Here is a 57,671-nt window from a genome sequence, read left to right as displayed (position 1 = left end):
CAGAGGTGAAGGACGAATATGAGTAAAAAATTACATCCTCTTGCCGTTCTTGTTCAAGCTGCAAAGTACATAAAAGACAATATTTTACCATTTGCATTTTTAATTATTCTTCAGCGAGATAAGATTTTGACATACTGGTGGATAGGTTTAATCATTGTAGGCATCAGCTTGTTTTTTGCATTTATTAAATGGAAAACATTTCGTTATGAAGTTACGGAAAAAGAAATACGAATCAAAAAAGGCGTCTTTAAAAAAGAAAATAGTTTTATTCAACTAACGCGTATTCAATCAATTCAAATTGATCAGCCTTTCCTCTTTCGACTAGTTAGACTTGCACGACTTCGTATCGAAACAGCAGGTGGAACAGGAATGGGGGCAGAAGTGGATTTGCCGGGCATCTTGATGAAAGATGCTCACGAGTTAAAAACAATGCTTCAAGCAGGGGAATCTCTTTCAGTGGAAGAGATTCCTGAAAGGGAAAATATCATTAAAACATTAAAGGTTCCTACCAGTCGCTTAGTAATTGCTGCTGCATTATCGGCAAACTTCGGCTATATTTTTGCCGGACTAGGTGTGCTGTACGAATACGTGGATGACTTAATCAACCCATGGATTCAAAATGCTTATGAACAAATTATTACCCAGTCAATTGTAGCTATTATCATATTAGTATTTTTTATTTTATGCATAGCGTATATACTTTCTATTATTTTGTACGTAATTCGCTTTGGTAATTTTGTGGTGGAGCGTTATGAAAAGCATCTTCAAGTTCAGTACGGGTTATTAAACAAGCGCTCGCTCACGGTTCCTTTTGAAAAGATTAAGGCAATTACAGTTGAAGAAGGACTTCTTCAACGTTTATTTGGCTGGGGAGCTATTTCGTTAAAAGTCGTAACTTCTGATTTAGAACAAAAAGTATATTTACACCCATTTCTAAAGAAAAAAGAAATGGTGGATGTTTTTTCAGATTATCTTCCTACTTATCATTATCTTGAGTATAAGCCAAACGTAGTGAGAAACTATGTTTGGTATAAGCTGTTGTATGTCTTCATCCCAGCTTGTATTGCAGTGATAGCAATTAGCTTTTGGAAAGTTCAGCTTGTGTGGGGAGTAGTTATCCTCTTTCTAGCAGCTTGGCTATTAACATGGTTTGGATATCGCCAAGGAGGCGTAATGATGACACGTGAATTTTTAAGTGTTCGATCCCAGTTTATCACTCGGAAAACAACGATTATGCAGCGTAGAAAGATTCAGGATGTCAAAGTGAAAGCAAGCAGCAGGTTTTGGAAAAAAGGGTGGCGTTATCTTAGTGTATCAACGATGGGGCTTGGTTCTTCCTATGGAGTGGGCTACTTGCCAGAGCGCATATGGAAACCAATCTTTGATGAAGTTACACGTTGGGATGTTAAGAAAGATAAAGTATGATGAGCAGAATGTGTCCACTGTGTGGAAAACAGAACGGCTGTCAGTATGTTTTAAAAGAAGAAGAATTTACTTGTTGGTGCACAGAAGAAGAGTTTCCTACTGCGTTGACAGCAAGTTCTAGTCATTCTTGCATTTGCAAATCCTGCTTGCAAGTCTATAAAGAGAGTCAGCGTGAAGAGTAGTACTTCCGCTGACTCTCTTTACTTAATTAATCAATGCTTGTAAGGGAGCAGGAATTCGTCCACCGCGATTTACCAATCGTTCAGAGCTGTAAGGATTAACACCCATAACTGGCGCTCGGCCTAGAAGGCCACCGAACTCGACCATTTCACCTTCATTTTTACCGGGTACAGGAATAACACGTACAGCCGTTGTTTTTTTGTTAATCATTCCAATTGCCGCTTCATCAGCAATTATTCCGGAAAGCGTAGCAGGACTAACATCCCCTGTTAAGGCGATCATATCTAAACCAACGGAACATACGCAAGTCATCGCTTCAAGTTTTGACAGATTTAGAGAACCATCAGTAATTCCTTTAATCATCCCATTATCTTCACTTACGGGAATAAAAGCCCCGCTTAGCCCACCGACGTAAGAGCTAGCCATTGCACCACCTTTTTTTACAGCATCGTTCATAAGTGCTAAAGCAGCAATTGTACCGTGAGTGCCCACACGTTCTAAACCAATTTCTTCTAAGATTTCAGCAACGCTGTCGTTAATAGCATTAGTAGGCGCTAGCGATAAGTCCATGATACCGAAGGGGACGTTTAGTCGCTCAGCTACGACGCGTCCAATTAACTCACCAGCGCGCGTAATTTTGAATACCGTTTTTTTAATTACTTCAGATACTTCACCTAAATCAGCGTTAGGATGACGTTTTAATGCATTTAAAACAACACCAGGACCACTAACACCTACATTTAAGACCACTTCACCTTCACCGGATCCGTGAAAAGCTCCGGCCATAAATGGATTGTCTTCAACAGGATTACAAAAAACCACAAGTTTTGCACAAGCAATGCCGTCACGATCTTTTGTACGTTCCGCAGCTTCTTTAATAATAATACCGAGCTGTTTCACAGCATCCATATTAATACCCGTACGAGTGGTAGCTACTGAGATGGAAGAACAAACGCGTTCTGTTACGCTAAGAGCTTCAGGCAGCGCGTCCAGTAGCGTTTGATCACTTTTTGAAATTCCTTTATGAATAAGAGCTGAGAAGCCACCGATAAAATCAACACCAACCTGCTGTGCAGCGCGGTCTAGTGTTTTAGCAAGGGTAATTGTTTCTTCAACCGTTGCATGGCCTAAAATCTCTGCGATAGGAGTAATTGATATGCGCTTATTGACAATTGGAATTCCATATTCTTTTTCAACCTGTTCCGCTGTTTCTTTTAATTCGCCTGCATATGAAACAATTTTATTGTAAACATTTTGATTCATTGTTTCAAAGTTAGAATCTGCACAGTCTCTTAAACTAATACCCATTGTTACTGTACGGATATCAAGGTTTTCCATTTGGACCATGCGGATGGTTTCCATCATTTCTGTTAAGGCAATGCTCATATTAATTTCTCCTTTATACGCGGTGCATAGCTTGGAACGTTTCTTCAAGCTGCACGTGAATTTTTAAACCAAGCTCTTCGCTAATGTTATTTAAAGAATGTTGTAGCGAGTTTAGTTCAGTAGTTGATACATCGACAATCATCATCATTGTAAAAAAATCTTGTAATATTGTCTGACTAATATCGAGAATATTAACACCTTGATTTGATAAGATAGTTGTGACGCTCGAAATGATACCTACTTGATCTTGTCCAATTACGCTAACCACAGCGCGCTTTTGTTGCATAATAATCACCTCAAAAATAATATAGAAAATAAAAAAAGAGATTGGAAGAATCCAATCTCGAATAGGTCATCGAATAACATACGTATGTATCGTTACTCTTCTGTCCTTTTGCCTGAGATTGTGAATCCTTCGGCGCCGCCTGTGCGGTCTCTCCAGAAGCTGCTCCTGTTGTAGTGTTATCCACAACAATCATTGCTTGGGGAATATTCAACTTAGTATTGGCTCAAAAACCAATAGAGAAATCATATCAACAAAGGAAAGGATAGTCAACTTTTTTGAACATTTGTATTATTTTATCACGTGTACGTAGGGAGGCTGGGGGTGCTTTGAAGTCCTTTTGCTTAAGGTGGTATGTCACAGTTAAAAGTAGAATAAGCGAAGGGGAAAAGGTACGATTTTTATAAAAATAAAAAAGGAAAGCGTATAGAAGTCGCTTTCCTTTAATAATTGTTGGCTTACTCGTCTTCTCCAGAAGGACGAGTTGTTTGAGTAGCAAGCGTGTCCCAAAAGCTTGTATCTGCTTTTTCTATTGAGCCATCCGCAATAGCTCGTACAGTTGAGTCTAAAGTAGTGATTGTTTGTTTAATTAAATAGCCGTTGCTTTTTTGACCAAGTACATATGATTCGTTGTTGTGATCGGACATTCCGCGCATTTCAAAGAGAAGGGTTGCAATACCATACTCAGTCGCAGCGCCGTTACGGCCAATCGCGTTATCAGAACCGCCAGCATATTTACCAAGGTGTCCCCAACCTTTTGAGTCAACGGAATGAAAGACAACAGACCCTAGCTTTTTCGATTTCTCAACCACTTCAGGCTTTACCTGGGGATTTGTTGGATAAAGAATAGAACCGGACACAAGTTTTCCGTCACGTTCACTTTGTGTACCTTGATGATGCAAATCAATCATATAGTCAATCTTATATTTACTTAATACGTTATTATGAAGAGCCTTTGTTTCAGGTTGCTCTTTTTTTACATGGTCACGGTTTAAGTCTACTTCCATGGCATTATAACGAGTTAAGTGACGATCTCCGCTTGCTCTATAGTCATCCAATGAGAAGTTTACGTCGCCCATCGCTCCGTCAGCGTTCAACATTGGTACAATTAAAATATTTACATTGTCAAGAATTCCTTTTGTTTTATTAGTCCCTAGGTGTTTAATAAACTCTAGAGTTCCTTCAGTCGTTAGTTGTTCATTTCCATGCTGCTGTGTTAAAAACAAAATGGTTGGGTTGTCTGGATTTGATATGTACTTGACTAAATGAATGTCGCGACCTTTTACAGTTTGTCCAATGACTTCAAGGTTCATTGCGCTTTGTTTTGCTTCTTGCGTTTTTAAGAAGTTTACCATTTCTTCATATGTATGGAGAATTGACGTGTTGATCGTTTCATTTTGACCAACGTTTGGACCGTTTCCAACAGCTTGAGCAGGTAGTGTAGTTGATGTAAATACCCCTAATGTCATAATACTAGATAATGATAATACCGTGATTTTCTTTTTCAATGTCATCCTAATTCCCCCAAGATATCAGATTATACGCTATGCCTGTACACACAGCGCTACTCTTTTATAATAGAATAAGTAGTTAAAAAAGGCATGAGCTTAAAATACTGTATTTTGAGAATATTTTAATGAGAAGATTAATAACCTATTGCAATCATACAAGCAAGTGGAAGGTAAGCTAGGAGAGAAGGGGGGAGTAATGGTAGTGCTGAGTGAGCTAAACTATTGATTATCATCATAGGTAGAATAAAAAGTTAGGTATTATAGGAATACTATGCTATACTAAGTTTACCATTTTCTTTACCAGTTACTATCTGTGTTTTGATTTTCCCTATTCATTCGTGAGTAGGGTTTTTATTATGTCCAAATTTTGTTGCAAATTAAAAACAGACTCTACAAGTAGAGTCTGTTCATAGGTGTCTGTATTAATTATGCTTTTTGAACGTTAGTAGCTTGAGGTCCACGTTGACCTTGCTCAACTTCAAAAGTTACAGCTTGACCTTCATCTAAAGATTTGAAACCTTCGCTTTGGATTGCTGAGAAATGTACGAATACATCGTCTCCGTTTTCGCGCTCGATGAATCCAAAACCTTTTTCTGCGTTAAACCATTTTACTTTACCTTGTTCCATAGTTGTTGCCTCCTCGTGTGCTTTGCACACATTGTGTTACTATTCTTGCTCAAATCTTCAGACGAAAGTTGTTAACTTGTCAATCCTTACCGAACAAAAATAATTCTTCCTAAGCATAACAGAAACAAATCAGTATTGCAAGTAAAGGGAGAAATAACTACGTACTTTTATCAATTTCACTCATTCATCCCAGTTCTTACTGCTGATTTTCTCAATAATCCCGTGCAAATCCCCAGGCTTATGAAACTCAATCGGAGACGCACCTTTTTCAAACAGAATCGATTCCGCTTCAATTAACGCCACATAGCGTCCGTTTACTTTCGCTAAGTGAATATTTTCCCCGAAATCCGCTAACAGTCCTTTAATCTCCGTTTCGCCAAGCTTCATTTTAAGCTCGGCATCAGGCGTATGTTCGACGATATGAGCAGCAGCTTCCATAACTTGATGGGTATCCAAACGTTCTTGAAGCTCACGCTTTTCACTTGTTGCCCACAGTTCCATGTCCGACTCAAACTGTTCAAGTTCTACGCTTTCTGCTTCAAACGTTTCGCTGACGTGTTCACGCACCATATCCATCACTTGTGTTTTCATAATCTCAGGCATCGGCTCGTTGTAGTCAATGAACTTTAAGAAGTCTTCAAAGTAACGGGCGTGAGACGCTTGGTGAATGACGAGTTCGCTTTCTTCCACCATGCCTTCTTCAGGCATGTAGGGGTATTGAATAGACTTCATGTTCTTGGTTGTAATGGCCATTTCTACATGGCGAATGAGTGTTGACTCATCGGTAATTGAAGCTACTTTTGGTTCGAAATCACATTTTAAAATAAATACAAACGCATGATCGAAATATTTGCGTGGTACAGCGGATATAACTAAAAAAGCACCGCCTCGCACGGCTGCGGTATCTAAATATGCGTGAATAAACTGTTCGCTATTTTCCTCAAACTCTTCTTTTGTCGTTGCGAAGCGCGTGCGATGAAATAAGTTAAAGTTAGGGTTAGAATCCAAAGCGTGTCCAGGTTCTGTGACAAAGTACCCGAGTTTTGTGGGAACTTGTTCAGCCTTTGGGTGACGTTCAACCTTCCGTTTAACAATCTTTTTAAACTCACCGTCTAAAAAGTCTTTAATTGAGCTCTCTTCATACTCTTCTGTATCTAGCGTCTGAAAATGCTTGTAGCGTTTGTCTGCTTGTTCGTCTTTACCGTCTACTTGAATGACGTAAAATGATAAGAAATTAATTTTAAAATCCATAGCTTCACCTTGTTTCATTAAGAGTTCATCATTTCAGTATAGTGGAAAAGAGAAAAAAGCGTCAATGATAAATAAAGCATAGTTAAACTTGAAAAAACGAAACTTTCTAAAATTTACAAAAAATAGTATAATAGGTAACGAGAGTCTAGTAAAAAAGGGAGGGAATTGTATGACTGTAGAATTACATACGAATGAAGCGCCTACTCGTCTGAGGAGTAGACTTTCAAAAGTTGGACCTGGATTAATCACGGCTGCAACGGGTGTTGGAGCTGGGGATTTAGTTGCTGCATTAGTAGCAGGGGCGACGCTTGGCATGACGTTCGCATGGGCTATTGTCGTAGGAGCCATTTTAAAGTATTACTTAAATGAAGGTGTAGGAAGATGGCAACTGTCAACTGGACAAACTATTTTAGAAGGCTGGAATTCAATGGGGAAATGGGCTACCAGCTATTTCGGAGTATATTCAGTTCTTTGGGGATTTGTATTTGGAGCCGCTGTTTCATCGTCGTGTGCTTTAGCCATGCATGCTTTATTTCCTCAGCTCCCGCTTTGGGCATGGGCGATTATTCATGCACTTATTGGTTTTATACTAGTTTGGAACGGGAGATATGCATTAGTTGAAAAGCTGATGACTATTTTTGTTGGCATCATGTTTGTTACGGTTGTAGGAACTGCCATATTGCTTTCTCCAAATCTAACAGCACTTGCTTTAGGCATGGTGCCAAAAGTACCTGAAGGCTCTTTGATGAACGCTTTGGCTTTAATTGGAGGAGTAGGTGGCTCTATTACAATGGCTTCGTATGGGTATTGGATTCGTGAGAAAGGTTGGAACCATCGTTCTTGGATTTCAATTATGCGTCTTGATTCAGCAGTTGCATATATTGTAACCGCTATCTTTACGCTATCTCTTCTTGTCGTAGGAGCGGAGTTTTTATTTGGGACAGGCATAACATTAAGTGGTGAGCAAGGTCTTGTCCAGTTATCGAGCATGCTAGGTGAGCGTTTTAATGAACCAATGCGCTGGTTATTTTTAATCGGTTTTTGGGCAGCGTCCTTTACGTCATTGTTAGGCGTATGGAACGGTGTGCCATACCTATTTGCTGACTTTGTTCGTATTATGAAAAAAGAGCCAAAAAATCCAGGGGTGGTCGTGGAGAAAACAAAACCATATCGTGCGTATTTAATCTGGTTAACATTCCCTTCCATGCTTTTATTGTTTATTGGAAAGCCTGTTGGCCTTATTATGGCTTACGGTGCGTTAGGGGCATTATTTATGCCGTTTCTAGCTTTATCATTACTTTGGCTTTTAAATTCAAACCGAGTAGAAAAACAATATCGTAATCCATTATGGAATAACGTTATGCTGGCTGTTTGTATTTTATTATTTATTGTACTAATGATAAACGAACTGCGTAATATATTTTAATTATATATAGAAGAGAACAGTATAAATGAAGAAACTCTTCATTTATACTGTTCTAACATAGCAAAAAAGGATTTAACAAACTCATAAAAGATTTGATCAGAGGGTGCTAAATTTCGGTTTCTTGGGATAATCATTCCAACTGTTCGTTTCACTTCAGGAGTATGGATAGGAATCTTTGTTGTGAATCTTGGCGTTGTTTCAGAGACCGTACTTTCAGGTAAAAGTGTAATTCCCATACCTGCTGAGACTAGACCTTTAATTGCATCTAAATCTTCACCTTCAGATGAGATATTCGGCATAAATCCAGCTTGCTTACAAGCATCCACGGCAATCTTACGAAGCACAAATCCATTTGGGAATAAAACGAAATCTTCGTTACGTAGATCACGAAGGCGTAAATTTTCCTGTGTTGCTAAGGGATGACTTGAAGGAACAAGTGCCAGTATCTTTTCCGTAAATAAAATATGCCCTTCAATATCTTCATCGTCTACAGGTACAGGGCCTAAAAAAGCAATATTAATATCTCGCTTCTTAACGGATTCAATAAGAAACTTATAAGAACCTTGTCTTAAGTGAAAAGCAACGTTTGGATGACTCTCTTTAAACGCAGATATAATCGTAGGTAAAAGATGACTTGATAAACTGGTAGGGAATCCGATTTTAATCGTTCCTCGCTCAGGATCTAAATATTCATCCACTTGCTCTTTTGCATAATCAATTGCTTTCATAGCCGTTTCCGTATGTTCTAGAAATAATTTTCCAATCGACGTTAACTTTACATTTCTTCCTTCTCTTTGAAATAACTCCACGCCCAGTTCATCTTCTAAATTGGCAATTTGTCGGCTGATAGCAGACTGTGCAACGTGCAAATGTTCAGCCGCTTCAGATACGTGCTCACGTCTGGCAACTTCCATAAAATAGCGTAATTGTCTAAGTTCCATTGGCTTACTCCTTCTCTATATCTCGAAATGAGATTGGTTTCATCTAAATTATATATTGTTTATATTAATTTGAAAACTTAAAATATAACCAAGTGGTCTTAATAAATAGATAAAGAAAACGAACGGGGGAGAAAAAAATGACATACAATCAAATGCCGAAAGCTCAAGGTCTCTACCGTCCTGAGTTTGAGCACGATGCATGCGGAATCGGATTATATGCTCACTTAAAAGGAGTGGCATCGCACGACATCGTAAAAAAAGGACTAAATATGCTTTGTCAACTAGATCATCGTGGTGGTCAAGGAAGTGATCCGCTAACGGGTGATGGAGCGGGATTAATGGTTCAAATTCCACATGACTTTTTTACAAAAGCATGTACTGATTTTTCATTACCTCAAAAAGGTCGCTACGGTGTAGGCATGATCTTTTTCTCAAATAATGAGCAAGAACAACAAGAAATCGAAGCGTATATCAATGCTTTAATTGAACAAGAAGGGCAAGCGCTGATTGGTTGGAGAACTGTACCAACAAATGTCGGAAAAATCGGAAAAGTCGCGAAAGAAAGCTGTCCGCACGTGCGCCAAGTATTTATTGGTGCAGATGAAAGCATTACAGATGATTTGGCGTTCGAACGCAAATTATATATTATTCGTAAACAAGCTGAGTATTGGGCAGCAGAGCGTAAAAACCGCGTTTACTTTTCAAGTTTATCTAGCAGAACGATTGTTTATAAGGGTTTATTAACACCAGAGCAAGTAGATGCGTTTTACCTTGACCTACAAGATGAAAGCTTTACATCTCCGTTTGCTTTAGTGCATTCACGCTTTAGCACAAATACGTTTCCGAGCTGGGAGCGCGCGCATCCAAATCGTTATTTAATTCACAACGGCGAAATTAATACGCTTCGTGGAAATCAAAATTGGATGAAAGCACGTGAGCAGCAGTTCGTTTCAGAAGCTTTTGGTTCAGATCTTCATAAAGTACTGCCAATTTTAGATAGCGAAGGCAGCGACTCGTCCATTCTTGATAATGCACTTGAGTTTTTCGTGTTAGCAGGCAGAAAGCCAGCGCATGCTGCAATGATGATGATTCCAGAACCTTGGACTGAGAATCCTCATATGTCTGATGAGAAGCGTGCATTTTATGAGTACCATAGCGCTCTTATGGAGCCATGGGATGGACCGACTGCTATTTCATTTACTGATGGAAAACAGATTGGTGCAATCTTAGATAGAAATGGATTGCGTCCAGCGCGTTATTACGTGACAAAAGATGATTATATTATTCTTTCTTCTGAAGTAGGAGTTATTCCAGTAGAAGAGGACAATGTTCTTTATAAAGAGCGTTTAAGCCCAGGAAAAATGTTGCTAATTGATTTAGAAGAAGGGCGCATTATTTCAGACGAAGAAATTAAAGCTGAAATGGCGCAAGCAGCACCGTATCAGCAGTGGTTAGATGAGCAGATGGTAAAGTTAGCTCACTCAGCTGATGAAAAGCCGGAATCTTTTGACGATTTAGTTGTGCGTCAAAAAGCATTTGGCTATACGTATGAAGACATTCATAAATATTTACTACCGGTCGTGAATGAAGGTAAAGATCCGTTAGGTTCAATGGGAAATGATACGCCACTTGCGGTTCTTTCAGATCGACCTCAATCGCTATTTAATTATTTTAAACAGTTGTTTGCGCAAGTAACGAACCCTCCAATCGATGCAATTCGTGAGCAGCTTGTTACTTCAACAATGACGCTGTTAGGTGCAGAAGGTAATTTATTGCATCCAACAGAAGAAAATAGTCGCCGCATCCAGCTAGAAACGCCAGTGTTAACGAATGGACAGCTTCAAACGTTAAAAGAAGATAGTATTAAAGGTTTCAAGAGTGCTGTTCTTTCAACAGTATTTAAAGATGACTTGAAAACATCTTTAGAAGGCTTATTTAATAATGCAGAAAAAGCAATTGTAGAGGGTGCTAGTATCTTAATCCTAAGTGATCGAGATATTAATGCCAACAGTGCTGCGATGCCAATTTTATTAGTTGCAAGTGCTCTTCACCAGCATTTAATTCGTCGCGGAAGTCGTACAAAGGTCAGCTTAGTTATTGAATCTGGAGAAGTTCGTGAAGTACATCATTTTGCAGCTTTAATTGGTTATGGAGCAGACGCAATCAACCCTTATTTAGCATTTGCAACGTATGATTATGAAATTGCAGCTGGTAATTTAAAAACGTCTTATCAAGTAGCGGTAACAAAGTATGTAAAAGCAGTTACTGAAGGCGTTGTAAAAGTAATGTCTAAAATGGGAATTTCTACTGTGCAAAGTTACCGAGGAGCTCAAATCTTTGAAGCAGTTGGAATCGGTGAAGAAGTTATTGCAGCTTACTTTACAGGTACAGCATCTCAATTAGGAGGAATTGGTCTAGACGTTATTGGAAGAGAAGCGCGTACACGTCACCAATTAGCTTATGCTGAAGCATACGAGCAGACTTTAGAGTCGGGAAGTGACTTCCAATGGCGAAAAACGGGTGAGCATCATGCGTTTAACCCGAAAACGATTCATACCTTACAATGGGCTTGTCGAAAAGGTGATTACGATTTATTTAAGCAGTTTTCCGAGGCTGCAAACGAAGAGCGTATTGGGTTCTTACGTAACCTGTTTGCCTTTAAACAAGAACGTCCAGCTCTTTCAATCGATGAAGTAGAATCTGTGGATTCTATTGTTAAACGCTTTAAATCAGGCGCTATGTCGTTTGGTTCTTTGAGTGAGGAAGCACACGAAGCATTAGCCATTGCAATGAATAAATTAGGTGCTAGAAGCAATAGTGGTGAAGGTGGAGAAAATCCAAGACGCTATGAGCTTGATGAAAACGGTGATAACCGTCGAAGTGCCATTAAACAAATTGCATCAGGACGATTTGGTGTGAAAAGTCACTATTTAGTAAATGCTGATGAGTTGCAAATTAAAATGGCTCAAGGAGCTAAACCAGGAGAAGGCGGACAGCTGCCAGGAAACAAAGTATATCCATGGGTTGCAGATGTTCGTGGATCTACTCCGGGAGTGGGATTAATCTCTCCTCCACCACATCATGATATTTATTCAATTGAAGACTTGGCTCAGCTTATTCATGACTTGAAAAATGCCAACCGTAATGCTCGTATTAGCGTTAAGCTTGTATCAAAAGCAGGTGTTGGAACGATTGCTGCTGGTGTTGCAAAAGGTGTAGCAGATGTAATTGTTATTAGTGGATACGACGGTGGAACAGGTGCGTCACCAAAAACGAGTATTAAACATACGGGCCTACCTTGGGAGTTAGGTTTAGCGGAAGCTCACCAAACTCTAATGTTAAACGGCCTTCGCGAGAAGGTAGTGCTAGAAACAGACGGAAAGCTAATGACAGGAAAAGACGTTGTTATGGCAGCACTTTTAGGTGCAGAAGAGTATGGGTTTGCTACGGCTCCACTAATTGTATTAGGCTGCATCATGATGCGTGCTTGCCATTTAGATACATGTCCTGTTGGTGTAGCAACACAAAATCCAGAGCTTCGTAAAAAGTTCTTGGGTGAGCCAGATCATATCGTAAACTATATGCGTTTTGTTGCACAAGAAGTTCGTGAAATTATGGCGGAGCTAGGGTTCAAAACAATGGAAGAGATGGTTGGACGCACAGATGTGCTGCATGTTAGTGAGCGTGCACAGTCACATTGGAAAGCGCAGTACTTAAATTTGACAACACTTTTACATCAAGTAGATGGTGTGCGTACGTTTAAGACGCCTCAAAATCATAAAATTGATCAGTCTCTAGATGTGCAAAAAATCTTACCTGCTGTACAGCAAGCGATTGAAGAGCAATATCAAGTGGACCTTTCATTAGATATTCATAATACGAATCGAGTGGTAGGTACGGTTGTTGGTAGTGAAATTACCAAACGTTACGGTGAGCAAGGATTGGCTGAGGATACGATTACGCTTCGCTTCTCAGGTTCAGCTGGCCAAAGTTTCGGAGCATTTATTCCAACTGGTATGACGCTCCATTTAACAGGTGATGCCAATGACTATATTGGTAAAGGTTTGTCAGGTGGAAAAATCACGGTATCTGCACCAAAGCAATCTACTATCGTTTCAGGTGACAATGTTATTGTTGGAAACGTTGCTTTTATCGGTGCAACAAGTGGAGAAGCATACGTAAGTGGTAGAGCAGGTGAGCGATTTGCAGTTCGTAACAGCGGTGCGCATGTTGTGGTGGAAGGTATCGGGGATCACGGCTGTGAATATATGACAGGTGGTCGAGTTGTTGTTCTGGGAACTGTTGGTAAAAACTTCGGAGCAGGTATGTCAGGTGGTATTGCATACGTACTGGCAGATGATAAAGACGAATTTAAGAAGCTTTGTAATCAAGAAATGATTGGTTTTGAAGGTTTAGAAGCTCATGAGGCAGGCGAAGTAAAAGCGATGATTGAGCGTCACCTTGAATATACAAATAGCCAAAAAGCAGCGTTTGTTTTAGAGAACTGGTCACAAATGATTAGTAAGTTCGTAAAAGTTATTCCAAATGATTACAAGCGTATGATTACTCGTATTGAAGAACAAAAAGAAGCAGGGCTTTCTGAAGAGGAAGCAATTATGAGCGCATTTGAAGAAAATGCACAGCAAGAAAAGAAGTCAATTTCAAAACAACAAGAAGCGGTAGCTCAGTAAGAAAGGGGAGAGTAAAATGGGAAAACCAACAGGATTTATGGAAATTAAACGTGAAAAAGGCAAAGAAAGAGATCCTTTAAAACGTTTAAGTGACTGGAACGAATATGCTGCTCCTTTATCTGATGAGGCACTGAGTCGACAAGGAGCACGATGTATGGATTGTGCAACTCCATTTTGTCATATGGGGATGGATATTAATGCTTTTACATCGGGCTGTCCAATTTATAATTTGATTCCAGAATGGAACGATTTAGTATATAGAGGTCAGTGGAAAGAAGCACTTGATCGTTTAGTAAAAACAAATAACTTCCCTGAATTCACAGGGCGCGTCTGTCCAGCGCCTTGTGAGGGATCCTGTACATTAGCTATTTCAGACCCTGCAGTTTCAATCAAAAATATTGAACGAGCAATTATTGATAAAGGGTTTGAAAACGGTTGGATTACACCGCGTATTCCAGAGAAGCGTACGGGGAAAAAGGTAGCCATTATCGGTTCAGGGCCAGCTGGTTTAGCAAGTGCAGATCAGCTGAACCAAGCAGGACACTCTGTAACTGTATATGAGCGTGCAGATCGTCCTGGTGGCTTGCTAACATACGGCATTCCTAATATGAAGCTTGATAAAGAGGTAGTGGCAAGAAGAATTCGCTTATTAACGCAAGAAGGTATTGATTTTGTTACAAATACAGAAGTGGGCAAAGACGTAACGCGCGAAGAACTTCAAGAGCAGTACGATGCGGTTATCCTTTGTACGGGTGCTCAAAAGCAGCGTAATTTAGTCATTGAGGGTAGAGAAGCAAAAGGTATTCATTTTGCAATGGACTATTTGACAACGACAACAAAAAGTATGCTAGATTCTAATTTTAAAGACGGTCAGTATATCGATGCTAAAGGCAAAGATGTAATTGTCATTGGGGGAGGGGACACAGGAGCAGACTGCGTAGCAACAGCACTACGTCAAGAATGTCGTAGCGTCGTTCAATTTGGTAAACACCCTCAGCTTCCAACAGAACGTACATCTGATAACATGTGGCCAGAGTACCCTCAAGTGTTTAATCTTGAATATGCATATGAAGAGGCTCAGGCAAAGTTCGGAGATGATCCGAGAGAGTATTCAATTCAAACAAAAAAAATTGTCGCTGATGAAAATGGTCATTTAAAAGAGCTTCATACAATTCAGATGGAGAAGCTTGTTGATGAAAGCGGTCGTTATACATTTAATGAAATTCCAGGAACAGAAAAAGTTTGGCCAGCTCAACTGGTCTTTATCGCAATCGGTTTTGAAGGGCCTGAACAACCTGTTCTTGAGCAGTTGGGTGTTGAAACGAAAAACAACAAAGTGGCTGCAGCGTACGGAAAATATACAACAAATGTTGAAGGTGTATTTGCTGCCGGAGACGCACGTCGTGGTCAGAGCCTTATTGTATGGGCTATTCATGAAGGTCGCGAAGTAGCAAAACAAGTAGATCACTACTTAATGGGAGCTACTGTACTGCCATAACATTCAAAAAGAGGACTACACTGTAGTCCTCTTTTTTTAGCGTGGGTTAGGCCCACCAGGCCCAGGATTCTTGCGGAGATGCTCAAAGGCAACGGTTAAAACGGTTGTGGTAATACGAGCTTGTGAAGCAGGGGACACGCTATATAACGCCATGAGCTCAAAAATCCACGGTTCTCTTCGCTGAAGCTGTCGGTATGCTTTCTCAACTTTTTGGTTAATGGTTCCTGTAAAGCTATTATAGTTATCATCTACAAACCTTACAATTGAACGAAACAAGTATTCGGTTAGTTTATCGTCCATGCCTCCGCGTTGTGCTTCACGATAAATGCTTCGATATTGCCTTTTTAAAATTTTCATCACGCGGTCGACGTCTTTAGTAGCGCGCATAAACTCAACTTGGTGAGTTAAGTATGCATACTGATTCTCATCATATCGGTATGGTTCCTCGTAAGACGTATTAATTGTTGGTACAGCATAGGTGTATTGAGGCATTGTGTGATAGTTTGGAGTATAGTCTGGGTAGCTCCAGTGATAATAATACATTCATTTCACTCGCTTTCAATTAGTGTAAAGTAAATAATCGTTTATCAATTAGTAAACGGGATGGTTTGTGTACTGGTGAAGTTTTTCTAAGTAATATCGAGGTGTTTTAAAGTATTCCCAGGTACTGTAAGCTGAATTTTTTGTGAAAACGTTAATATAAATAGGTGTATCAAGAAAAGTTTCTTTGGCAGGTAAGCTACTATAATAGCAATCAAAAGCTTTTAACAAGTCAACTTCAATTGATGCTTGTAGCGGCTTGATCCCACTGGAAGGAACAGTGAATGACCCAAGTATAGAAGTACATTGATTTTTGTAGGATATACTGTTTTGTTCCTTAATAAGGTCGAAATCAGTTACTATCCATGTCTCATACGACGCAACAGCAGGACTTATAAAGGTAAGTCTTAACTCCCAAGCGTTTATCATCTTTATCCCACCCTATAATCTTTACCTATACTTTTTATATGGAAAGAGGTAAAATTTAACTATAGTGTTTTCACCTAGATAATCATCCATAACATATAAATATGACGGGAGATTGATAGTGTGAATGTCCAAATATTTGATGGTAAAAATGAAAACTGGTTGACAACGAAAAATCCAGCTCAGCTTGCTGCAGCTATGGTTGATGGCAACATCGGCTTAGCACCGGTTTCCTGGGGGAATGAACAAGAAAAAACAGGATGGTATCATATGTATCAGCCTCAAGAGATTACGGGAATTCAAATTAGAGATAGAGTAGAAGATGGAAATATCGTTCTTCGAATTCCTGATAATTGGAATGGAAAGCTAGTTGCTGCCGGTATTCCAGCTACGCGGGGTGAGACGTCAACCGACTTATTGTTTAGTGACTATGTGCTAGCTAAAGGGTATGCATTTGTAGCTTCTGATAAAGGAACACCGGGAAAGGATAAAGAAGGTGATCCATTCGCGAAAGCCAAAAATGCTTTATCAATAGAAGGGGCTTCACTTGCTAAATGGAATAGGCAATTTCGTGCAACGGTATGCTACGCTCAAGAATACTTGCTTACGCACTATAAGACAGTTCAAGTAGCATCTGAGATTCCTACATATGGTATGGGCATTTCAAATGGTGGCTACGTTATTCGATATGCGATAGAAAATGACGGGAAAAACGGTGAGCCAAGGCTCTTTAACGGAGCTGTAGAGTGGGAAGGTGTACTTTGGAGAGCAGAAGACCCTAATTTAATTACATCTCTTACAAAGGTTATTCAGTCTGCAAAGGCTGCTTTATATGATGGGAACTCTGAAGCAGTCCATTCTTTATACGAAGCGGGATTACCTAAAGGAACAGAATTTTTATGGCCTTATCACGATCAATATTATTGGTTTTTAACACTTAATATTTATCGAGATCATTTTGATTTTCAAGCCCCTAAAAGACTACAGTGGCCTGAATACTTAGCTTTAAATGAGCAAGGTATTCGTGACCGGTCCCATGATTATATCTTTGAAAAGTATAGTTACGCAAAGCGTCCACAGAAAGTTAAAGACAAAGTGAAGGAAATTGAAAACACAGGAGAACTTACAGCGCCTTTAATTAGCGTAACGGCAGCATATGATGCCCTTATTTTCCCTAGTGTACATGCGTATCCTTATGAACAGCTAGTAAAAAAAGCAGGTAAAGCTAAATTGCATCGCCATTACGTGATTGAAAATGGAAATCATATTGATGGACTTGTATGGAATGAGAATGTAGACCCTAACCGCAAGCTTCAGCCTATGCTTCCATACGTATATCAAGCATTTGAGCTGCTTATTAAATGGGTAGAAGATACGGTAAACCCACCTGAAAGTCATTTTGTTCATGCGCCTACTGAGCCTTATAAAATAACGAACTTAAAAACAAAGCAACATATGAATCCATTAACAACGCAGGGATAGGCTTAATGCCTTCCCTGTTTTTTAATGTTTAAAATTCAGAGAGAGTGGAAGATACAGAATAAGAGCATATTAACTATTTAATAGATAACGAGGAGTGGACCTGAAATGATGACGCATAAAATGTATATTAACGGACAGTATACGGACTCAACATCGAGAGAATTAATTGAAGTGGTAAATCCTTCAACGGAAGAAGTTATTTCAAAAATTTATAAAGGTACAGAAGAAGATGCAAATAAGGCAATCGATGCAGCATACGAAGCGCAAAAGAAATGGGAAAAAGTCCCTTCGGTGGAGAGAGGGAAAGTGGTTCGGAAGCTTGGGAATCAAATAAAAGAAAAGCGTGAACGTTTCGTACAACTACTTATGGAAGAGCAGGGAAAAAGCAAAGATCAAGCTGAAGGAGAAATTGACACTGCCATTGAATATTTTTATTACATGTCAGAATGGGCTCGGCGTATTGAAGGAGAAATTATTCCAAGTGATCAACCAAATGAAAACATCTTTTTGTACAAACGTCCAATTGGCGTTGTGGCAGGAATAATACCTTGGAATTTTCCGATGTTTATTCTAGCGCGAAAAGTAGCAACAGCTCTGATTACCGGATGTAGCATTGTTTTAAAACCAAGTCAACAAACACCAAACACAGCTGCTGAATTTACAAAGATTATTGCAGACATGAAAGAACTTCCCGCCGGAGTATATAATTTTATTACAGGAACAGGGTCTACAATTGGGACAGCGATGGCAAGCAATCCGAAAGTAGGGATTGTTACAATGACGGGCAGCGTTCCAGCGGGTACAAAAGTGATGGAAGCAGCAGCGAAAAACATTACCAAAGTTAACTTAGAGCTCGGCGGCAAAGCACCAGCCATCGTAACAAAGAATGCAAATCTAGACGTTGCGGTTAAAAGTATTAAAACATCTCGTCTTACGAACGCAGGCCAAGCTTGTACAAATGCTGAGCGCGTATATGTTCATGAAGACGTTGCTGAAGAATTTATTAAAAAGATAACGCAGGAAATGTCCAATGTGAAAATTGGAAACCCTTTAACAGATGAAGACGTGGAAATGGGACCGCTTGTAAGTAAAGAGCGCCTTGAAACAGTAGAAAAGATGGTAGAAAATGCAGTAAAGCAAGGTGCCGAAATTCAAACAGGTGGCAAACGTTTAGAAAAAGAAAAAGGTTATTTCTATGAACCTACCGTTTTACTCAACGTGACGCAGGACATGGAAATCATGCAGGAAGAAGTCTTTGGCCCAGTTTTGCCAATTATGACTTATAAAGATCTAGATAAAGCCATAGAGCTAGGGAATGATTCAAAGTATGGTCTTTCCTCATCAATTTACACGGATAATATTCATGAGGCAATGAAAGCAGCAAACGAGTTGAAATTCGGTGAGACATTTGTAAACAGAGAAAACTTTGAAGCCATGCAAGGGTATCATGCTGGTATGAGACAATCAGGATTAGGGGGAGCTGATGGTAAGCACGGTGTAGAAGATTTTCTTGTTACGCAAGTCGTTTATATGGAATATAATAAAGATTTTTCATAACCTCTATCCAAGTTTGTGGCTGGGGCGTAAGTATTTTAGCTAACGAGATATCCGAACTATTAGAAGTTAACCACTTTTGATAGCTCGGATATCTTTTTTTATTTCAAAAACAAGTTAAAAGGACCATTTCGTTATGCCTTAGCTCTTTTTTGTATACGATGAGACCGAATTTCTTGAATTTTCCTGTTAATTTGGTATGATAAAATACAATGTGAAACATTTTAAAAAATATGAAACTACATGAAATATAGTTCGTATTTACATATATACGAAATACATATATTTATACACCCTTAAGGAGGAGTGAGATTTTAAGCTTTTAAAGCTAACAAATAAATCAAGATAAATTAGGGAGTAGATCGTGTGAAAATGCCGCGTTTCTTTAAAAGTGGATTAGGAATTTTATTGTTATTATTAATTTTATTTATGCTGTCAAAAGTACAGTATATCTTACAGCCAATTGGGGTTATGATTACAACTATCTTAGCTCCAATTTTAATTGCAGGGGTTTTATATTACTTACTAAGCCCTATAGTTCGGTTAATTATGAGAGCAAAAATCCCAAAAACATTAGCTATTCTATTTGTTTTTCTTTCATTCATTGGTCTTTTAACCGGTGGAATTGTGTTTTTATATCCTATTATTCAGGAACAGCTGTTGTCCTTAGCAAATTACCTTCCAACGCTTGCGAAAGACGTAATGAATTTAATTAAAGATCTTCAACATTCACCGTTTACCGCTCGCTTTGCGGAAGAAGCAACAAAGTTTGATTTAGAGCAACGTTTAACCGATATACTTGGTAACGTGGGAGATATGGCAACAACAATTGGTACAAGTACGTTAAAAATCTTTGACTTTTTAACTAGTACAATTATTGTTATTATTACCGTTCCATTTGTATTATTTTATATGTTAAAAGACGGAGAAAACTTACCTAAGCGAATTGTTCATTTAACACCAAAGCGCTACCGTCATGATATTGACGAAATTTTAAGTAAGATAAACACAGGACTAAGTGCATTTATCCAAGGGCAAATTATTGTCAGTATGTTCGTTGGAGTTTGCGTTTATATTTGGTATTTATTAATTGGGTTAGATAATGCACTTGTGTTAGCCCTAATTGCATTATTTACGAACCTTATCCCGTTTATTGGCCCGTTCATTGGGACTCTCCCTGGTGTTATTATGGGCTTAATTCAAGATCCGTATATGGCGCTTTACGTTATTTTAGGTGTGTTAATTATTCAACAAATTGAAAGTAACTTAATTTCTCCTCAAGTAATGGGAAGAAAGCTTGACGTCCACCCTGTAACCGTAATTTTACTGTTATTAATAGCGGGTAGCGTAGTAGGGTTCTTAGGGTTGTTATTGGCACTTCCGACGTATACAGTTCTAAAAGTAGTTGTTAGCCACATTTATGGTAGACTAATGGAAAATGACGAGTAGAATAAGCGACGTGTGTGATGTATATCATACACGTTTTTTTGTAGATATTATCCGTTTATTTTTGAATTATAGATAAAAAGATAATAGTTTTTTATAAAAATGTTGAAAAAATACGAACTTTTGTGTTAGATTATTTAATATAATTCGTAGATAAAGATTTGGAAGGAGCCGTTTTACATGACAGCAACGATTATTAAAGGTAAGGAAGTAGCAGCAGAATTACGTGCCGCTTTAAAAGAAGAAGTCGCACAGTTAAAAGAGCAAGGTGTTGTACCAGGACTTACAGTTATTCTAGTAGGTGATAATCCAGCTTCACACTCTTATGTAAAAGCTAAAGCAAAAGCATGTGAAGAAATTGGTGTGGCATCAGAAGTAATTAAACGTGATGTTAACATTACAGAAGAAGATCTATTACAAGAAATTCAACAGCTTAATGAAAGTGAAGCTGTACATGGGATTTTAGTACAGCTGCCATTACCAAATCATATTGATGAAAAAGCTGTGTTAAACGCGATTTCTCCTAAAAAAGACGTAGATGGTTTCCACCCCGTAAGCGTTGGAAATATGGTGATTGGAGACGAGTGCTACCTTCCATGTACACCACACGGCATCATTGAGTTAATCAAGCGTTCAGGTGAAGAAATTTCAGGTAAACATGCAGTTGTAATTGGTCGCAGCAACATTGTTGGAAAGCCAGTTGCTATGCTGCTTCTTCAAGAGAATGCAACGGTAACGATTGCTCATTCACGCACAAAAGATTTATCAGCAATGATTAAACAAGCTGATATTTTAGTCTCTGCCGTTGGGCGACCACGCTTAGTAAAAGCAGAAGACCTAAAGCCAGGTGCTATCGTTATTGATGTTGGAAACACGATGGAAAATGGAAAGCTTGTTGGTGATATTGATTATGAACCAGCAAAAGAAGTAGCAGGATATATTACTCCAGTACCTGGTGGTGTTGGTCCAATGACAATTACGATGCTATTAAAAAATACAGTTGATGCTGCAAAAACAATTAACGGTTTAGTGTGAAAATAAAGGTTTCAGCCATTTGGGTTGGAACCTTTTTTTATTTATTTTTAAAAAGTATATTGACTTGATAATGATTATCATTAATAATTAACGTGTAGTCATTAGAATATACATAGAGGAGAAAATGGGGCATGAACAAAAAACTTACACAACTTTTTAGTTTGCTAATGGTTTTAACGCTTGTGTTTTTAGCAGGCTGCGGAGCATCAGAAAACAATCAATCATCAAGTGAGAAAAAGAGTAATAAAAAGGAAGGTCCAGGGGTTGTAAACTTATATACTAGCCGTCACTATGAAACAGACGATGCATTATACAAAGCGTTCACGGAAGAAACGGGTATTAAAGTAAACGTTGTCAAAGGAGAGGAAAACGAACTGATTGAACGTCTTTCTCGAGAGGGACAAGCAACAAAAGGTGATTTATTCTTAACGTCTGATGCCGGTCGATTACACTGGGCAAAAGAAAAAGAATTGCTTCAAAATGTAGAAAGCGAAACATTAAATAACAATATTCCTGCAAACCTTCGTGATAAAGACAGCGAATGGTTTGGTTTAACAAAGCGCGCACGTGTAATTGTTTATGCAAAAGATCGTGTGAAGCCAGAAGATTTATCAACATATGAAGCATTAACAGAGCCAAAGTGGAAAGGTAAAGTACTTGTAAGGCCTTCTGAAAACGTTTATAACCAGTCGCTTCTTGCTTCGTTTATTTCACTAAACGGTGAAGACAAAGCAAAAGAGTGGGCGAAGGGAATTGTGAAAAATATGGCGCGTGATCCCCAAGGAAATGATCGTGACCAAGCAAAAGCGGTTGTTGCTGGTGAAGGTGACGTTGCTATTATGAATACGTATTACATCGGTGTAATGAAAAACTCTACAGATCCAGAAGAAGTAAAGGTAGCAGATCAAGTAGGCGTGTTTTTCCCGAACCAAGAGACAGATGGTACACACATTAACGTCAGCGGTATTGGTTTAACAAAGCATGCTAAAAATAAAGAAAATGCGATTAAGTTAATGGAATTCTTGTCTAGCGAAGAAGCGCAAGGGAAATTTGCTGAAGCAAACTATGAGTACCCAGTTAACCCGAACGTAGAGCCATCTGAGCTTTTAAAGTCATGGGGAGAGTTTAAAGAGCAAGACCTAAACTTATCTGAGCTTGGTGAAAAGAATGCTGAAGCTGTTAAGCTATTTAATGAAGTAAGCTGGAAATAAAAAATAGATACTCTTTATGCCGTATTTCCGTTTGGAGGTACGGCACTATCTATTTATAGTAAAGGTGGGGAGAAGTAATTGAACTTAATCAGGCAGGTAAAGATTCAGTTTAATACGTGGTCATTTTTTAGCTTTTTGTTTATTACTGTTGTATTGTTACCGATTTTCATTATGAGCGTTCAATTTTTCTCAGAACCTAGCGAAAATTGGACTCATATTAAAGAATTTTTACTAGCAAATTACTTAATAACAACCGTTACACTTGTCAGTGCGACGGCTATATTTACAGCATTTATTGGAGTAAGTACAGCGTGGCTTTTGTCAGCATATGACTTTCCAATGCGTTCATTTTTTAAATGGGGCCTTATCTTACCCTTAGCCATCCCTCCTTACATTGGTGCGTACACGTATCATGGGATTTTAAATTATACGGGTGTGATACAAGCAACACTGCGTAATTCATTTGATATCACCGTTAATCAAAAATACTTTACTATCATGAACGTACCAGGAGCCATCTTTATTTTCACTATTTTTTTATATCCTTATGTTTATATTATTACGAAGAGTTTTCTCGAAAAGCAGTCCGCATCTTTAATTGAAAATGCTAGACTTTTAGGAAGTAGTCCGCTTCGCTTGTTCTTTCGCGTCGTGTTGCCTATATCACGTGCCGCCGTTATTGGTGGCGTCAGCTTAGTAAGTTTAGAAGTGCTAAACGACTTTGGTGTAGTGAAGTACTTTGGTGTTCAAACGTTTAGTACCGCTATTTTTCAAGCGTGGTTTGGCATGAGTGACTTAGGTTCAGCCATCAAGCTTTCCGGGATGCTTATGCTCATCGTAGTTGGTTTACTTACAATTGAAAAGGTCCTTCGAGGACGCAAGCGGTTTGGGTATTCAACGACAAAAGTGAGACCTTTAACACCCGTTCGGTTAAAAGGTGTCAAGGCTTGGGGAGTTTTTTTATATTTTCTACTTATTTTTATGGTTTCTTTTCTCATTCCGTTTGCACAATTAACTCAATGGGCGCTTATGACGTATGAACAAATTTTAAATCAAGAATTTCTGCAGTTAATTTGGAATTCAACATCAGTAGCTTTTATTTCAGCAAGCATTATTATTGTTATTGCCTTAGTGGTTGGAAACTTCACAAGACTTTTTCAAGGTGTGCTTTCAGCAGTCTTTTCAAAGGTAATTATCCTTGGATATTCTGTACCAGGAGCCGTTATTTCAATTGGTGTATTAGCACTGTTTTTGATTCTTGACCAACAGCTTTTCACTCTGTACGAACAAATGGGTAAAGAACCCACTTTAGTACTAAGCGTCAGTGTAGCCATGCTCATCTTTGCTTATGTTATTCGCTTTTTATCCATTGGATACAACTCAGTCGAAGCTGGCTTTTCAAAAGTGGGCGTAACGTTTACAGAAGCATCTAGAACATTAGGAATGAGCATGACAAAAACATTTTTTAAAGTCGATATGAAGCTTATCAAAGGAGCCATTTTTGGCGGATTTATTCTCGTCTTTATCGATATTTTAAAAGAGTTAACTCTAACTTTAATTTTACAGCCTTTTAATTTTAGTACGCTAGCGACGAAAGCATTTGAGTATGCAGGAAATGAAATGATTCATGAAGCAGCAGTATCATCAATGCTTATTATTTTAATTAGCGGGGTATCTATTTTCTTTTTTCATAAAGTACTAGAAAAGGAGTAAAGCTTATGTATGTACAGGTCAATAATTTATCTTTTCAATATCGGAACGCTTCAAAAGAGACAATAGAAAATTTTAACCTCGAGATCATGAAGGGAGAGGTTGTGTCAATACTCGGACAAAGTGGTAGTGGAAAAAGTACCGTTCTTCGCCTACTGGCTGGACTGGAAGTTCCAAAGACAGGTCAGATTATCATTAATAGTCAAACGATGTGTGATTCACGTGTGTTTATGCAACCTGAAAAAAGAGGAGTGGGTCTTGTCTTTCAAGACTACGCGTTATTTCCCCATATGAATGTGGAAGAGAACGTCAAGTTTGGATTAAAGAAAATGACGAGGAAGCAAAAGTATGCAAGAATTGATGAAGTCTTGGAACTTGTTGGATTAACAGAGTATGGAAAGCGTTACCCGTATGAACTAAGCGGTGGACAGCAGCAGCGCGTAGCATTAGCTCGGGCGCTAGCACCATCGCCGTCTTTACTGATGTTTGATGAACCTTTTAGTAACTTAGATACGGACTTACAGCACCGTATACGAGATGAGCTTAGAGTAATATTAAAGACAACAGGCATAACATCAATTTTTGTGACTCATGATCAAACGGATGCTAAGAAATTAGCAGATCGGGTTATTGTAATGGAAAAAGGTAAAATTATTAGAGTTGGAAAGCCAGAAGAGCTCTTAACGAGAGCCGTATCTTTGGGATAAAAAACAGCCACTTGTTGTAAGGTGGCTGTTTTCTTATTGTCGTATAATGCAGATGAAGAGAATACATTAAGTTGAAACCAAGTGTAAAGGGAGATGGGAAAATTGATTACGCTGCCGCTTCTTGTATACTCTCAACGCATCGTGAAACCGAAATTAGACGTTGTTTACCCAGTTATTCATGGAATGGCTAATCAAGCAGTTCAGTATAAAATGAACGCTAAGCTATTAAAACGAACAAACGAATTAATTGTTCAACAAGGATACGGAGAAAATCCTGATACGACCGAAACGGGATACTATGAATTGAAAAACAATCAGCGTGATGTGCTGAGCTTAATGCTCATAAACTATGCTTTTTCAGGTGGCGCTCATGGGTTAACCGTTGTCGTACCTATGACCTTTAACACCAAAAATGGAAAGGTCTATAAATTAAAGGATTTATTCAAGCCTAATAGCAATTATGTTCAGCGCTTATCTAAGCTCGTGGAGGTACAGATTAAAGAGCGCGATATTATGGTTCTCGGAGAATATACGGGAATTAAGCCAGATCAAGACTTTTATATCGCGGATAAATCGCTTGTATTATTTTATCAGCTCTATGATTTAGCACCCTATGCATATGGGATTCCTTACTTTCCCATTTCTATTTATGATATTCAAGATATAATCGCAGACGAAGGACCTCTTGGTCAAATGTTTGGATAAGGTTACAAAAAATTTCGGTGAGGACGAACGTAGCGCTTTACTTCTGCAGCTAACTGCTGACGAAGGGATTTATTTGATACCGCATTTGCAATATCTTTTGGTACAGGAAATATTCCAATGGAAGTAACGTGCACGCGTACGTCCCCTTCAAAAAGAGTGTCCCCTGCTTTTGTTTTAATCTTTGTGAAAACAAGGGCTTCTTTTGTCGCAGGTTTGTCTATTGAATAAGAGTCTTTAATATGAAATCGAAATGCATAATCTTCGCTCATAAATAGCCTTCCTTTTTTCATTTTTGTTTTATTATATTCACTAGATTCAAGCTATGTAAAGGATAAGTGTGTACGTTAATAACTGTTCATGTTTAAAAAAATGATGCATACATTAAAACGATAATAGAAAAAAGGAGACGATAAACGGATGGCTCATGAACAAGACGAACGTAATTATGAAGCGCCTTATATGGTAACCCAAGTCGATCCTTATGTATTTGCGACTCTTGAATCAGTTAAAGGTAAAGAAGTAGTTATTGAAACCGTACGTGGAAATTTACGTGGAAAAGTTAAGGATGTTAAAATTGATCACGTTGTCATTCAATCAAAAGATTCTAGCTTTTTTGTACGTATTCAACAAATTGTTTGGATTATGCCTGAATAATAAGTAGGGAAAAAGTGCACCTCAATTGTTAGATGGTTTAACGGTTGAGGTGCACTTTTTTTGTATAAAAGTTCATTTGGCGAATGAGACAACCTTATGACTTCATACATCTTAATGGATGGAATTTTTTAGAGACAGAGTGGAGGAATGCGCTATGTTTAAGCGGATTGATAAATTATTAATTGATTTACCAGAGCCGAAAAATCCAGATCCCAACGCTGCTGCCGCTGTACAAGAGCTATTAGGTGGGAAGTTTGGAGAAATGTCTACGCTAAATAACTATATGTATCAGTCGTTTAATTTTCGTACAAAGAAAAAGCTGCGTCCATTTTATGATTTAGTCGCGAGCATTACAGCAGAAGAATTTGGGCATGTAGAACTCGTCTCTAATACAATTAATCTTATGTTAGAAGGATCTACGTTTCCTGGTGACCCAGACATTACGCCAATGCAGAATGCAAAGGATGTACGTAATACCCAGCATTTTATTGCCACTGCGCAAACAGCTTATCCGTTTGATTCTATGGGAAAGGCTTGGACAGGAGAAAATGTCTTTAATAGTGGAAATTTAATTCTGGACTTATTGCACAATTTCTTTTTAGAGTGCGGGGCAAGAACCCATAAAATGAGAGTATATCAAATGACGGATAACCCTGTTGCCCGTGAAATGATTGGATATTTATTAGTTCGTGGTGGCGTTCACGTTGTGGCATACGCCAAAGCGTTAGAGATTGCAACCGGAGTGGATGTTACAAAACTAGTGCCAATTCCAAATTTAAGCAATAAATCGTTCGATGCTGCTAGAAAATATGAAGACCAAGGTGTTCATCGCCGTCTCTATACATTCAGTGATGCTGATTATATGGGAATTGCGAAGATTTGGAAAGGTACGCACCCAGAAGACGGTGGGAAGCTAGAAGTCATTGAAGGAACGCCTAAAGGAGGGAAAATTCCAGACTTAGAAGAAGTAACTGAAGAATTTGCTCCGGGAATAGGTCCAGATGAGTTCGCAGAGATTGCAAAGCGATTACAGCGTAACGCAGGACTATAGTGATAAGCAGGTGTAGATTACACCTGCTTTTTTTTGTAGATAAATAGTTAACCTAAGAAGATTGTTCATAATCAGTTCATATTCGTCTATTACACTAACTCTACAATCAATAAAGGAGTGAAAGAATGAATAGAAAACAGAAAAGAATTGATAAATGGTTAGTGGGCATTTTAACACTGGCTGTAGCCTTAAACTTTATGAATATATGGGAAGATGAATATGTCAATCCATATTACACCTCAGCTGTCAAAAGTATGATGCAAAATTTACATAACTTCTTTTTTGCATCGTTTGATCCAGCTGGGTTCGTAACGGTGGATAAGCCGCCCGTTGCGTTTTGGATTCAAACGATTAGTGCTAAGATTTTTGGCTTTCACGGTTGGAGTGTGATTTTGCCTCAGGCTTTAGCAGGAGTAGGATCAGTTATCTTGCTATACGTCATGATAAAAAAAATATTTGGTGTAGCTGCGGGGCGAATAGCTGCCCTAACCATGGCTATAACGCCAATTGTTCCAGCCGTTAGTCGAACCAATAATATCGATAGTTTACTCGTTTTTACCCTATTAGTAGCAACGTGGATGCTATTTAAAGCAGTAGCCATGAAGAAACACCGCTGGCTGTTTCTAGCGTTTGTGCTCATCGGTGTTGGATTTAATATGAAAATGATGCAGGCTTATATGGTTTTACCAGCATTTTATTTATTTTACTGGCTAGCAGCAAAGATTGACTGGAAGAAGAAAATAGGCTTATTATCTGGAGCAACAGTACTACTAATTGTTGTATCGCTTTCATGGGCAACAATTGTGGACTTAATTCCAGAAGATAAAAGACCTTATATTGGAAGTAGTGAAACAAACTCAGTATTAGAGTTAGCGCTGGGTTACAACGGTATTTCGCGTTTGACAGGAGAAATGTCTAGTGGGGGTAGCAATGGACAAAATGAACAGCCGATACCTCCAAGCGGTAATATGCAAGATGAACCACCATTAGCAAACGAAGAGTTGCAAACTGGAGAAAATACAGCTGATTCAAGTGACAATGAAAATCAGCAAAACTCAAACTTAGATAGTGGACAAGACTTGAATTTTAAAAATGCACCAGGTGGCCAGTTCCCTCCACAAATGGACGGAGATAACAATGGTCCTGGTGGTGGAAACACTGGAAGATTTAATACAGGAACGCCTGGCGTGTTTCGCTTAATTCAAGACGGGCTGGCAGACCAGATTAGCTGGTTTTTACCACTAGCGATTGTAAGCATTATCGGTTTATTGAGTGGCGTAAGGCTAAAAGAAACCCTGAGCACGAAAGTTCTTCATACTATATTTTGGTTAGCGTGGTTAGTACCAGTAGCTTTGTTCTTTAGCATTGCAGGATTTTTCCATCAGTATTACCTTATCATGCTAGCACCGCCAATAGCAGCAGTAATAGGAGCAGGACTCCCAGTATTATGGAAGGCGTATCGTAAAAACGAGGGTTGGAAGTCGTGGCTGTTGCCGATAGGTATTGCATTAACAGCTGGGTTGCAGGTTAGCATTATGCTACCTGACAAGGAAACAATTGGTCTTACATTTATCTTGGTTGTAGGGATTATCGGTATTATATTGGCTTTAGCACTTGCGGTCATAAAGCAGCGCTCAGCAATCAATACGTATATGATGACAGCAGCACTTATTGTGCTTGTGATTGGTCCGCTTTACTGGGCAATGACACCAATTTTGTACGGTGGAAACAGCATGCTTCCAGAAGCAGGTCCAACGTCTTCCAAAGATGGCCAGCTGCCTCAAATAGATGATATGGCATTTCCAGGTGATGAACAAGATGTCTCAATGAACAATGACAATCAAGTAGGTACGAATGAAGCACCTAATGATGAAAAGAGTCCTACCAATAGAGAGAAAAGGAATGATGGTCCTGGAATGAACGGACAGGTTAATCAGTCTCTTCTTACGTTCCTTGAAAAAAATCGCAATGGAACAAAGTATCTATTTGCTACCCTTGATTCAACAACGGCAGCACCATATATCATTGAAACGGGCGAAGCCGTAATGACGATGGGAGGCTTTTCAGGAGCTGATTCCATTCTAACAGTGACAAAACTTGAAGAGCTTGTTGAAAGCGGAGATGTTCATTATTTCTTAATAGGAAATCGAGGAATGGGAGGAAACGCTGAGATTATTAGCTGGATTCAGGAAAACGGTACAGAGGTTTCTGCTGAAGAATGGCGAGAAAATGAGGATAATCAGCAAGTTGGTCCCGGTGGAGGGGCTTCCAAGCTTTATTATGTTGATATGGAAGGAGAAGAGTAAATGAGTGCAATTAAATATTCCATTGTCATTCCCGTTTATAACGAAGAAGAAGTTATTCATACAACCTACCATCGTTTAACAGAAGTGATGAAGTCCACGGGAGAAGCGTATGAGCTTCTCTTCGTGAACGACGGTAGCCGCGATAAAACAGCTGATATTTTAATTCAATATAGTCAACAAGACTCGTCAGTTATGCTGTTAGATTTTGCACGTAACTTTGGTCATCAAATTGCAATTACTGCCGGCATGGATTATGCCAAAGGAGATGCGGTTGTGGTGATTGATGCAGATTTACAAGATCCACCTGAATTGATTCTCCAAATGATTGATAAATGGAAGCAAGGTTACGACGTAGTCTATGCGAAGCGTACAAAGAGAAAAGGAGAATCGTACTTTAAAAAACATACCGCCGCCATGTTTTATCGATTACTGCGATCGATGACTGATATTGACATTCCTTTAGACACGGGAGATTTTCGCTTGTTAGATCGTAAAGTATGCGATCAAATGAAGCTATTACAAGAAAAGAATCGATTTGTGAGAGGTCTTGTGAGTTGGGTTGGTTTTAAGCAAATTGCCTTGGAGTATGAACGAGATAAACGAGCAGCAGGGGAATCAAAATATCCGTTGAAAAAGATGCTGAAATTATCGCTTGATGGTCTTACTTCCTTTTCATACAAGCCTTTAAAGCTAGCAACCTATACTGGCATAGCCTTATCTTTTATCGGCTTTGTCTATCTTATTATCGTTTTATATTTAAAGCTGTTTACGGACAACACAATTGCAGGGTGGTCATCTCTTATTGTTATTCAACTGTTATTTAGTGGCTTTATCTTAATGATTTTAGGAATGATTGGTGAATATATTGGGCGGATTTATGACGAAGCCAAAAATCGTCCGCTTTATATTGTGCGAAAAACATACAAGCAACAGCCGGTAAGAAAGTTTGCTCATCGTGAATAAAAAAGGTTTACTTGCATTTTCAAAATTTTCATCAGTTGGTGTCTTAAACACGATAATGGATTTAGGTGTCTACATGGTGCTCACGTCATTTGGCATGTACTATTTAATTGCTCAGTGTCTATCTTATGGAACTGGAGTTGCAAATAGCTATATGCTAAACAGAAAATGGACCTTTCAACGAAAAGAACCCTCAACGGCTAAGGAAGTGACTAAATTTTTAGCGGTCAATTTGGTTACATTCATTTGTAGTTCACTGATTTTATGGCTATGTCATGAATATGCCTCTTTTAATCTTTTTGTAAGTAAAGGGGCTGCAAGTATAGGTAGTTTAGGAATTAATTTCTTGTTAACAAATCGCTATGTGTTTACAAAAACAATGGAAGGAAGGGAACAATATGAACGTTAGAAAAGCTGTCATTCCGGTTGGAGGGTTAGGTACTAGGTTTCTACCAGCCACAAAAGCTATTCCAAAAGAAATGCTCCCAATCGTTGATAAGCCTGCCGTGCAGTATATTGTGGAGGAAGCAGTAGAAGCGGGCATTGAAAGCATTATTTTTATTACAGGTAAGCATAAAAAAGCAATTGAAGATCATTTTGATAAGTCAGTTCAATTAGAGCATCTGCTAGCGGAAAAAGGAAAGTATGAACTATTGGAAAATGTACAGCGTATTTCGAAAATGGCAAGCGTACATTATATCAGGCAGCAGGAGCCTCAAGGGCTTGGGCATGCCATTTTGTGTGCGGAGAAGTTTATTGGAGATGAACCTTTTGCAGTCTTGCTTGGTGACGATGTAATGGTAGGTGAAACGCCAGCTTTGAAGCAGCTTATAAAGACGTATGAAGAAGTAAATCAATCGGTGATTGGTGTTAAAGAAGTAAAGAAAGAAGATGTATCAAAGTATGGAATTATTAAAGCAAGCTCTGCGGTAGGGGATGTATATTCAGTCGAAGGTGTGGTAGAAAAGCCAAAGCTTGAGCAAGCACCTTCCAATGTAGCCATTATGGGAAGATATATCTTAACGCCTTCTATTTTTCAGTCACTAAAAAAAATTGAAAAAGGAGTAGGAAATGAATTACAATTGACAGATGCAATAAATGATTTATCTCAGTATGAACAGGTTTTTAGTGTGCGACTAAAAGGAAGTCGCTTTGACATTGGTGGTAAGTTTGGTTATTTACAGGCAATGATTGAAATGGCTTTAAAAAGAGAAGATTTACGGAATGTATTTTTACCTTACTTGCAGCAAATTGTTCAACAGGAGCAATGGAAAACAAGGTAAGAGCATTGTTCATATTCAATTCATATTTAATTTATATAATAAAGTCACATGATAAAGGATGATAATGGACGGGGGAAATAAAACGTGATTCAAATTTTAGTAGCAGATGATGATCAACATATTCGAGAATTGATGTTAGTTTATTTAGAAATACAAGGGTTTAAAGTGATTGAGGCCGGTGATGGAGAAGAAGCGTGGAAAAAGTTGGAGGAATTTAGAGTAGACTTGGCCGTGGTAGATATTATGATGCCTTATAAAGATGGCTGGGAATTAACAAGAGAGATTAAAGAATATTTTGATATACCTGTACTCATGGTAACGGCTAGAGGGGAAGCTCACGATAAGCTAAAAGGCTTTGACATTGGAACAGATGACTATGTTGTCAAGCCATTTAACCCTGAAGAATTAGTTGCTAGAGTAAAGGCACTTTTGAGAAGGTACCGAATTGAAGCAAGCAACATTATTCATATTGAAAATATACGATTGGATCGTAACAAGCTGGAAGTACATGTAGGTGAGTATGTCGAAAGCCTTCCTCTAAAAGAATTTGAACTCTTGTTTAAATTAGCCAGTTCACCTGGGAAAATCTTCACAAGAGATCAGCTTATCCAAAGTATTTGGGGCTATGATTACGAAGGGGATGAGCGAACTATTGATGTCCACATCAAAAGGGTGCGCGAGCGCTTAAATCAAAGTAGTCGTAAGGTGAACATTGAAATTAAAACTGTTCGAGGGCTAGGTTATAAACTAGAAGGGTGTTAATGTGAAGTCAATTTATTTGAAACTGGTGCTTTCCTTTATTATAACGATTGTACTAAGCGTTGTTATTACAATTACCATTACAACACTTTTAAGTAAAGACAGACTAGGTGATAAGTTAGAGCCAGATATGTTTCGGATGGGTGAGGAGTTCATTCAGCTATATGGCGCCAATGGTTCAGATGAAGCCGCTCGATTTTTATCCAATGCATCATTTATTCACTTTTCATTTATCATTGTTGATTCTGAATATAATAGAAGAGTATTAGGTGATCGAGGACCAACATTGCCCATTGACAAAAGTGTTGTAGACAATGTTTTGCAGGGAAATCGGTTCTCGACGGTTGAGAGTGAGCCCTCTAATAAACCAAAACCAAATATTGTGGGAATACCTTTTATTGAAAACGATCAGAGATATGCGTTATTTGTTCAGTCGCATCCTCAAAGGCAAATTTCCGTTATTCAAGACGTGCAGCTTATTCAGCTCATAAGCGTACTGTTTATCGGGATTATTTTATTTGCGTATGTTTCTACAATTCTTATCAAACCAATTCAACGGCTAAGTGGAGCGATGAAAAAAGTAGGGAAAGGAGATTATTCGGTTCAAGTTGAGCATGTATCTAGCGATGAAATTGGTTTGCTAACTCAAAATTTCAATCAAATGGCAAAAGAACTCAACAAAATTGAAACGATGAGACAAGAATTTATTGCGAGCGTCTCCCATGAAATTCAATCACCCTTAACTTCTATTAAAGGCTTTTCAAAAGCTTTAAAAGATAATATTGTGAGTGAAGATAAAAAGCAGCAATACTTAACCATTATTGAAAAAGAAAGTACAAGGCTTTCACAATTAAGCTCGAATCTTTTAAAACTAGCGTCATTAGATGCTGAGCATCATCCATTTCATCAAAAAACGTACGATTTGGATGAACAAATTCGTCATGTTATTTTGGCATTAGAGCCACAGTGGATAGGGAAGGGACTTGAAATTGAGCTCGATTTAGAAAAGGTTAAGATTGAAGGAGATGAAGAGCTGCTGGAACAGGTATGGCTTAACCTGCTTTCAAACAGTATTAAATATACTCATCAAAATGGAACGATTGCAGTTTCGATGTCTTCTGTGAACGAAGGGGTGACGGTTTCAGTAAAGGATACGGGTATTGGTATACATGAAGAAGATCAAACTTATATTTTCGAAAGCTTTTATACAGTAGATAAATCAAGGTCACTAAAAAGCAATGGATTAGGTCTTGCGATTTCTAAAAAAATTATTAACTTACATGAGGGATCAATTTCTGTTGAAAGTCGTATAAATAAAGGAAGTACGTTCACCGTATTTCTTCCCAATAAAAAGTCTCAAAGCACCTGAGTTTATACAAATGCTTTGAGGCTCTTTTAATTGGAGCGAGGAATACGAAAAGCAACGTCCACATGTTCAAAACCAATGCGAGGATAGTATTCAACCGCGTTTGGCGCAGATAACAAAATGATAGCAGCTTGGTTAGTTGCTGCTTTTTTCACTTGCGCAAGGAGGGCCTTCCCAATTCCTTTTTGTTGATATTCTTTACATACGGCAAGGTCCGATACATAGCAGCAATAGCTAAAATCAGTTAGACAGCGAGCGACTCCAATTAGCTTTTCATCATCCCAAGCTGTAACTAGTAAGTTCCCATGATTAAGCATTTTCTGAATTCGAGTCAAGTCTTGAACAGGGCGATTGATACCAGAAGACGCAAAGACGTTAGTTAGTTGTTGGGCATTAATTGGCTGATTTACTTTATATGTGATGGTAGTTGACACATTTAAACCTCCTTTTAGTTACAATAGATAATACCATATTTTAACTAAAAGGAATATTCGAATTTTTAATTCCTACTTGACATATAGGTAAAGTATAAATAATATAATAACTATAGATTATTTGGAAAAATGAGATAGTTAATTTGCTGATCGGTCAACCGAAGGCTCATACTTTGTCAAAGTATGAGTTTTTTTTTATCTCAACTCCAAATCGAGATGGTTAGGTGAGGAGGCATATGATGAGACTATCTTCTGCTCATATTACAAGTACTTATAGGTGTTGTTTTTTGCTGACAGTGTAAATAAATAAAAAGATAAAACCAAAGGAGAAGGATAAAATGGCAGCTATTACACAAGAAAAAATTGATTATATTGTGAAGTTATTAAGTGATATTAACTATGGTTCTGTACTAATTACATTGCATGACGGTCAAATTACGCAAGTAGACCATACGGAAAAGAATCGTTTTATAAAAGCAAAAGCATCTGCTTCTAAGTAAATAGTGAAACAGTAGAAAGGAGATGAACATGGAAAACTTATTGCGAAGTGCTGTAACTAAGCGAAAGAATGAGTTGATTCACCGCCTAATTAAAAGTGGGGTTTATAAAAAAGGAGACCAGCATTTATTTGAGCTAACATTGACAGAATTAGAGCACGTGTATCGAAGTTATTACCGAAATGAATAAAAAGTGAAAAAATCCGCTTTCTCTTGATGAAAGCGGATTTTTCTTATGTTATTAAAAGATATTTCAATTGTTCTACAAATAGTCATAAAATTAGTACCAGCTTATAATAACTCATGTTATAATGACGTATAAAACCATTTATTGAGGTGAATCAATGAAAAAATCAGCAGTGAAAATTACGGGCATTGGTACGTATGTACCTGAGAACCGATTGACTAACGAAGATTTGGAAGCATTAGTGGAAACAGATCATGAGTGGATTATTCAGCGAACTGGTATGAAAGAGCGTCGAATTGCAAGAAGCGATGAATATACATCCACATTAGCGATAAAAGCAATTGAAAATTTATTAGATAGATATGATGTAAACATTGAAGATGTAGATTGCATCATCGTAGCGACTACAACACCTGATTATTCCTTACCAAGCGTCGCAAGTCAAATTCAAGCACATTTTCAAATCAGCGAAACAGCGTCCTTTGATTTAAGTGCTGCGTGTGCTGGATTTACGTACGGACTTCATGTTGCAAATGGATTAATTACATCTGGAATACATAAAAAAGTAATCGTAGTGGGTTCCGAAGTAATGTCAAAGATTACGGACTATACAGATCGAACGACATGCGTTCTTTTTGGAGATGGAGCCGGTGCGATGATGCTTGAATATAATGAGCAAGACGCACACTTATTAGCCACGCACTATGGTACGGATGGAACGGGTGGGCAGCACTTATATCGTTCGAATTTATCTACGCATATTGGAGAAAAAGAGATTAATAGGTCAGGTTATCTTGTACAAAATGGCCGTGAAGTATATAAATTTGCAGCTCGTACCGTACCAAAAGGGGTGAAGAAACTGCTTGAAAAAGCAGGCTATCAACCAGGAGATGTTAATTGGTTTGTACCTCACAGCGCGAACTTACGCATGATTGAAACGATTAGTGCCAAACTGGGATTTTCAATGGACCAAACGTTAACTAGCGTACAGTATTGCGGAAACACATCATCGGCATCCATTCCTCTTGCTTTTGATTTAGGCATACAGGAAAAGAAGGTGAAGCAGGGAGATGTTGTTGCACTGTATGGCTTTGGTGGTGGCCTTACGCACTGCGGTGTATTGCTTACTTGGAATTGTATTGAAAAAAACTAGAGGTGAAAATCCTCTAGTTTTTTTATTGCCATTTTTCTTCTATAATCAAAATTATGGTAAAATATTCTTGGTGTTTTTTCTATAAAAGGTTTATCAAACCAAGCGGAATAAGGGGATGTTAATGAATCAACTTTTGTATATTGAAGATAATAAAGAAATTGCGCTACCAATTAAAACCATGTTAGAAAAACTAGGCTATCACATCATTTGGAAAGAAGACGGTGAGAGCGCGCTGTTGCATATTGAAGAAGTAGATTTGGTTATTTTAGATATTATGCTTCCAGGTTTAGACGGATTTTCAATTGGCAAGCGCTTGAAAAAACTAGCTTCAGATATTCCAATATTCATAGTATCAGCTCGAACGTCTTTAGAGGATAAAATTGAAGGTTTGGGCTTTGCTGATGATTATATTACCAAGCCATTTCATCCAGAAGAACTAGCCGCTCGGATTGAAGTATTATTACGACGATTTCAGCGACATAATCGAAATTTGTTAACAATCCATCATTTAAAGGTAAATCTTGATACGCAACAAATTGTAAATCAAGAAACAGCCCAAGAAATTTTATTAACAGGAAAACAATTTCAAATCTTTTATTACTTCTTACAACATTTAAATCAAATTTTAACCAAGGAACAAATTTATGAAGCGATTTGGAAAGAAGCGTATATAGAAGGTGATAAAACATTAATGGTTCACATTCGTTACCTTCGTGAAAAAATTGAAATCAATCCAGCTAAACCTCTTATTATTGAAACAATTAGAGGAATAGGCTATCGAGTGAAAGAGGCATGAAAAGTTATTCGTTATTGACCAAGTACGCCGTTATTATTATTCTCTCGTTAATTGTGGTGCCTGGAACATACTTTATCTTGAATTTTGTTTATCTCTTTCCTGTAGCCTTGTCAGAAGGGCTGTTAGATGAACCTTATAAAGGAAAGAGCTTTTACGAAGAAGCCGTTCATAAAGAGGCGCGTCAATTAGGTAACCAACCTGATAAGGTTATTCATGAACGTTTAAGTGTTTTCCATAAACAGTATCCAGAAGCACGTATCTTTTGGGTAGATGAGAATGGGGAGACACAGAATTCTATCCCAAAAGATATGGATATACCTAAAGCCTGGACGCCTGCCTACACGGTGGAATTTATGAAAGAAAGCTACGATTCAGACCCTTTTACCGTAGTTGCTTTTATTGGTACAGAGCAAAAAGAAGGCTTTTTAGTATTTCAAATAAATCAAGAGCTTTTAGAGTATCCGATGTTCCAGATAGATGATAAATATCGCAATCTTTATGAAGTACTTGTGCTAGCGATCATTGGCGTATTCTTTCTTCTCTCGTTATGGTTTTTCTTAAAAATCCGAAAGCGCTTAACAGCACTATCAAAGGTTATGCAAATTAAAGAGGGGAAAATCCCTAATTATGTTGATTCACCGGCTAATGATGAAATTGGAGAGCTTGAAAAAGCCTTTAATGAAATGGTAAACGAATTAGAAAAAGCTCAAGAGAGAGAAGCAGAAGAAGAACGTATTCGACGTGAACTTATGACGAATTTATCACATGATATCCGAACGCCTTTAACAACCATTCGTGCACATGGATATAATTTAAAAGATGAAAACTTAACAAAAGATGGACAACAATCACTCAACATAATGAACGATAAGATCTCTTTTGTCAGTAGTTTAATTGAAAACTTGTTTTCTTATAATTTACTACAAAGTGGGAAGTACAGGTATCAACCAAAGGATGTTGATATTATAAAATTGCTTCGTACAGTCATTATTCAATGGTACCCTGTATTTGAAAACGAAGGGTTTGACATCCGCGTTCACTTTCCTGAACAGTCCGTTATTTGGTATATCGATTCTAATTGGCTCGAACGTATTATGGATAATTTATTTCAAAATGTAAAAAGGCACGCTCATAGCGGAAAGTTCTTTAGTATTAGTGTTGAAAGTACACAGGCAGAATCAATGATTATCATCTCCGATAAAGGTCCGGGCTTTAGAGAAAATTGTATGACCACGGAGTATGGAATTGGTCTAGGGGTTGTAGATGCAATGGTAAAAGAAATGGAGCTTGCATGGGAAATTGATACTTCTGATCAAGGTACAACTATAAAGATTATCCAAAGTAGTCATTAAAAAACAAGGCTTTGGCATAAGTAATTCAGCCCCTACTATACCTGAATAATTAAGAGTTCATAACTTTTAATTGTTCAGGCTTTTTGTTGTTGAGGAAAAAACAATTTGGAATAGGGTGGAATGGAACGAACTTGTTCAGTTAACAGAGATAGGATCAACTATTGTTCAACTTTTAGAAGCAATGATTTTGCTATATGCCAAACTCTTTTTATTGATTTACAAATCCATTGAAAAAAGTAGTGAAAAGAAGTGGAGTGTCTCGAACCCATGAAACGGTCCATTTTACACCTCACCTTCGTTTTTTAAACGAAATTTAAACAAAACAAACCGTTTGTTTAAGGTTGGCTTTCTATAATAAAAAGAGAGGTGAAGATATGAATATTATAAAAACGAGTCAGCTAGTGAAAGAGTTTAAAGGAAAAGCAGTTGTAAACAAGATTGATTTGACCGTTAGTGAAGGCGAAATTTATGGATTTTTAGGACCCAATGGTGCCGGCAAAACCACAACGATTCGAATGTTATTAGGATTAATGAAACCTACTTCAGGAAGTATTGAGCTGTTTGGGCGCAATATAAATGGCAATCACTTACACAGCTTGCGTCAAATTGGATCACTTGTCGAAAGCCCATCGTACTATGCGCACTTAACGGCTAGAGAAAATTTAGAAGTGCTTCGCATGGTTTTACAAGTCCCTAAGGCGAGAATTAATGAAGTGCTTTCAATCGTAAATTTATCAAAATACGCGGATCAACGAGTAAGTGGCTTCTCTCTGGGTATGAAGCAGCGATTAGGCATCGCGGCTTCCCTTTTAGGAAATCCCAAGCTGCTTATTTTAGATGAGCCAACAAATGGCTTAGATCCAGCAGGAATCCATGAAATTAGAGATTTAATTAAGCACCTTCCAAAAGAACACGGCGTAACGGTGTTAATTTCAAGCCATCTTTTGTATGAAATTGATCAAATAGCAACTCAGGTAGGCATTATTACGCATGGACAGATGATTTATAGCGGCAGTATTGAATCGCTACGTCAAAAAGCTAAGAAAAGGATTTGGCTCAATACAAGTGATGAAAATAAAACTAAAAGCTTGCTGTTAGCAAGTGGTTGTGTACCTACTTATGAAAATAATCGAATTTTTATCCCCTATATGGAAAATGAAAAAGTAGCTTCAGCGATAAGAAATCTTGTTCAAAACGGTATATCCATTTATCGAGTTGGTGAGCAAGAGCACTCCTTAGAGGATATTTTCTTACAGCTAACGACTGGAGGGATTCAGCATGCTACGAATATTACTGCAGGCTGAGCTGTTAAAGATAAAGAGAAAAGTACTATGGTTACTCGTTTTCTTAGGTCCGTTTGGGGTCGTGAGCCTGCAAGTAGTGAACTATGGTGTCCGAAAAGATTATTTGCTTTCACAAGAACCGGATGCTTGGAAAGGATTAATGCATGAGGTTAATATCTTTATACCAACCGTTGTTATTTTAGGCGCAACAATTTTGACAACGCAACTAGCAGCAGTCGAGTATGACAAAAGTTCGTGGAAACAACTTCTTAGTCTTCCTATAAAAAGAAATATGCTGTATGTAGCAAAGTTTTTAATTGTTTTATGTATGCTATTTATATCTTCTTGTTTATTATTCGTAGGAACCTATCTAGTTGGTTTAGGATTTGGATTTGGTCAACCTAATTCTATAAGCAAATTGATTTTAAACAGTTTTTATCCTTTTTTTGCTGTAATACCTGTAGTAGCAACTCAGCTTTGGATTGCAATTTTGTACCAAAACCAAAGCAAGGCATTATCTTTAGGAATTATGATGGGCGTATTTATCTTGTATGCTGGCGACATGCCGTTTTGGTTTATTTGGCAGTGGCCAAGCTTAATTTTTACTGACTTTCCTCAATTGTATATGGTAATGGGAGTTATAGTAGGAACACTATTTTGCTTTTTAGGAGCTCTACATTTTCAAAGAAAGGATGTGAAGTAAATGGCGATATGGGATTTAGTAAGAGTAGAAGTTTATAAAATGTATAAATCAAAGATGACAATTCAGCTTATTATTGTAAGTCCCCTTATAGCTGCAATGATTGCGTTTCAAGGTAGTGATAAGGAATTTGTACCCAATCATCAATGGTTAACACCGCTCGTTTTAATGTGCTTTATGCATAGCTTATTTTTACTTCCGTTATTCACAGGTGTGCTAGCATCCCTAAGCTGCAAACATGAACATGATAATGGGGGATGGCGCAGATTTTTAACACTTCCAGTTAAGAGAAGTCAAGTATACTTAAGTAAATTTATTACTATTATTCTATGTACGGCATGTATTCAGCTCCTCTTTTTTATTAGTTGGATTCTAGTAGGTAAAGTTACTGGCTATACGGATCCAATGCCTCTTTTTAAAATGACGGGAATTGTTGTGAGCGGTTGGATAGCTACGTGGCCTATAGCTGCCTTTATGCTTTTTATGGCAACAAAATTTACAAGTTTTGGAGCAGTGCTAGTAATTAATGTGATTTGTACACTTCCTAATTTGATGGTTGTAAACTCACAGAGGTTTAATCCATGGTATCCATGGGTACAGCCTTTTCTCGGTATGATGCCCCAAGATGATGGTATTTTTCAATTTTTATTCTTTACGCCAACAACATTACTCATTACTGTTTTAGGAAGCTTTATTTTCTTTTTCCTCAGTGGATTAACCTATTTTAAACATAAAGCTATCTAAATGGTGAAAAAACCCTTCTATTATATATAGAAGGGTTAGCCTGCTTTGGGTAAAGTAAAGCCGAGACCAAATACATCCCGTACATCATGCACGACAACAAATGCTTGGTCGTCCACTTTATGAATAATTCGTTTTAGCTCTAAAAGCTCTTGTTTGTTAATCACAATATAGAGTACTTGTTTGGCTTCTTTTGTATAGCTGCCGTGAGCTGTGAAAACAGTAACGCCACGCTCCATTTTGCTATTAACTTGTTCAGCAACTTCGTTTGAACGAGTTGAAATTATCGTTACCGCTTTGCGAGGATTCAATCCTTCAATAATATAGTCAAGCACCTTCGTACCAATGTAGAGGGCGATAACGGTATACATCGTTTTCTCTCCTCCAATTACAAAGTAGGCACTTCCTACAACGGCTAAATCAATTGCAAGCATAGTTCTACTAATATTCCAATCGAAGTATTGGTTAGCCATTCGAGCAATAACCGCAGATCCACCTGAGGTCCCCCCACCTCTAAACACGAGGCCAAGACCAATTCCAACAAATAAACCAGCAAAGATGGCACCTAAAAGCGTATCGTCCAGCGGTGTTCCTGCTTCTTCAGTTAGATGTAAAAAAACTGAAGTAGCGACAATAGAAAGTACCGTATAGACAATGACGCGCTTATGTAAAAGTTTATATCCAACCAAAACAAGCAGTCCATTGATAATAAAGTTTGTTATACTTGGAGACCACTGGAACAAGTAGTAGGTAATCATAGTAATCCCAGTTACGCCGCCTTCTGCAAGTTCATTTGGAATGGCGAAATAGTTGATACCAAGAGCAAAAATTAAGCTGCCAAGTAAAATTAATATAATTTCTTTTATTCGTTTTACCATCATATACATCTTCTTTCTATTGTATTAATTTCATTCTGACGAAACTATCTCCATGACAATGTATTATATCAAGGAGACTACTGGAATGAAAGACTAGTTTTTTAAAAACGAAAGGTAAATCTTTTGACACGCTGAACTTCATATGGAAGAATGAAAAAGTTATAAAATAAATGAAGTATCCTAGGATAAATAAACATAATTTCTTCTTTACAAAAAGAACGTATGTTCGTTAATATGGATAATGAAAGGGGAGAGGAAATTGTATCAAGAAGAGCTAAAAGAATATGCAAAGCTTTTGATGCCGGAGCATGTAGAACAGATGAAAGAAATTTATCGTTCTCACTTAAAATTAGAGGCGCCACCAGTACGAACAAAAGGTAGAGAAGTTATTAGTCAAATCCTTCATACAGCGTGCGAACAACATCAGCTAGTTAATCTACACGTTTATGAAGGAAGCAGCATTCGAAAGTACAATCGCGTGACGATTGATTGTATTGATCAGCAATCAAACCGCCTGTTAGCAACGGGTCCTTATTATACATATTCTATTCGGGAAAGCTTTGTGGTTAACGCAATGCTTTGCATAGATTGAGCTACTTCAACTTTGAAGTAGCTTTTATTATATTCAGTGGCTTTGTATCTTTTTTAGAGGCTCTGCATATACTGATAAAAAAGCTTACGGCAGCACGAGAGAGTAATGAGTGTAGAAGTGTTCCGTAGCCATGTCAAGAAGAAGGGGAAAGCTATGCAAAATGAAAAAAGTCAAGTGAGAGAAATTGAGTTAACGCAGTTTATTAAAAGAAGGCTCGTTCGCTTTGCATCTAGTTTAGCTATTTCGTCAGCGCTAGCATCCATTTTATATATGTTGCTGTTTTTATTTAAATAACGAACTTCCCAATGGTTGTCCAAAAAAATGGACAACTTTTTGGTGTGGACAAATTTAAGTGGACAAACTCTATTTATCATAAAACAGTCATAAACGTTCAAAATTGACAGGTTTAGTAATTGATATGACCGTTTTATAACGTTTGGTTATAATAATCCACTTCATTATAAGTATACTGGAGTCTACATATTGAAGCACTTCCGTTAATTGTAAGTTTTAATTAAAAAACTTAAAAAAGTGAATGAATCTGATTTTTTATGATTGATTTTGATTGATTTGCATGTTAAAGTAAAACCATGAAAGATAAATGAAAACGCTTTTTTGGAAAAGGAGTCACGTTATGCTAACACCTGAAAGGCATCAGCTAATGTTAAAGCTTTTAAAAGAAAAAGAGCTTGTTAAAGTGCAGGAATTTATTGAAGTGACCGGTGCCTCTGAGTCCACAATACGTCGAGACTTAAGTCAATTAGAAGAGGAGCAGCTGCTTAAACGTGTTCATGGTGGTGCTTCATTAATTCAGAAAAAGCGAATTGAACTAAGCGTCATAGAAAAAGCTGATAAAAATGTAGAAGACAAACAAAGAATTGCTGAATACGCATCTTCACTTATCCATGAAGGCGATTGCATCTTTTTAGATGCCGGAACGACAACATATGAAATGATTCCATTTTTAAAGCAAAAAGATGTAGTTGTTGTAACAAATGGACTTATGCATTTAAATTTAATGCTTGAAGAAGGTATTAATCTTTATCTAACAGGTGGTGCTGTCAAACATAAGACTGGAGCTTTAATTGGAAACGGTGCGCTTTTAAGTTTAGAGCAGTATCGCTTTGATAAATGCTTTATGGGAGCAAACGGAATTCATCATCAATATGGATACACAACACCGGATCCTGAGGAAGCGCTCATTAAACAAACAGCGATGAAGTTATCTCAAGAGTCCTATATTCTAGCAGACTCAACAAAGTTTTTTGAAACCAGCTTTGCTAAAATAGCAGACCTACATGCAGCAACTGTTATTACAAATGAGCTACCGCAAGAGGTGCTTGTACAATATGCAAACAAAACAGACATAAAGGTTGTGAAATTATGATCTATACATGTACGTTAAACCCTTCAGTTGATTACATTGTACATGTAACAGACTTTCAAGAAGGCGAATTAAACAGAACAACAAGCGAAGTAAAGTTTCCCGGTGGAAAAGGGATTAATGTGTCTCGCGTGTTGAAACGATTAGGCGTTGAAAACAAAGCGCTTGGCTTTATCGGTGGGTTTACTGGAACTTATATCGAAGATTATTTAAAAGAGGAAGAAATTAAAACAGCTTTTACAAAGGTCAATGAAGATACTCGCATTAATGTAAAACTAAAAACAAAAGCTGAAACAGAAGTAAATGGACAAGGTCCTACGATTTCGGAAGCAGCTCTTCAGGAGCTTTTACAGCAAATCGCTCAGATGAAAGAGCAGGATATGCTCGTGTTGGCAGGGAGTATTCCGAAAACGCTTCCAAAAAATATTTATGAAACGATTGCACAACAAGCGACTGCTAAAGGTGTAAAAGTTGTGGTGGATGCAAGTGGGAAAACGCTTCTAGATGTAGTAAAGCATAACCCATTTTTCATTAAGCCAAATCACCACGAGCTTGGCGAATTATTCAACGTTGAGGTAAGCGGAGTGGAAGATGCAATTCAATACGGTCAAAAGCTAGTGGAAATGGGAGCAGAAAACGTAGGAGTTTCCATGGCTGGGGATGGAGCACTGCTGATTACAAAAGATGCGGTGTACCGAGCAACTGCACCAAAAGGAAATGTTAAGAATTCAGTTGGAGCAGGTGACTCACTCGTAGCGGGCTTTTTAGCAGCTTACACAAAAGAAAATGACTTACTTGAGGCATTCCGTACAGGTGTGGCATCAGGTAGTGCTACAGCTTTTTCACTTGAACTATGTGAAAAAAGCTATGTAGAAGAATTATTAGAACAAGTTTCAATTACAAAGATAAAGTAGGGGGAAACGAGAATGAGAATTACAGAGCTATTAAAAAAAGACACAATCATTCTTGATCTACAAAGCTCATCCAAAGCAGATGTTATTGATGAGCTAGTTGGCAAACTGGATGAAGCAGGTCGTTTAAACGATCGTGAAGGATATAAACAAGCAATTTTAAACCGTGAATCCCAAAGTACAACAGGAATTGGTGAAGGAATTGCGATTCCACACGCAAAAACAAGTTCGGTAAAGACGCCAGCGATTGCGTTTGGACGCTCAAAAGAAGGGCTTGATTACGAATCACTTGATGGTCAGCCGGCACACTTATTCTTCATGATTGCAGCGAGTGAAGGAGCAAATAATGCACACTTAGAAACGTTATCGCGCTTATCGACGTTACTAATGGATACAGATTTCCGTCAGTCATTATTAAGTGCTGCGTCGATTGATGAAGTTATCCAGTTAATTGATGATAAAGAAACTGAGAATGAACAGCCAGAAGAAGAAGTGGATACAAAGTCAGATGATGAGCTAGTTTTAGCAGTTACGGCTTGTCCAACGGGTATCGCCCACACTTATATGGCAGCAGATAGTTTAAAAGCAAAAGCAAAAGAAATGAACGTTACGATTAAAGTTGAGACAAATGGTTCCAGTGGAATTAAGAACGCGTTAACAGCTGAAGAAATCGAAAAAGCAACAGCGATTATCGTAGCAGCTGACAAACAGGTTGAAATGGCTCGTTTCGCCGGCAAAAAGGTTATTCAAGTGCCAGTAGCACAAGGGATTCGTAAACCAGAAGAGTTAATTAATCGAGCGCTTAAAGGAGATGCACCTGTTTATAGCGGTGACGGTGGTAAATCTGAGAATGATTCTTCTGGAAGCTCGGAGCGTAAAGGGTTTTATAAACACTTAATGAGCGGTGTATCTGCAATGCTTCCATTCGTAGTAGGAGGCGGGATTTTAATTGCCATCTCGTTCATGTTTGGAATTGATGCAGTTAAACCCGATGATCCAACCTATAATGCATTTGCAGCAGCATTAAATACAATTGGTGGCGGTAACGCATTTGGCTTAATGATTCCAGTCTTAGCTGGTTTCATCGCGATGAGTATTGCTGATCGTCCAGGTTTAGCACCAGGTATGGTCGGTGGTTTAATGGCCTCTACTGGTCAAGCAGGTTTTTTAGGTGGATTAATCGCAGGTTTCTTAGCGGGTTATATCGTACTTGGGCTGAAAAAGTTATTCAGTCGTTTACCACAGGCTTTAGATGGCATTAAGCCAGTTCTTTTATATCCATTATTTGGTATATTCGTTACTGGAATGATCATGCTTTACGTCATTATTGATCCGGTTAAAGCAATCAATGATGGATTAACACAGTGGTTGAGTGGGTTTGAAACGGGTAACTTAGTACTATTAGGAATTATCTTAGCTGGTATGATGGCCATTGACATGGGTGGTCCAATCAACAAAGCGGCATTTACGTTTGGTATTGCGATGATTGATGCAGGAAACTTTGGCCCTCATGCTGCAATTATGGCTGGTGGTATGGTTCCTCCATTAGGCTTAGCGTTAGCAACGACAATCTTCAAAAATAAATTTACGCAACAAGAACGTGAAGCAGGAAAAACATGTTACGCGCTGGGAGCTTCATTTATTACAGAAGGAGCTATTCCATTCGCAGCAGCAGATCCAGGTCGCGTAATTCCAGCAGCGGTTATTGGTGCAGCAGTAGCGGGTGCATTAACAATGGTATTCGGCATTGGTTTACCAGCTCCTCACGGTGGCATTTTCGTAATTGGTGTAGTAGAAGGTAACCCATTCTTATACGCACTAGCTATTATTATCGGTGCAGTTGTAACGGCTCTACTTGTTGGAGTATTGAAAAAGAAAAAAACAGTTTAAAAGCTGAAACCTCCTGCAAAAAGCAGGAGGTTTTGTTTTTCTCTTGTAGACATTTGTTCTTTTTGAGAGTACAATAGGTTTATTATCTGAAGAATTATTAGAAAAATTAGACAGAAGGCTTTTTTGTCAGACAAATTATGTTACAATAGTTGAATATTAAAAACAGGTAAGGAAGTGTCTCAAAGATGAAGGTTTCGAAATTTGGTGGGAGTTCAGTTGCAAGCGCAGAGAAATTTAAACAAGTTGCACAAATCATTCAAGCAGACAAAGAGAGAAAAATGATTGTTGTATCTGCACCAGGTAAGCGATATGCTGATGACACAAAAATGACAGATTTATTAATTGCACTCGCTGGGCAGATTCAGCTAGGTGAAGATTATGTAGAAGAGTTTGGCAAAGTCATTGATCGTTATCGAGAAATTGTGACTGAGTTAGAAATGTCTGAAGGGATTATTACAGAAATCATTGAAAACATTGACTCCCTAATTTCTTTACATAAAGATGACCCATTCCGCTTATTAGACTGTTTGAAAGCAAGCGGTGAAGATAATAATGCAAGGTTAATGGCTGCATATCTACAGCATTTAGGAGAAGAAGCTTCATATGTGAACCCTAAAGAAGCTGGTATTTTTGTATCAGATGAACCAGGTAGAGCAAGAATTTTGCAGCTTTCGTATGAAGAGTTACCGAAGTTAAAAGAGCGGGAAGGTATTTTAGTTATCCCAGGCTTCTTTGGTTATTCTGAACAAGGCAACATTGTGACATTTTCAAGAGGTGGTTCTGATATTACAGGTTCTATTGTTGCAGCGGGTGTTAAAGCAGACTTATATGAGAACTTTACAGATGTAGATGCAATTTATAGCGTAGATCCAAGGCTTGTTGAAAAACCGAGTGAAATGAAAGAAGTGACCTACCGAGAAATGCGTGAATTATCTTATGCAGGTTTTTCTGTATTTCATGACGAAGCGCTTGAACCGGTCTTTAAATCTGGAATTCCAGTATGTGTTAAGAACACAAATAATCCGAAGGCAAAAGGAACATTCATTGTTTCTAAGCGAAAAGTTGGTGACCAACCTGTCGTAGGCATTGCAGGTGATAAAGGCTTCTGCAACATTCATGTTGATAAATACTTGTTAAATCGTGAAATCGGATTTGGCAGACGCCTTTTGCAAATTTTAGAAGACGAAGGGATTTCATATGAGCATACGCCATCTGGAATCGATAACATTTCAGTCGTTATGCGTGAACATCAGCTAACGCCGGAAGTAGAAGAGCGTGTACTTGACCGCATTCAAACAGAACTAGAAGTAGATAACATTTCAATTGAAAGAAACTTGGCGCTAGTAATGGTAGTAGGAGAAGGAATGAACAGCTCTGTTGGAATTGCGGCTAAAGCTACAGAAGCATTTGCCAAAGCAGGCGTGAATTTAGAAATGATTAACCAAGGTTCTTCAGAAGTAAGCATGATGTTTGGCGTAAAGGCTGATGCACTTGAAAAAGCTGTTCAGGCATTGTACAATACTTATTTTAATAAAATGTACAGTATTTCATATTCAAGCGTAAAGTAATGTACTAATATGTGTATAATAAACGCCTCGTTGGGTATACGAAGAGTAGTCGTATATTTAAGGAGGCGTTTTTATGTTGAAAAAAGTATCTGTTCTTTCTGTATCGTTCGCTGCTTTATTAGGTTTAGCTGCATGTAACAATGATGAGGTGGAATCTCCGCCGCCAGAAGCTCCAGTTGAGGATAACGTAGATCAGCAGTCAACAAACAACGAAAATGATCAGAATATGGCGTTTAATTTCTCAAAGTTTGATTTAGATGTAGAATATAAAGGTTTAAATAATGACTATGAAGTAGAATATGAAAATGAAAAAGATGATATGGAAGCAAAGATTGACGATGAAGCAAACGATAATCACTTAAAAGGCAACGAGGCTTTTGATGAACTATCACCTCAGTTTGAAAAATTAACGTTTGACCAAAATACATCTGAAGAAGATGTTGTCAAAGAAGTATCAAAGGTATTTAATTTAAAAAATGATTATGAATCATTTGAATTAGAAGTACGTTTTGCTGATGGAACTGAAAAAGAATACAATATTAACAAATAAAACAAGAGGCTGAGACATAAGTATTTCAGTCAATGATCTGTCCGAACGATTGAGAGTCAACTCTCAATCGTTCGGATTTTTTATTGACTCAAAAAACAAGTTTAAAAAAGAGTGGAATAGAGCGTAGGACATAGGAGAATTAAAGGAAAGGTTTAGATTTTTCTCCGTGGAAAGAAAGTATCTGGAGCGTGATGGAAAGGCTTTGTTTCTACAATCTATGATAAAAAAGTAATGCTTTATCTTTGACTTGAGAAGGAATCATTTTGTTATATCCTGGTCTCTTTTTGTTTTGACGTCTAAAAACCTATGAAATGTGAAAGGATGATGATATGACAGCTGAAGGAGGAATAAAGAATGAAAACAATTGTAATGAAATGCTGTGTCAGCGCAGTTTTTTTACTATTAGCAGCCTGTGGATTAGGACAAGGTCATCAACATTCCCAGGAGGAATATCAACCAGCAGCAGAAGTAAATAAGGGATCGATTGCCCCATTAACTGTAGAATTAATGAATACAAAAGGAGCAAAGGTAGGGATAGCAACGCTTACCGAAGAAAAAAATGGAGTGCGTATTAAAATTGAAGCAAAAGGGCTAACCCCAGGTAGGCATGGTTTTCATATTCACGAAATTGGTAAATGTGAAGTGCCAGATTTCAAAACGGCAGGTGGACATTTTAATCCCTATGATCGAAAGCATGGATTTAAAAACCCTAAAGGTCCTCACGGTGGTGACCTTCCTAATTTAGAAGCAGATGAGCGAGGGACAATTAAAGCAGAGACTTTCGCTTCGCTTGTAACGCTAGAAGAAGGAAAGCCTAATTCATTACTTGATGTTGACGGTTCATCGCTTGTTATTCATGCAGGTCCAGATGATTATGAAACGGATCCTGCAGGAAACTCTGGCGACCGTGTTATTTGTGGCGTTATTACCAAGTAAAATGTTTTTTAGTGAAAGTCGCGGTTATTCGCGGCTTTTTTCTTTTTGTTGATATTTTGGAGCAGACTATAAGTTGTCACATGAAAAAATGGAGCGCACAATAAGAGAAAGGAGGGTGATGAATGTGAATAGAGAAGTTGTCGTAATAGGTGGGGGAATCGGTGGGCTCACAGCAGCGGCTTTGTTAACAAAAGTAGGGTTTTCTGTTACCGTGTTGGAAGCATCAAGGGAATGGGGGGGCTGTGCAGGAAAGTTCAACCGAGGTAAGTATACGTTTCCTGTAGGCGCAACGCTCGGAATGGGTTTTGAACAAGGTGGGGTTCATGAAAGAATCTTACGTTTTCTTGGTCTTGATGTGGAAGTTCAAAAGCTCAGTACGGTTATGGATGTACATTTCCCTCACCGAACACTCACTTATTATCAGAATCGTCAAGCACATATCGCTTACTTACAGAAAGAATTTAAAGGGTATGAGAGTAACATTATGTCTTTTTATAAAGAGGTGGAGCAAATTGCATTAGAAGTGAGAAAACTCATGGCTCACTTACCTATTTTACCTCCTAAAACTTTTGCAGAATGGAGAAAGCTTGTAGCAGCGCTGGAATTTTCATCTTTACGGTTAATCCCTCACTTTCCCCAAACGTTCTCAGCGTTACTGAAGAAGCACGGCTTGCAAGGAGAAAAGGACTTTGTTCATTTTATTGATGGCCAGCTAATTGATAGCATGCAAACAACAAGCGCATCTTGCTCGTTAGTTTTAGCATGTTTAGCACTAGACATTTATCACGAAGGAGCGTTTTATGTAAAGGGAGGACTGTATCAAGTTGCAGAAGTACTTCAGATGTACATTGAAGACTATGGAGGAAAGACACTGAAAGGAAGAGAGGCAGTGCGAATAGAAAGAAAAGACAATCGGTGGATAATCCATGACCATCGTAATAATGCCTATGATGCTTTTCATGTTGTGTGCAACGTTCCCATTCAAAACTTAAGCACAATACTAGATAAAGATGTGTACATGAAACTAACCCCAAAGCTGAGAGCGAAAGCAAAGTTACCGCAGTGGGGTACATTTACGATGTATTTGGCTATCAAGGAAGAAGATTTACCGAGTAACCTTTCTTTATTTCAGCAGATCCTTCTTTCAGAGCAAGGAGTTATGACAGAGGGTGAACATATTTTTGTATCGATTTCTCACCCTAATGACGAGAGACGAGCACCACAAGGCTATCGAACGATTACGGCCTCAACTCATATCGACTTAAGCAAGTGGCAAACAAGAGAGGCGTATGATCAAAGAAAAAAAATAATGGAAAAGAAAATGATTGCGGGCATAAAAACATTAATTCCACATATTGAAAGGGCCATTCATCAAATTTCTGGTGCACCCATGGCATGGGAACGTTTCACATCAAGAGCCCACGGAGGTGTAGGCGGATTTCCTCAAACGCTAGAGCATGCTTTGTTTAACAGCCTTTCTCACCGCTCAGGTATTAACGGTTTATGGCTCTGTGGAGATACGATTTTCCCTGGTGCAGGAACGATTGGAGCATCTGTAAGTGGGTATCATGTATTTCAAAGCATCACTGAACATAAATATACTATATAACATGTGTGTGTTAAAAAATGGGAGGTGTGTGCTTTGCGAGCAGAGGTTAACGCCTTGTTATTTATGGACCCAGGTATTGACGATTCCGTGGCGCTTATGTATGCTCTTTTACATCCAAATATTAATGTAGTAGGAGTTGTGAGCGGATATGGAAATGTATCAAAAGAAGATGCAATTTTAAATACTTCTTATATTTTAACATTAGCAAACCGTAAAGATATTCCAATTATTGAAGGAGCTAAAGGGCCAATTACTGGTGAAATCTCTGTATTTTATCCCGAGATACATGGAGAAACGTTAGGACCAATTAATGTTTCTTCATCCTATGCGTTACCAGTGGAACCATTTAGTAAATCATTTGAATTAATTGAAGCATATAAAGGAAATATTACGGTTGTTGCTACGGGGCGCTTAACAGAATTAGCTATGTTATTTGTACTTCATGGGGATGTATTAAATGAGTATGTAAGTGAATTTTTGATAATGGGTGGGGCCTTTATGGTGCCAGGAAATGTTACACCTGTTGCAGAAGCTAACTTTCATGGTGACCCTATCGCGGCTAATGTAGTGATGGAACGAGCAGAAAAAGTTCGGGTATATCCATTAAATGTTACACATAAGGTGATTGTTAAACCCGAAACCATTCAAAAAATATCATCAACCAGTCAAAATCCATTTCAAGCTCTAGTCATACCAATTTATACTTATTATTTTGAAGCCTATAAAAAGCAATGGCCTGGTATACAAGGGACGCCTATACATGACATCGTCCCGTTAATGGCTTTAGTTAACGAGAAGCTGATTCAATATGTTCAACGTAAAGTAAGTATAGAGTTAAGTGGAGAAGCAAAAGGAGAAAGCATCGCAGATTTCCGTCCCAGAACATTAGTGGAAGAGCAAAAAGAGCCATCGTATATAGCATGGAATATTAATGAACAGGAATTCTTGAAAGAGCTTACAACAATTCTAGTTAGGCCTGTAATATAAGTAAAGTCCCCATGGTTATGGGGACTTTACTTGTTATGATAAAAAGAGCTTCCACCACTTTCGCTTTCTTTTCATATCAGCAGCAGCCGTTTGACGAAATGTTTGAACAAAATCATTGAACATTTCCTCTCGTTCAGAAACATTTTGACGATGAAGCTTTCGTTCTTTTTCCATTTCTTTTAAATAGTAAACTCGTTCTTCGTTCATGGAATCAATTAAATCTCGCAGCTCTTCTGTCGTATGACTAGAAGAATTAGAGAGTTTTTCGACCATAAATTTAACTTGATTCATTGCCACGGTAGAGTTGCTAGAAAAGCGGTCAAGCAAATATTGCATCTCTTTTGATGACTCATCGGCGTTTGTTACAATATCTTTCATGTATAGTTTCATTTCTTCAGCGCTCTGCTCCGCGGTATGCGATTGTTCATCCATAATAGATGAGATTTCATCCAGTGCTTTTTCGTTGGCACGAATGATTTTTTTAGACATATTCTCGACTTCTTTAGCGTTACGCTCTGAAGACTCAGAGATAACGGCTCCTACAGTTTCAACCATTTCGTACGTTTGATTAGCGCTCTTTTCAAGCTCTTTTTTTACTTCACCAACAATTTCTTCACGCACTTCATTACGCATTCCTTCCCGCATTTCTTTTAATAAATCATCTTTAAATGAATTCAGTACTTCAAAAACATCCTCATAACGTCGAACAGCTTCTACAAGCTCACCTTGCAGCATCTCTCTTTCGTGAACGATGACATCATGAGCAGATGGTTTTTCTGGTTCGATAGCAGACTCCTCAGTTTGCTCATTCACAAACTCCTCCATAGATGATACTATTTTTTCTTCACTTAATGGCTGTTCAATAGAAGGAATGGTTTGTTCGGTGGTAATCTTTGCATCGTGTGTCTCAATTTCTTCTGTATTTGCAGGTGCAAATTCATCAACTTGTGTCGGAGCAGCTTCTTCATAGACTACCTTCGTTTCTTGACTCACAAGCTGTACGTATTCTTTTACTTCATCTAAGGTACAGTTTTCAGCAAACAGCTGGTTAATATCACTGAGTAACTCAATCTTTTCTTCCGTATATACACGCGCCCCGTCTATTCGATCAATATATAAATAGCCTTTTAAGGAATTTTCCCACCCTTTTAATGTGCGGCGGTCTATATTTAGGCGGTCACATACAGCTTTAATTGTATAAATCTCAGTCATTTTTTTTCCTCCTCTAATTCTTTCCTAATAATAAAAGTATGTACTAGCTTGATTTTCGTTGTATGTTGTATTCACCATATCTAACTAATTTTTCCTGCTAGGTGACAAAGGTTGTCAAAACTAGACGACATTAGCCTTTTATGTAAACAAAAAGAGAAATTTGTAAAACGCTCGTATGTATAAAAAGTTGACAACATAAACTAAGTTCGGTAAGATATGTTCAAATGTTTAAGTTTTTAAACATACAAACAGAAAGGGTGTTTTAAATGAAAAAAGGATATGCTTTAATTACAGGTGCATCAGGTGGAATTGGAAAACAGTTGGCATATCATTTTGCAAAAGATGGCTACTCACTTGTCTTAGTAGCACGCAGTAAACAAAAGCTTGAAGAGCTAAAGAGAGAGCTTGAAGATAACTATTCAATTTCGGTTTTAATTAGTATAAAAGATCTTTCTAAACAAGAAGAAGCGTTAAAACTTTACGATGAGATAAAGCAACAGCGAATTACAGTTGAGTTTCTAGTCAACAATGCTGGCTTTGGTTTATATGGTACATTTATCGAGACATCTTGGTCTGAAGAAGCAGATATGATTGACTTAAATATAAAAATGCTTACCTATTTAACAAAATTATTTTTACCGGAAATGGTGGAGCGGAATGAAGGGCGAATCCTTAACATTGCATCAGTAGCTGCATTTTTACCTGGACCATTGATGGCGGTTTATTATGCAACAAAGGCTTACGTTTTATCGTTTACTGAAGCGTTGGAAAATGAGTTGAAAGATACTAACGTAACCATTAGTGCACTGTGTCCGGGTCCTACTAAGACAGGATTTAGTGACCGAGCTAATTTAAGTAGCTCAAAATTATTTGAATCAGGAGCTCTACGTGTGGAAGACGTAGCGAAAACAGGTTATGAACAATTTATGAAAGGGAAAACAGTGATTATACCTGGAGCGAAGTTTAAAGTAGCAACTATGCTACCGAGGTTTTTGCCACGTAAATTGATTACAAAAGTTGTAAGAAGCATGCAAGAAGTTAAGTAGGAGAGGAAAGAAGTTATGAGTACACGCGCAATGGAATTATTTCGATCAAGTATCCCTGTCTTTCAAGCATTAAGCGATTCAGCAAGGCAGGACATCATTTTATTACTAGCAGAAAAAGAGCCACTAACGGTCAATGAAATTGCAAACGAGTCAACACTATCTCGGCCGGCAGTATCTCATCATTTAAAGATATTGCGTGATCAAAAGCTTGTAAGCATTGAACAAAAAGGAACACAGCGGTATTATTCACTTGCATTAGAAGATGCGGTCGAGCTGTTAAAAGATTTAATTTCAACGGTGGAAACTGAATGTTTATAATTAAAGAGGTGAAAAAATGAAGCATAGTGAGTATTACGTTACAGATGAGATGGTTATCAGTAATATTGTAGAGAAACAAAAGCGCTATTTTTACGAGCAGAAAACCAAATCCAAAGCAGTTCGAATACAGGCTCTAAAAGACTTACAATCCATGATTAAATCCAATGAAGAAGCGATTATGGACGCTTTGAAAAAAGATTTAAACAAATCGGAAGTAGAAGCATACACTTCTGAAATCGGCATTTTGTTAGAAGAAATTCGCTTTACGTTAAAGCATTTAGATGGGTGGATGAAACCTAAAAAAGCAAAGACGACGCTGACTCATATTGGTTCAAAAGGTTATATTATTCCAGAACCTTACGGAGTTTCGCTTATTATTGCACCATGGAATTACCCGTTTCAGCTAGCTATTTCACCGCTAATTGGTGCTATCGCAGCAGGTAATACGGCAATTATCAAGCCGTCGGAACTGACGCCTAACGTTTCAAGGATAATGGAGGAGCTTATTGCTAAAACGTTTGATCCTTCGTTTGTTACAGTTATAGAAGGAGCGGTGGAAACGACTCAAATTTTATTGAAGCAAACGCTAGATTATATTTTCTTTACAGGAAGTGTCAATGTTGGAAAAGTTATTATGCAAGAAGCAGGAAAGCAGCTCATCCCAGTCACATTAGAGTTAGGAGGCAAGAGTCCTTGTATTGTGCATAAGGATGCAAATATTGAACTTGCGGCCAAGCGCATCATGTTTGGTAAAAGTATGAATGCTGGTCAAACGTGCGTTGCTCCAGACTATCTGTTAGTTCATAAAGATGTAAAGGTTCAGCTGATTGCTGAGCTTCAAAAAGCCGTAACGCAGTTTTATGGTGAAGATGCACTCACGAGCGGGCGCTATGGCAGAATTGTTAGTGAGAGACATTTCGATCGTTTAATTGAGTTTTTACAAGATGGAAAACCTGTAATTGGCGGTACTTATAATGAAGAAACGCTACAGATTGCTCCAACTGTCTTAGATGAAGTAAAATGGGATTCAAGCGTGATGCAAGAAGAAATCTTCGGGCCGATTTTACCCCTTATTGAATACGAAAGTGTAGATGAGGTTGTAAGTGCAGTTCATCAAAAAGCAAAGCCGTTAGCTCTATATTTGTTTTCAGAAAGTGAAGACGTTCAGCAGCAAATTATCAATACAACTTCATTTGGTGGTGGATGCATTAACGATACAATTATGCACTTAGCAACCCCACACCTTCCGTTTGGAGGAGTGGGAGAAAGTGGAATTGGTCAATATCACGGTGAAGCTAGTTTTAAAACGTTTTCTCACTTTAAAAGTGTTCTGAAACAAACGACAAAGTTTGATTTTGCTTTTAAATATCCGTCTGACAATCAAAGTTTAAAAACGATTAAAAAATTCTTAAAATAACGTTAAATGAGAGGGCTTCTCTTTATAAGAAGCCCTGTTTGTTATGAGTGCACAGTGGTTTGAGAGAGGGGCCATTGCTCTTGTTTATAGGCCATGTCCCAAAATAAATACTCAAGTTCACAGCTTTTTATAAAGTGTTCTTTCATGCGTTGACGTTCCTCAACAGAAGCTTTTTCTGCTAGATTATCCAATTTTTCACAAAACCACTTTGTCGTTTCTTTCATTTCTCCGTTAGTATAAAAGGAAATCCATTCGTAAAAAGGATGATCTGGTGTTATGTTTCTTTCGTTTGCAATACGTTCCCCAATTTCAACGTACGTCCATGGACAAGGTAATAAAACAGCAATAATTTCACCTAGTGTTCCTGTATGTGCCACTGTCATCATGTGACTGATATAGTGGTTGGCTGTTGGTGCTAATGGTTGATGCTTCATGTCTTCATATCGAATGCCAGCTACTTCACAAAAATTATTATGGGGATGGACTTCACTATGTAAAACAATTGAAATACCGTTGTTAAACACTTCCATTTCATCGCGGGTACTACATTTTGTTAACGCCGCACCATATATACGAACAAAAGCAGTTAAATACTCATAGTCCTGTGCTACATAGTGAATTAAAGCTTCTTTTGGAACTTTTCCCTCCTTAATACCTACAACAAAGGGATGTTGAAAAATGGCATCGTAAATGTAAGATGCTTCCTTGCGTAATTGAGCTGAAAATGACAATTGTTATTCCTCCCTAATTGAATCCACAAGAAGAGCACGTATAAATAGGGACAAAAACAAAAAAACACCCCATTATCTATGGAGT

At 38.0% G+C, this 57,671-nt stretch carries 56 protein-coding genes and 1 riboswitch (1 of these 57 running past the window's edge); of the genes, 43 read left to right on the top strand and 13 right to left on the bottom strand.

From position 1 onward, the window contains the following. The 3 genes in view from V2145_RS10870 to V2145_RS21460 are tightly spaced (each overlapping or abutting the next) and all read left to right on the top strand, a layout consistent with a single transcriptional unit that may run on beyond the window. Nucleotides 1-26 carry the end of a PH domain-containing protein gene (locus tag V2145_RS10870; protein ID WP_094909806.1) on the top strand. The gene continues 457 nt to the left of window position 1, outside the view, so the window shows 26 of its 483 coding nt (coding positions 458-483); its start codon lies beyond the left edge, outside the window; its stop codon occupies nucleotides 24-26. Beyond that, the gene (locus tag V2145_RS10865; protein ID WP_094909807.1) at nucleotides 19-1,425 is read left to right on the top strand and encodes a PH domain-containing protein; all 1,407 of its coding nucleotides are present in this window, start codon (nucleotides 19-21) and stop codon (nucleotides 1,423-1,425) included. The genes V2145_RS10870 and V2145_RS10865 overlap by 8 nt, the downstream gene beginning before the upstream one ends. Further along, a complete protein-coding gene (locus V2145_RS21460; RefSeq protein ID WP_094909808.1) occupies nucleotides 1,422-1,607 on the top strand; it encodes a cysteine-rich CWC family protein in 186 nt (61 codons plus the stop codon). The genes V2145_RS10865 and V2145_RS21460 overlap by 4 nt, the downstream gene beginning before the upstream one ends. Before the next feature lie 22 nt (nucleotides 1,608-1,629). On the opposite strand, the gene V2145_RS10860 is transcribed toward V2145_RS21460, so the two are convergent. The 5 genes from V2145_RS10860 to V2145_RS10840 all read right to left on the bottom strand — a co-directional run bounded on the left by V2145_RS10860 (nucleotide 1,630) and on the right by V2145_RS10840 (nucleotide 6,663). Then, nucleotides 1,630-2,991 (bottom strand): PFL family protein, encoded by a 1,362-nt coding sequence (locus V2145_RS10860; RefSeq protein WP_094909809.1) that lies wholly within the window; start codon nucleotides 2,989-2,991, stop codon nucleotides 1,630-1,632. Nucleotides 2,992-3,004: 13 nt separating this feature from the next. After that, entirely contained in the window at nucleotides 3,005-3,277 is a 273-nt protein-coding gene (locus V2145_RS10855) for an ACT domain-containing protein (protein WP_094909810.1), read from the bottom strand. Between the two features lie 90 nt (nucleotides 3,278-3,367). Continuing rightward, nucleotides 3,368-3,443: riboswitch (glycine riboswitch) on the bottom strand. 289 nt (nucleotides 3,444-3,732) lie between these two features. Continuing rightward, the gene (locus tag V2145_RS10850; protein ID WP_094909811.1) at nucleotides 3,733-4,788 is read right to left on the bottom strand and encodes a M14 family zinc carboxypeptidase; all 1,056 of its coding nucleotides are present in this window, start codon (nucleotides 4,786-4,788) and stop codon (nucleotides 3,733-3,735) included. Between the two features lie 423 nt (nucleotides 4,789-5,211). Next, nucleotides 5,212-5,412, bottom strand: a complete 201-nt coding sequence (locus tag V2145_RS10845; protein ID WP_025908891.1) for a cold-shock protein — start codon at nucleotides 5,410-5,412, stop codon at nucleotides 5,212-5,214. Between the two features lie 180 nt (nucleotides 5,413-5,592). After that, complete coding sequence (locus tag V2145_RS10840; RefSeq protein WP_311858413.1) at nucleotides 5,593-6,663, bottom strand: DUF3900 domain-containing protein; 1,071 nt, start codon at nucleotides 6,661-6,663, stop codon at nucleotides 5,593-5,595. Nucleotides 6,664-6,832: 169 nt separating this feature from the next. Between V2145_RS10840 and V2145_RS10835 the strand changes: the two genes are divergently transcribed. Then, complete coding sequence (locus V2145_RS10835; RefSeq protein WP_094909812.1) at nucleotides 6,833-8,089, top strand: Nramp family divalent metal transporter; 1,257 nt, start codon at nucleotides 6,833-6,835, stop codon at nucleotides 8,087-8,089. 38 nt (nucleotides 8,090-8,127) lie between these two features. Here V2145_RS10835 and V2145_RS10830 read toward each other — a convergent pair whose 3' ends face one another. Further along, nucleotides 8,128-9,030: a LysR family transcriptional regulator gene (locus V2145_RS10830; protein WP_094909813.1), complete on the bottom strand. Its 903-nt coding sequence runs from the start codon at nucleotides 9,028-9,030 to the stop codon at nucleotides 8,128-8,130. A 137-nt stretch (nucleotides 9,031-9,167) separates the two neighbouring features. Here V2145_RS10830 and gltB point away from each other — a divergent pair, with 137 nt between their 5' ends. Both gltB and gltD read left to right on the top strand, forming a co-directional pair. Further along, nucleotides 9,168-13,721: a glutamate synthase large subunit gene (gene gltB, locus V2145_RS10825; protein WP_311858412.1), complete on the top strand. Its 4,554-nt coding sequence runs from the start codon at nucleotides 9,168-9,170 to the stop codon at nucleotides 13,719-13,721. A gap of 16 nt (nucleotides 13,722-13,737) precedes the next feature. Beyond that, nucleotides 13,738-15,219 carry a glutamate synthase small subunit gene (gene gltD, locus V2145_RS10820; RefSeq protein ID WP_094909815.1) on the top strand — a complete coding sequence of 494 codons (1,482 nt, stop codon included), beginning with the start codon at nucleotides 13,738-13,740 and terminating at the stop codon, nucleotides 15,217-15,219. Between the two features lie 36 nt (nucleotides 15,220-15,255). Here gltD and V2145_RS10815 read toward each other — a convergent pair whose 3' ends face one another. Together V2145_RS10815 and V2145_RS10810 are read right to left on the bottom strand one after the other, a co-directional pair. After that, nucleotides 15,256-15,762, bottom strand: coding sequence for a hypothetical protein (locus tag V2145_RS10815; protein WP_256993233.1), 507 nt, complete (start codon nucleotides 15,760-15,762; stop codon nucleotides 15,256-15,258). 48 nt (nucleotides 15,763-15,810) lie between these two features. After that, nucleotides 15,811-16,188: a hypothetical protein gene (locus V2145_RS10810; RefSeq protein ID WP_131886861.1), complete on the bottom strand. Its 378-nt coding sequence runs from the start codon at nucleotides 16,186-16,188 to the stop codon at nucleotides 15,811-15,813. Nucleotides 16,189-16,308: 120 nt separating this feature from the next. Here V2145_RS10810 and V2145_RS10805 point away from each other — a divergent pair, with 120 nt between their 5' ends. The 8 genes from V2145_RS10805 to V2145_RS10770 all read left to right on the top strand — a co-directional run bounded on the left by V2145_RS10805 (nucleotide 16,309) and on the right by V2145_RS10770 (nucleotide 26,035). Beyond that, nucleotides 16,309-17,667, top strand: a complete 1,359-nt coding sequence (locus V2145_RS10805; RefSeq protein ID WP_330987683.1) for an alpha/beta hydrolase — start codon at nucleotides 16,309-16,311, stop codon at nucleotides 17,665-17,667. 105 nt (nucleotides 17,668-17,772) lie between these two features. Further along, nucleotides 17,773-19,224 (top strand): aldehyde dehydrogenase, encoded by a 1,452-nt coding sequence (gene aldA, locus V2145_RS10800; RefSeq protein WP_330987682.1) that lies wholly within the window; start codon nucleotides 17,773-17,775, stop codon nucleotides 19,222-19,224. A gap of 369 nt (nucleotides 19,225-19,593) precedes the next feature. Then, nucleotides 19,594-20,670, top strand: coding sequence for an AI-2E family transporter (locus V2145_RS10795; protein WP_094910157.1), 1,077 nt, complete (start codon nucleotides 19,594-19,596; stop codon nucleotides 20,668-20,670). Between the two features lie 177 nt (nucleotides 20,671-20,847). Next, nucleotides 20,848-21,702: a bifunctional methylenetetrahydrofolate dehydrogenase/methenyltetrahydrofolate cyclohydrolase FolD gene (gene folD / locus V2145_RS10790; protein ID WP_094909819.1), complete on the top strand. Its 855-nt coding sequence runs from the start codon at nucleotides 20,848-20,850 to the stop codon at nucleotides 21,700-21,702. A gap of 131 nt (nucleotides 21,703-21,833) precedes the next feature. Continuing rightward, on the top strand, nucleotides 21,834-22,913 hold the full coding sequence (locus V2145_RS10785) for a Fe(3+) ABC transporter substrate-binding protein (RefSeq protein ID WP_330987681.1): 1,080 nt from the start codon (nucleotides 21,834-21,836) through the stop codon (nucleotides 22,911-22,913). 87 nt (nucleotides 22,914-23,000) lie between these two features. Further along, on the top strand, nucleotides 23,001-24,626 hold the full coding sequence (locus V2145_RS10780; RefSeq protein ID WP_397428364.1) for an ABC transporter permease: 1,626 nt from the start codon (nucleotides 23,001-23,003) through the stop codon (nucleotides 24,624-24,626). 5 nt (nucleotides 24,627-24,631) lie between these two features. Then, on the top strand, nucleotides 24,632-25,330 hold the full coding sequence (locus V2145_RS10775) for an ABC transporter ATP-binding protein (RefSeq protein WP_094909821.1): 699 nt from the start codon (nucleotides 24,632-24,634) through the stop codon (nucleotides 25,328-25,330). Between the two features lie 93 nt (nucleotides 25,331-25,423). Further along, the gene (locus V2145_RS10770; protein WP_256993234.1) at nucleotides 25,424-26,035 is read left to right on the top strand and encodes a DUF3298 and DUF4163 domain-containing protein; all 612 of its coding nucleotides are present in this window, start codon (nucleotides 25,424-25,426) and stop codon (nucleotides 26,033-26,035) included. Between the two features lie 2 nt (nucleotides 26,036-26,037). Here V2145_RS10770 and V2145_RS10765 read toward each other — a convergent pair whose 3' ends face one another. Beyond that, the gene (locus V2145_RS10765; RefSeq protein WP_094909823.1) at nucleotides 26,038-26,304 is read right to left on the bottom strand and encodes a diaminopimelate epimerase; all 267 of its coding nucleotides are present in this window, start codon (nucleotides 26,302-26,304) and stop codon (nucleotides 26,038-26,040) included. A gap of 148 nt (nucleotides 26,305-26,452) precedes the next feature. Between V2145_RS10765 and V2145_RS10760 the strand changes: the two genes are divergently transcribed. From V2145_RS10760 to V2145_RS10725, 8 genes are all read left to right on the top strand, one after another. Beyond that, entirely contained in the window at nucleotides 26,453-26,689 is a 237-nt protein-coding gene (locus tag V2145_RS10760) for a YuzF family protein (RefSeq protein WP_256993235.1), read from the top strand. A gap of 154 nt (nucleotides 26,690-26,843) precedes the next feature. Then, the gene (locus V2145_RS10755; RefSeq protein ID WP_131886857.1) at nucleotides 26,844-27,740 is read left to right on the top strand and encodes a manganese catalase family protein; all 897 of its coding nucleotides are present in this window, start codon (nucleotides 26,844-26,846) and stop codon (nucleotides 27,738-27,740) included. Nucleotides 27,741-27,865: 125 nt separating this feature from the next. Then, a complete protein-coding gene (locus tag V2145_RS10750; protein WP_330987680.1) occupies nucleotides 27,866-30,046 on the top strand; it encodes a glycosyltransferase family 39 protein in 2,181 nt (726 codons plus the stop codon). Further along, the gene (locus tag V2145_RS10745) at nucleotides 30,047-31,009 is read left to right on the top strand and encodes a glycosyltransferase family 2 protein (RefSeq protein ID WP_330987679.1); all 963 of its coding nucleotides are present in this window, start codon (nucleotides 30,047-30,049) and stop codon (nucleotides 31,007-31,009) included. Further along, the gene (locus V2145_RS10740; RefSeq protein ID WP_094909826.1) at nucleotides 31,002-31,415 is read left to right on the top strand and encodes a GtrA family protein; all 414 of its coding nucleotides are present in this window, start codon (nucleotides 31,002-31,004) and stop codon (nucleotides 31,413-31,415) included. Before V2145_RS10745 ends, V2145_RS10740 begins: the two co-directional genes overlap by 8 nt. Then, nucleotides 31,405-32,289, top strand: a complete 885-nt coding sequence (gene galU / locus V2145_RS10735) for a UTP--glucose-1-phosphate uridylyltransferase GalU (RefSeq protein WP_330987678.1) — start codon at nucleotides 31,405-31,407, stop codon at nucleotides 32,287-32,289. The genes V2145_RS10740 and galU overlap by 11 nt, the downstream gene beginning before the upstream one ends. 84 nt (nucleotides 32,290-32,373) lie before the next feature. Then, a complete protein-coding gene (locus tag V2145_RS10730) occupies nucleotides 32,374-33,051 on the top strand; it encodes a response regulator transcription factor (protein ID WP_330987677.1) in 678 nt (225 codons plus the stop codon). 1 nt (nucleotide 33,052) lies between these two features. Continuing rightward, complete coding sequence (locus V2145_RS10725; RefSeq protein WP_094909828.1) at nucleotides 33,053-34,417, top strand: sensor histidine kinase; 1,365 nt, start codon at nucleotides 33,053-33,055, stop codon at nucleotides 34,415-34,417. Nucleotides 34,418-34,443: 26 nt separating this feature from the next. Here the strand turns inward: V2145_RS10725 and V2145_RS10720 are convergent, their stop codons facing one another. Continuing rightward, entirely contained in the window at nucleotides 34,444-34,848 is a 405-nt protein-coding gene (locus V2145_RS10720) for a GNAT family N-acetyltransferase (RefSeq protein ID WP_179289186.1), read from the bottom strand. 338 nt (nucleotides 34,849-35,186) lie between these two features. On the opposite strand from V2145_RS10720, the gene V2145_RS10715 reads away from it, so the two are divergent. From V2145_RS10715 to V2145_RS10680, 8 genes are all read left to right on the top strand, one after another. Beyond that, nucleotides 35,187-35,348, top strand: coding sequence for a YezD family protein (locus V2145_RS10715; RefSeq protein WP_094909829.1), 162 nt, complete (start codon nucleotides 35,187-35,189; stop codon nucleotides 35,346-35,348). Nucleotides 35,349-35,376: 28 nt separating this feature from the next. After that, nucleotides 35,377-35,535, top strand: a complete 159-nt coding sequence (locus tag V2145_RS10710) for a Fur-regulated basic protein FbpA (protein ID WP_094909830.1) — start codon at nucleotides 35,377-35,379, stop codon at nucleotides 35,533-35,535. 154 nt (nucleotides 35,536-35,689) lie between these two features. Beyond that, entirely contained in the window at nucleotides 35,690-36,685 is a 996-nt protein-coding gene (locus V2145_RS10705) for a ketoacyl-ACP synthase III (RefSeq protein ID WP_094909831.1), read from the top strand. Between the two features lie 121 nt (nucleotides 36,686-36,806). Further along, nucleotides 36,807-37,481: a response regulator transcription factor gene (locus V2145_RS10700; protein WP_094909832.1), complete on the top strand. Its 675-nt coding sequence runs from the start codon at nucleotides 36,807-36,809 to the stop codon at nucleotides 37,479-37,481. After that, complete coding sequence (locus tag V2145_RS10695; protein ID WP_330987676.1) at nucleotides 37,478-38,833, top strand: HAMP domain-containing sensor histidine kinase; 1,356 nt, start codon at nucleotides 37,478-37,480, stop codon at nucleotides 38,831-38,833. The genes V2145_RS10700 and V2145_RS10695 overlap by 4 nt, the downstream gene beginning before the upstream one ends. A 374-nt stretch (nucleotides 38,834-39,207) precedes the next feature. Beyond that, nucleotides 39,208-40,137: an ABC transporter ATP-binding protein gene (locus V2145_RS10690; RefSeq protein WP_094909835.1), complete on the top strand. Its 930-nt coding sequence runs from the start codon at nucleotides 39,208-39,210 to the stop codon at nucleotides 40,135-40,137. Continuing rightward, nucleotides 40,112-40,819, top strand: a complete 708-nt coding sequence (locus V2145_RS10685) for an ABC transporter permease (RefSeq protein WP_094909836.1) — start codon at nucleotides 40,112-40,114, stop codon at nucleotides 40,817-40,819. Before V2145_RS10690 ends, V2145_RS10685 begins: the two co-directional genes overlap by 26 nt. Then, nucleotides 40,820-41,560, top strand: a complete 741-nt coding sequence (locus V2145_RS10680) for an ABC transporter permease (protein ID WP_311858397.1) — start codon at nucleotides 40,820-40,822, stop codon at nucleotides 41,558-41,560. It begins immediately after the preceding gene. Nucleotides 41,561-41,595: 35 nt separating this feature from the next. Here the strand turns inward: V2145_RS10680 and V2145_RS10675 are convergent, their stop codons facing one another. After that, the gene (locus V2145_RS10675; RefSeq protein WP_094909838.1) at nucleotides 41,596-42,435 is read right to left on the bottom strand and encodes a YitT family protein; all 840 of its coding nucleotides are present in this window, start codon (nucleotides 42,433-42,435) and stop codon (nucleotides 41,596-41,598) included. Between the two features lie 259 nt (nucleotides 42,436-42,694). Here V2145_RS10675 and V2145_RS10670 point away from each other — a divergent pair, with 259 nt between their 5' ends. From V2145_RS10670 to V2145_RS10625, 10 genes are all read left to right on the top strand, one after another. Continuing rightward, nucleotides 42,695-43,027 (top strand): YolD-like family protein, encoded by a 333-nt coding sequence (locus V2145_RS10670; protein WP_165932491.1) that lies wholly within the window; start codon nucleotides 42,695-42,697, stop codon nucleotides 43,025-43,027. A gap of 153 nt (nucleotides 43,028-43,180) precedes the next feature. Then, nucleotides 43,181-43,321, top strand: a complete 141-nt coding sequence (locus tag V2145_RS10665; protein WP_165932490.1) for a hypothetical protein — start codon at nucleotides 43,181-43,183, stop codon at nucleotides 43,319-43,321. 340 nt (nucleotides 43,322-43,661) lie between these two features. Continuing rightward, complete coding sequence (locus V2145_RS10660; protein ID WP_311858391.1) at nucleotides 43,662-44,414, top strand: DeoR/GlpR family DNA-binding transcription regulator; 753 nt, start codon at nucleotides 43,662-43,664, stop codon at nucleotides 44,412-44,414. Beyond that, entirely contained in the window at nucleotides 44,411-45,325 is a 915-nt protein-coding gene (gene pfkB / locus V2145_RS10655) for a 1-phosphofructokinase (protein WP_094909840.1), read from the top strand. Before V2145_RS10660 ends, pfkB begins: the two co-directional genes overlap by 4 nt. A gap of 12 nt (nucleotides 45,326-45,337) precedes the next feature. Next, nucleotides 45,338-47,212, top strand: a complete 1,875-nt coding sequence (locus V2145_RS10650; protein WP_094909841.1) for a PTS fructose transporter subunit IIABC — start codon at nucleotides 45,338-45,340, stop codon at nucleotides 47,210-47,212. A gap of 185 nt (nucleotides 47,213-47,397) precedes the next feature. Then, nucleotides 47,398-48,780: an aspartate kinase gene (locus V2145_RS10645; protein WP_094909842.1), complete on the top strand. Its 1,383-nt coding sequence runs from the start codon at nucleotides 47,398-47,400 to the stop codon at nucleotides 48,778-48,780. Nucleotides 48,781-48,853: 73 nt separating this feature from the next. Then, the gene (locus V2145_RS10640) at nucleotides 48,854-49,330 is read left to right on the top strand and encodes a YusW family protein (RefSeq protein ID WP_094909843.1); all 477 of its coding nucleotides are present in this window, start codon (nucleotides 48,854-48,856) and stop codon (nucleotides 49,328-49,330) included. 354 nt (nucleotides 49,331-49,684) lie between these two features. Then, nucleotides 49,685-50,266, top strand: a complete 582-nt coding sequence (locus V2145_RS10635) for a superoxide dismutase family protein (protein ID WP_094909844.1) — start codon at nucleotides 49,685-49,687, stop codon at nucleotides 50,264-50,266. 118 nt (nucleotides 50,267-50,384) lie between these two features. Then, the gene (locus V2145_RS10630; RefSeq protein ID WP_311858390.1) at nucleotides 50,385-51,875 is read left to right on the top strand and encodes an FAD-dependent oxidoreductase; all 1,491 of its coding nucleotides are present in this window, start codon (nucleotides 50,385-50,387) and stop codon (nucleotides 51,873-51,875) included. Between the two features lie 24 nt (nucleotides 51,876-51,899). Beyond that, a complete protein-coding gene (locus V2145_RS10625) occupies nucleotides 51,900-52,862 on the top strand; it encodes a nucleoside hydrolase (RefSeq protein WP_397428354.1) in 963 nt (320 codons plus the stop codon). A gap of 33 nt (nucleotides 52,863-52,895) precedes the next feature. Here V2145_RS10625 and V2145_RS10620 read toward each other — a convergent pair whose 3' ends face one another. After that, nucleotides 52,896-54,074, bottom strand: a complete 1,179-nt coding sequence (locus V2145_RS10620; RefSeq protein WP_094909846.1) for a MerR family transcriptional regulator — start codon at nucleotides 54,072-54,074, stop codon at nucleotides 52,896-52,898. Nucleotides 54,075-54,340: 266 nt separating this feature from the next. On the opposite strand from V2145_RS10620, the gene V2145_RS10615 reads away from it, so the two are divergent. Genes V2145_RS10615 through V2145_RS10605 form a run of 3 tightly spaced genes read left to right on the top strand, consistent with a single transcriptional unit; the run spans nucleotide 54,341 to nucleotide 56,855 of the window. Beyond that, nucleotides 54,341-55,120 carry an SDR family NAD(P)-dependent oxidoreductase gene (locus V2145_RS10615; protein ID WP_094909847.1) on the top strand — a complete coding sequence of 260 codons (780 nt, stop codon included), beginning with the start codon at nucleotides 54,341-54,343 and terminating at the stop codon, nucleotides 55,118-55,120. A gap of 15 nt (nucleotides 55,121-55,135) precedes the next feature. Then, nucleotides 55,136-55,438, top strand: a complete 303-nt coding sequence (locus V2145_RS10610) for an ArsR/SmtB family transcription factor (protein WP_094909848.1) — start codon at nucleotides 55,136-55,138, stop codon at nucleotides 55,436-55,438. Between the two features lie 49 nt (nucleotides 55,439-55,487). Continuing rightward, nucleotides 55,488-56,855 (top strand): aldehyde dehydrogenase, encoded by a 1,368-nt coding sequence (locus tag V2145_RS10605; RefSeq protein WP_165932512.1) that lies wholly within the window; start codon nucleotides 55,488-55,490, stop codon nucleotides 56,853-56,855. 41 nt (nucleotides 56,856-56,896) lie between these two features. Here V2145_RS10605 and tenA read toward each other — a convergent pair whose 3' ends face one another. Continuing rightward, on the bottom strand, nucleotides 56,897-57,586 hold the full coding sequence (tenA, locus tag V2145_RS10600; RefSeq protein ID WP_094909850.1) for a thiaminase II: 690 nt from the start codon (nucleotides 57,584-57,586) through the stop codon (nucleotides 56,897-56,899). Between the last annotated feature and the right edge of the window lie 85 nt (nucleotides 57,587-57,671).

This window comes from Priestia sp. GS2 (assembly GCF_036409025.1).
Taxonomy (GTDB): Bacteria; Bacillota; Bacilli; order Bacillales; family Bacillaceae_H; genus Priestia; species Priestia aryabhattai_A.
This window is presented reverse-complemented; position numbering and strand designations above follow the sequence as displayed.

Excerpts from the sequence above, each read along its gene's own strand:
- V2145_RS10865 (WP_094909807.1), top strand. The coding sequence starts at position 19 with ATGAGTAAAAAATTACATCCTCTTGCCGTTCTTGTTCAAGCTGCAAAG.
- V2145_RS21460 (WP_094909808.1), top strand. The coding sequence starts at position 1,422 with ATGATGAGCAGAATGTGTCCACTGTGTGGAAAACAGAACGGCTGTCAG.
- V2145_RS10860 (WP_094909809.1), bottom strand. The coding sequence starts at position 2,991 with ATGAGCATTGCCTTAACAGAAATGATGGAAACCATCCGCATGGTCCAA.
- V2145_RS10855 (WP_094909810.1), bottom strand. The coding sequence starts at position 3,277 with ATGCAACAAAAGCGCGCTGTGGTTAGCGTAATTGGACAAGATCAAGTA.
- V2145_RS10850 (WP_094909811.1), bottom strand. The coding sequence starts at position 4,788 with ATGACATTGAAAAAGAAAATCACGGTATTATCATTATCTAGTATTATG.
- V2145_RS10845 (WP_025908891.1), bottom strand. The coding sequence starts at position 5,412 with ATGGAACAAGGTAAAGTAAAATGGTTTAACGCAGAAAAAGGTTTTGGA.
- V2145_RS10840 (WP_311858413.1), bottom strand. The coding sequence starts at position 6,663 with ATGGATTTTAAAATTAATTTCTTATCATTTTACGTCATTCAAGTAGAC.
- V2145_RS10835 (WP_094909812.1), top strand. The coding sequence starts at position 6,833 with ATGACTGTAGAATTACATACGAATGAAGCGCCTACTCGTCTGAGGAGT.
- V2145_RS10830 (WP_094909813.1), bottom strand. The coding sequence starts at position 9,030 with ATGGAACTTAGACAATTACGCTATTTTATGGAAGTTGCCAGACGTGAG.
- gltB (WP_311858412.1), top strand. The coding sequence starts at position 9,168 with ATGACATACAATCAAATGCCGAAAGCTCAAGGTCTCTACCGTCCTGAG.
- gltD (WP_094909815.1), top strand. The coding sequence starts at position 13,738 with ATGGGAAAACCAACAGGATTTATGGAAATTAAACGTGAAAAAGGCAAA.
- V2145_RS10815 (WP_256993233.1), bottom strand. The coding sequence starts at position 15,762 with ATGTATTATTATCACTGGAGCTACCCAGACTATACTCCAAACTATCAC.
- V2145_RS10810 (WP_131886861.1), bottom strand. The coding sequence starts at position 16,188 with ATGATAAACGCTTGGGAGTTAAGACTTACCTTTATAAGTCCTGCTGTT.
- aldA (WP_330987682.1), top strand. The coding sequence starts at position 17,773 with ATGATGACGCATAAAATGTATATTAACGGACAGTATACGGACTCAACA.
- V2145_RS10795 (WP_094910157.1), top strand. The coding sequence starts at position 19,594 with ATGCCGCGTTTCTTTAAAAGTGGATTAGGAATTTTATTGTTATTATTA.
- folD (WP_094909819.1), top strand. The coding sequence starts at position 20,848 with ATGACAGCAACGATTATTAAAGGTAAGGAAGTAGCAGCAGAATTACGT.
- V2145_RS10785 (WP_330987681.1), top strand. The coding sequence starts at position 21,834 with ATGAACAAAAAACTTACACAACTTTTTAGTTTGCTAATGGTTTTAACG.
- V2145_RS10775 (WP_094909821.1), top strand. The coding sequence starts at position 24,632 with ATGTATGTACAGGTCAATAATTTATCTTTTCAATATCGGAACGCTTCA.
- V2145_RS10770 (WP_256993234.1), top strand. The coding sequence starts at position 25,424 with ATGGGAAAATTGATTACGCTGCCGCTTCTTGTATACTCTCAACGCATC.
- V2145_RS10765 (WP_094909823.1), bottom strand. The coding sequence starts at position 26,304 with ATGAGCGAAGATTATGCATTTCGATTTCATATTAAAGACTCTTATTCA.
- V2145_RS10760 (WP_256993235.1), top strand. The coding sequence starts at position 26,453 with ATGGCTCATGAACAAGACGAACGTAATTATGAAGCGCCTTATATGGTA.
- V2145_RS10755 (WP_131886857.1), top strand. The coding sequence starts at position 26,844 with ATGTTTAAGCGGATTGATAAATTATTAATTGATTTACCAGAGCCGAAA.
- V2145_RS10750 (WP_330987680.1), top strand. The coding sequence starts at position 27,866 with ATGAATAGAAAACAGAAAAGAATTGATAAATGGTTAGTGGGCATTTTA.
- V2145_RS10745 (WP_330987679.1), top strand. The coding sequence starts at position 30,047 with ATGAGTGCAATTAAATATTCCATTGTCATTCCCGTTTATAACGAAGAA.
- galU (WP_330987678.1), top strand. The coding sequence starts at position 31,405 with ATGAACGTTAGAAAAGCTGTCATTCCGGTTGGAGGGTTAGGTACTAGG.
- V2145_RS10715 (WP_094909829.1), top strand. The coding sequence starts at position 35,187 with ATGGCAGCTATTACACAAGAAAAAATTGATTATATTGTGAAGTTATTA.
- V2145_RS10710 (WP_094909830.1), top strand. The coding sequence starts at position 35,377 with ATGGAAAACTTATTGCGAAGTGCTGTAACTAAGCGAAAGAATGAGTTG.
- V2145_RS10705 (WP_094909831.1), top strand. The coding sequence starts at position 35,690 with ATGAAAAAATCAGCAGTGAAAATTACGGGCATTGGTACGTATGTACCT.
- V2145_RS10700 (WP_094909832.1), top strand. The coding sequence starts at position 36,807 with ATGAATCAACTTTTGTATATTGAAGATAATAAAGAAATTGCGCTACCA.
- V2145_RS10695 (WP_330987676.1), top strand. The coding sequence starts at position 37,478 with ATGAAAAGTTATTCGTTATTGACCAAGTACGCCGTTATTATTATTCTC.
- V2145_RS10690 (WP_094909835.1), top strand. The coding sequence starts at position 39,208 with ATGAATATTATAAAAACGAGTCAGCTAGTGAAAGAGTTTAAAGGAAAA.
- V2145_RS10685 (WP_094909836.1), top strand. The coding sequence starts at position 40,112 with ATGCTACGAATATTACTGCAGGCTGAGCTGTTAAAGATAAAGAGAAAA.
- V2145_RS10680 (WP_311858397.1), top strand. The coding sequence starts at position 40,820 with ATGGCGATATGGGATTTAGTAAGAGTAGAAGTTTATAAAATGTATAAA.
- V2145_RS10675 (WP_094909838.1), bottom strand. The coding sequence starts at position 42,435 with ATGGTAAAACGAATAAAAGAAATTATATTAATTTTACTTGGCAGCTTA.
- V2145_RS10665 (WP_165932490.1), top strand. The coding sequence starts at position 43,181 with ATGCAAAATGAAAAAAGTCAAGTGAGAGAAATTGAGTTAACGCAGTTT.
- V2145_RS10660 (WP_311858391.1), top strand. The coding sequence starts at position 43,662 with ATGCTAACACCTGAAAGGCATCAGCTAATGTTAAAGCTTTTAAAAGAA.
- pfkB (WP_094909840.1), top strand. The coding sequence starts at position 44,411 with ATGATCTATACATGTACGTTAAACCCTTCAGTTGATTACATTGTACAT.
- V2145_RS10650 (WP_094909841.1), top strand. The coding sequence starts at position 45,338 with ATGAGAATTACAGAGCTATTAAAAAAAGACACAATCATTCTTGATCTA.
- V2145_RS10645 (WP_094909842.1), top strand. The coding sequence starts at position 47,398 with ATGAAGGTTTCGAAATTTGGTGGGAGTTCAGTTGCAAGCGCAGAGAAA.
- V2145_RS10640 (WP_094909843.1), top strand. The coding sequence starts at position 48,854 with ATGTTGAAAAAAGTATCTGTTCTTTCTGTATCGTTCGCTGCTTTATTA.
- V2145_RS10635 (WP_094909844.1), top strand. The coding sequence starts at position 49,685 with ATGAAAACAATTGTAATGAAATGCTGTGTCAGCGCAGTTTTTTTACTA.
- V2145_RS10630 (WP_311858390.1), top strand. The coding sequence starts at position 50,385 with ATGAATGTGAATAGAGAAGTTGTCGTAATAGGTGGGGGAATCGGTGGG.
- V2145_RS10620 (WP_094909846.1), bottom strand. The coding sequence starts at position 54,074 with ATGACTGAGATTTATACAATTAAAGCTGTATGTGACCGCCTAAATATA.
- V2145_RS10615 (WP_094909847.1), top strand. The coding sequence starts at position 54,341 with ATGAAAAAAGGATATGCTTTAATTACAGGTGCATCAGGTGGAATTGGA.
- V2145_RS10610 (WP_094909848.1), top strand. The coding sequence starts at position 55,136 with ATGAGTACACGCGCAATGGAATTATTTCGATCAAGTATCCCTGTCTTT.
- V2145_RS10605 (WP_165932512.1), top strand. The coding sequence starts at position 55,488 with ATGGTTATCAGTAATATTGTAGAGAAACAAAAGCGCTATTTTTACGAG.